Origin of the sequence: Pedobacter suwonensis (assembly GCF_900111825.1) — a bacterium.
Classification (GTDB): Bacteria; Bacteroidota; Bacteroidia; order Sphingobacteriales; family Sphingobacteriaceae; genus Pedobacter; species Pedobacter suwonensis.
On record NZ_FOJM01000008.1, the window covers coordinates 57,672 to 115,342 of the forward strand.

Consider the following 57,671-nt stretch of genomic DNA (forward strand, 5'->3'; position numbering starts at 1 on the left):
AAAGATATTTTTTTCCGTTGCATTATTTACTTTAAGTTTCTCATCCTTTGGCCAAAATGCCGATTCCATTACCGTTGTTAAAACCAAATGGCATAAAAGCAGAATCGCCCGGCAGGTGGTTTTATTCAGACATCATTTTGATCATAAAAATCTTTTTGCGGCAAACCAGAATATTTCATTTTTAGAAATTAAAAATACAGGTCGCAGGGCCGTTTTTGCTATCGGGGCAGAAGAAAGAGAGTTGCTTACCACCAGCAATTTTGGGTTAAGGGATAAGGCAATAGCAGCGATAAACGGCAATTTTTTCGATGTAAAAAACGGAGGTGCTGTAGATTTTGTCCGTGTTAACGGAAAAACCATCAACACAAACCACTTAGATAAGAATGGTAATAGGGCCAGGCATCAGGAAGCAGCAGTTGTAATTGAAAATGGAAAAATTTCGATTAAAAAGTGGGATAGGACAACAGACTGGGAAACAAAACTGACCGCCAATGATATGATGTTGAACGGACCTTTACTAACTTTAAACGATATTGATGAAACCTTGGATACGACCAGTTTCAGTCGTTTGCGTCATCCGCGTAGCTGCCTTGGGATAAAGCCAAACGGGCGGGTGATTTTGTTGACCGTTGATGGAAGAAATGATCATGCTGCGGGCATGAATTTGTTCGAACTAACCAAACTGATGCGTTGGCTAGGCTGTACAAGTGCCCTAAATTTTGATGGTGGTGGTTCAACTACCTTGTGGGTTAATGGAATGCCTGATCATGGAGTGATTAATTATCCAACCGATAATAAAAAATGGGATCATGAAGGGCAACGTAAGGTTGCCAATGTCATCCTGGTGAAAAAACAGGGCAATAGATAACGTTGCCCTTCTGATAATGCTGTTCGCCTCTGGTTAAAAAAACCTATTTTAGCTCAATATTTTCGTCGACATGTTTAAAAATACCATATACCCTATCTTTTTTGTACTGATGATTTCTGCCTGTAATTATGGCGCTAAAACCAGCAATCCAACCTTAAGGGATTTTACTTTCGAACCTGTAAAGGGCATTCGTTATGTTGAAGTAAAGCGGCGTTTTAAAGATGGATATTCTTTCAATCGGGAAGGTTTTATGCAAAAGCCATCATGGATTATTGAAGTGGTAAAAGAAGACACGATGGCTGCATGGAGCCCACAGAAAAAAAGGATGCAGAATTTTTACCTGCAGTACGACCACGCCAATGTATATAATTTCGCAGCAGAATTTTTTAAAGTGAAGCACATCAGTAAAGACAGTTTGGTTTTTCAAAGAATACAGGTAGACGGAAAGGTGATTGCCACGGATGTCCGTTCCGATGTAAACATGACTTTTTACGCTCGGGATTATATAAAAAATAAATTAAAAACGAAAGCCGAAGAACTGCAAAAACCGAGCAAAGCCGACACCGCTTTTATAGAGAAACGTTCGGCCGAAGTTAATGCCAGTAGTGACAGGGCTTTTGCCGCAACAAATCCGGTTCAGTTTATCCCTAAAAGCAAAATTGCAAGGGTTGAAAAAATCAGTACGGTAGACCGGACGAATAACAGAACCGAGGCTTACGATTACATGTTTCCACAATATATTATCAGGATAGATCGCGCTTATAAGGATTTTGCTTACCAGGTTTCGGCTATTGTTGATTTTCAGGGAGGAATACATGTAAAAACGGTTTATAACGTGCTTCCTGAAAATGCTGAAGCTAAAAAAAAGGTAGCGCAGGGAATAGCCGATATCTATGTCAGAAACCTTTTTAATGTTGCTCCGGGAACAACATTGGAGATTCCGCATAATAGCGAAATTACTTTGACCATGATTGGGAAAGCAAAATAAAAGGCCTTAGTAATCTGTTGTTTACAAAAAATTAATGTTAAAAAATGTTAAGATTTTATTTTGATTTTAAAAATTAAAACTTACCTTGCATACTTAATTTTTAATATTTAATACAATGCAAGAAGGCACAGTAAAATTCTTCAATGTAACTAAAGGTTTTGGCTTTATCATCCCTGCGAATGGCGATAGCGAAATTTTTGTTCATTCAACAGGTCTTATCGACGAAATCCGTGAAAACGACAAAGTACAATACGAAGTTGCCAACGGTAAAAAAGGCTTAAATGCCGTTAATGTGAAAGTAATTTAATTTATTTATCATATTTACACATGAGGCTGCTTTCTTGCGATGGCGGCCTTTTTTATTTCATTTTTACGCGGATTCATAGTGTACCCAATGAACCATTACTTTATTGTTCCTGGCCTGGGTAATTCAGGCCCCGATCATTGGCAGACGCATTTTGAAAAATCCGGAGATCATTTTATCCGTATTAATCAATTGGAATGGGATAAACCGGCCAGTAGAGAGTGGATTGAAACGATTGAACAGGCACTTGTTGGCTATGATTTGGACAATGTAATTTTAATTGGTCATAGTTTAGGTTGCACAGCAATTGCAAATTGGGCAAAGGAATACCAAAAGAAGATAAAAGGTGCCTTATTGGTTGCGCCCAGCGATTTGGAAGCGCCGCGTTATACTTTTGATACAGTCGGTTTTGATCATGTACCTTTAGCTAAAATCAATTTTAAAAGTATTGTTGTAGCCAGTTCAAATGATGAGTGGGTAACATTAGAAAGAGCTGGGTTTTTTGCCGAAAATTGGGGCAGTGAATTTATCAATATTGGTAATGCCGGACATATTAATGCTGCCTCTGGATTTGGAGAATGGCCAACGGGATTGGAGATTTTGAAAACTTTGGGTTAACATTTAACTTGATGAGTTCCCTCATATTCCGCGAAAGGTGCGATGGCCATAGGCCTGCGTAAATCATTCTGATCTGCGGGAACGCTGTAAAGCTATCTTACTTCTGAGCAACTTTTTTCCTTAAAAACTGATCAAGGAATACCAGTCCTACCACCAGATCAAAAAATAGAAAGCTATACAGTACAGTTGGCGTAATATATTGATCTACCCTAAAGTTTAAATTAGTATTAAATCCAAATTTGGGCATACTTAGCGTAGAGTTGTAAATTACATACCCCAATAGGGATAGCAATGATAGGACGAAAAAGCCGCCAATACAGTAAATTATCTTTTTATCCACCTTGGTTTTCATGGCTACGGGTGCCGGCGCCAGGGCAATACTTTCCATCACATTTCTGGTAAAAGACATGGAAGGCTCATCAAGATCGAGTGCATTAAAAGCCGAATTAAGTTCTCGCAGCTCCTCATACTGCGCCTTAATCCCGGCATTGGATTCAATTTTCTCTTCAATGGCTTTTTTTGAAGATTCGTTGAGCTTCCCATCAATATAATCCCAAAGCTGTTGTTCTATCGTATTCATAGTAACTCCTTTACTTCATCCTTTAACAAATATTGTAATTTTTCTTTAAGTCGCTGCCTGGCCCTATGCAATTTTACCTTTATGGTATTGGGTTCCATGTGTAACGTTTCGCCAATTTCTTCCAAACTCTGTTCGCCCTTATAAAATAGTGTAATAATGGCGGCATCATCCGGTAAGAGCTGTGTAATGGCCATATTTAAAAAAGCATGGCTGTCTTGCTTCTCGTACCCATTTGCACTAAAGGCAGAGGTCTGATTTTCGAGTTGCAAAACGGCGCTTTCATCATCTATTTTCAATACTTTTTGGATCAGCGCTAAATCTGTAGTGTTTTGCTCCATGTTTAGTAGTGAGACTACACAAAGGATGATCAGGTTACACGTGAAACATGATTAAAGAGATTTATATCTTTGGGTTGAGACAAATAATCAGAATAGTCTTTTTTTTATGGAAACGAAAGGGCAGTGTTTTATTGGGGATTGCAGCCCTGCTGTTCGCTGTAGCCCTCATTCTTCGGGGCTGCCGCTGCCATCAGGTTTAGGAACAGTGTTTCTGCACCTCGAAACCTCAAAAATGAAATCCTGTCTTTGCCAATTAGCCCTGGGTGCAGCGGTACCCTGCAGGCTGAGGTACGAAGCCGAAGCGTACAAGCGGAACACGGGAATTACGTTATTTATTGCACAATCATTGCGCTCCAAAAAGATAATCATACGGTGAAACTTGGGAAATTTGTTTTTGCGCTTGCCAGATAAACTCCGGAAGTTGAGCTGTCTGCTAATGCGAGGCGAAAAATTTTAACCCGGCAATGGATCCAATAAGGGTGCAGATAAAAAATATCCGCCAAAAGGTTGCGGGTTCATTGAAGTATAAAATCCCGATGATGACCGTTCCTACAGCACCAATACCGGTCCAAACGGCGTAGGCTGTTCCCATGGGTAAAGTTTGGCTTGCTTTATTGAGCAATAAAAAACTTAAGGTTATACATACAAAAAAAGCTGCGCTCCATTTTATACTCGAAAAATTGTTCGATAATTTAAGGCAGGTAGTAAAGCCAACCTCAAAAAGGCCGGCAATAATGAGAATTATCCAGTTCATGATAAATGTGTTTCTGCAAATTTAAGTCGCGTTGAGCAGGCAACATTTTACAAATGTTAAAAAATCATTGATGTGTCGCCCTTATTCGGCTCAATGTCACCTGTGTTACACCCAGATAGGAAGCAATATGTTTTAAGGCCACTCTTTTAATCAGTTCGGGAGATTGTGCTGCAAATTCATGGTAACGTAGTGCAGCACCTTTAAAAGCCCGGTCTATGAGTCTCCTTTCCGTTGCAATGAGTTCCTGTTCGGCAATTTTTCGGCCCCAATTGGCTATCTCGATGTTTTGCCTGTAGAGCATAAAGAGATCGGCAAGTTTAATCCTGATTAATGTGCTATTGGTTAAAAGTTCGATATTCTCATAACCGGGACTATTGTTAATATAACTGTTGAACGAAAAAAGAACCGAACCGCTTTCGCCAAACCAAAAGGTAATCTGTTGGTTTTCGCCATCACTATAGGCCCGGGCAATGCCACTTTGAAGTATATAAAAATATGGTTCTACTTTATCAGCATAAATGATTGTGGTACCTTTAGGATATTGTACACACGCCATGTGATGGCTGAGCTCGACCCAAGCATCATTACTTAAAGCGCTAAAAAGTGGTATATCTCTGAGCTGTTCAATCAAAATAAGAAGATTTATTACAAAAATAGAAATGTTTCTAAGTTTGCTGCCTTAGGTTTGGTAATAATAAAGATCTGCTGATTGACTATTTTTTAACCTATAGTGTAACCTGATTAAAAATCATGTAGTCATAATACACAGAACACGGTTCGGTTTAAATAATATCCTATTAACATATTAAAAATTATCATTATGAGCGGTATATTAGTTCCCATCTCACTTTTTTTAGGCGGATTTGCCATGGCATTTGGAATCCGTTATTTATCAAACAAGGAGAAAATGGCCATGATTGAGCGTGGAATCAATCCTGGGGTCGGTAAATCGGCACCTAAACCTTATTTGAGTTTAAAGTTCGGTTTGTTGCTTGTAGGCTTAGGTATTGGCCTGCTCGTGGCCCTTACACTAGTAAGAAATATGTTTAGCGGCGAGATGACAGATGCAGAAACCTCGCAGGCTGTAGCGGTTTATTTTGGCTGCCTGGGTGTTTTTGGCGGCTTAGGTTTGATTATTTCTTTTGTGGTGGAGAAGAAAGCGATTGAAAAAGATAAATTCTAGTCAATTTTAATCGTGAAAAGAAAAAATATCAGGGTACTGTGTGGCCTTTTATCCATACTAACCTCCTGCATGTTCTGGCCTGTAGCTACAAATGCCCAAAAGCTGAATGGTCAGATTGATAGTCTGATCAAGAGGGTAATAACCGATCAGCAGGGACCCGGAGGTGTATTTATGGTTGCTCAGAAAGGAAAAGTTCTTTATCAAAAAGCTTTTGGCAAAGCCAATATTGAACTTGGGGTAGACCTGGCTCCTGAAGATGTTTTCCAATTGGGCTCTATGACCAAACAGTTTACGGCAATATCGGTGCTGCTTTTGGAGCAACAGAGTAAATTAAAGGTAAGCGATTCCATTTCAAAATACATACCCGATTATCCAGCTGGAAATAAAATTACGATACACCATTTACTTACCCATACTTCGGGAATTAAAGATTTTACCAAAATGAAATCGCTTGCCGGTATTGCCCAAAGGGAAATGACACCTAAAATGATGGTCGATTTTTTTAAGGATGAGCCTGTTGACTTTGCTCCAGGAGAGCGTTTTGAATATAATAATTCGGGCTATGTATTGCTAGGCTACCTAATTGAACTCATTTCTGGTGAACAATATGCAGATTTTATTCAGCATCACATTTTTGATCAGCTCGGTATGAGCCATTCTTATTACGCCAGCGATAGGCAGATCATTAAAAACCGTGCTTATGGATACCAGAAGAAAGAAAATGCTTATGTAAACAAAACGGCGATTAATTTTAGCGTACCCTTCGCATCGGGGTCTTTAATGTCTACCCTGGCCGATCTGTTGAAATGGCAAAATGCACTGATCCAAAATAAACTGTTAAATACAGCAGAAACAAATAAGGCCTTTTCGCCCTATAAATTAAATAACGGTACATTATTTAATTATGGTTATGGCTGGCACCTAAAGGTGTTGGAAGGTTTGCCGGTAGCCGCACATGGCGGAAGTATATTTGGGTTCAAAAGCATGGGTGTTTATGTGCCTGGTAAAGATATTTATGTGGTTGGGCTTACCAACTGTGATTGTAATTCGCCAACCTTACTTACCGAAAATATAGCGCGCCTGGCGATCATGCATTTAATTAAAAAGTAACTAAGAACAACTGCCGGCAGTTTAGCTGCTTTCCTATTGCGGTTTATTAATAATCGCTACGGTTAGCCTGCTAATGCAGTTCATTTTACCACGCTCATCGTAAATTTTTATCTCCCAAACGTGGGTTTTGGCTCCTATATGCAGGGGTTTGCAAATGCCTTTAACCAAACCGTTTTTTACCGGCCGTAAATGGTTGGCATTTACTTCTAAGCCAACAGCAGCGTATTTATCAGGGTTAATGCACATATACGACGCAATACTGCCCAGCGTTTCTGCCAAAACCACCGAGGCACCACCATGTAAAATGCCGGCAGGCTGGTGTGTACGTTCATCAACGGGCATGGTTCCGGTAATAAAGTCTTCGCCGATTTCGGTAAAGCGGATATCGAGCAGTCCGCCTAAATGATTTTTAGGACGGCTGTTCAGCTCATCAACTGTAAAGTTTTTAAACCACATGGTAACGTTCTTTTAAAATAGAAATATGGTGGATAATGTGGCCACCGGCAATAAACAAAATCGATTTTACATTAATTTCCCTGCCTGAGGCAATACCTTTTCTGTTGAGTTCTTCTTCGTTCAAAGATTTAAAAAGATATAAGTTAGCGTTACGCAGCGTGATAAACTCTTCGATCAGGTCTTCCAGATCACGTTGGGCAAAGCGGGCATTCAGCACATAGTCATCTTCTTCGAAACCTGGTAAAGGCTGCTGTTCTTTCCGGGCAAAACAGGTAATGCGGTAAGCAAAAACGCGTTCAGTATCAATAATATGGCCTAACATTTCTTTGAGCGTCCACTTACCTTCGGCGTAAGCATAATCAGCTTTATCGGCGTTCGCCCTGAACAAAGCCGGAAGGCTTTTGGTCTGATCGCTTAAAATCTCGAAAATATCACCATTAACTTTACTGATGTAGGTTTCGCCCCAGGCGGGATATTCATTAGGCTGTGGTCGGTTCATATCTTAAGCTGCTTTTTAATATTATTCTAAAAGTGGTGCCTTTGCCCAGTTCAGATTCTTTTACAAAAATTTCGCCACTGTGGTAATTTTCCACAATCCGTTTGGTAAGCGATAAACCCAGGCCCCAGCCACGTTTTCGGGTGGTATAACCAGGTTGAAAAACCGCATCGAACTTAGACCTTGGTATACCTTTTCCGGTATCGCTTACATCTATAAAAACCTGTTCTTTGGCTAAATTTTCTACAATGTTGATGGAAATTGAACCTTCATTTTCAATGGCGTTCGCTGCATTTTTAAGCAGATTCTCAATTACCCAATCAAACAATGGAACGTTCAACATGGCCCGTACCTGTTCATCGCCGGTAATGCTAAATTTAACCTTATCTGATGTACGCACTTTGAAATAACGGATAAAATCACTTACTACGATGTAAACGGTATGGTCTTCAAGTATAGGTTTTGAGCCGATTTTGGAGAAACGATCGGTTATGATTTCCAATCGCTTAATGTCGTTTTCCATTTCAGCAATCAGCGGATCATCTTCTGCATCAAATTTAGATTTCATCAGTTCTGTCCAGGCCATAAGTGATGATATCGGTGTACCCAACTGGTGTGCCGTTTCCTTGGCCAAACCTACCCAAACATGATCCTGTTCGTCTTTCCGTGCAGAACTGAATGCAGCATAAGCAGTTAAAAGAAAAAGAAAGATAACACCCATCTGGATGTATGGAAAATACCTCAGCTGAGTTAGAATGAACGAGTCGCGGTAGTAAGCCTTGAATTTCCGGCCAAAAATATTCATTTCGTCAGGCGGATGCTGGGCTTTCATTTGCCTTAACTGGCGTACAAAATATAAACTATCGTAAGTAAGTTTGGTATCTGCAACAGGGTAATTGGTTTTAGTACTGTCTAAACCAAAAAAAGAAGTAATCATTCCGGCAGAATCAATCATGATTACAGGGGTTTTTGTGTTTTTTCTAACGGTTTCTACCACATCGCGGTAATCATCATTATCATAAAGAAACATGGCCCGTTCCTGGATCCTTACCCAAAGGTGAAACTGGTTTGCCTCTTCACGTTCCATTTTTTTTACAAAAGAATCAGTATAAAACACTGAAGCAATGCCAATTAAGATGGCAAAAATGAGAAGGAAAAACTTCCAGCGGCGTTTCTTTTGATAAGGATTCATGCTTTAGCTAGCCAAATTACAATAACAAAACGAAAAAAACAGAAAAAACATATCTTTGTACTGAGCATAGTGCGTTGCGCTTTGAGCATGGATTGCACCATGGCTCTAAGCTAATAACTCCCTGCTCTTTGCTTAATCATGGATAAGAAAGTTAGAGTAAGATTTGCCCCAAGCCCAACCGGAGGTTTGCATTTAGGCGGTGTGCGCACTGCCCTGTTTAATTATTTGTTTGCCAAAAAAAATAATGGAACTTTTGTACTGAGAGTAGAAGATACCGATCAAAACCGCTTTGTGGAAGGCGCAGAACAATATATTGTAAACTGTTTGAATTGGTGCGGCATTACACCAGACGAAAGCCCAGATCATCCAGGGGTTTATGGACCGTACCGCCAAAGCGAACGCAAAGCCAGCTACCGCAAATTTGCAGAACAGTTGATTAGTGATGGTTATGCCTACTACGCTTTTGATACCCCTGAAGATTTGGATGCCAAACGCAAAGAGATTCCAAATTTCCAGTATGGGCAGGCCACACGCATGCAGATGCGTAATTCTTTAACCCTTACCGTAAGTGAAGTTGAAGAGTTATTGGCTGCTAAAACACCGCATGTTATCCGCATTAAGGTGCCAGGTGATGAAATAGTACATTTTAATGATTTGATCCGTGGTGACGTAAGTTTCGAAACGGCTTTGGTTGATGATAAAGTTTTGTTAAAAGCTGATGGAATGCCAACCTATCACCTGGCCGTTGTGGTTGATGATAAGGCAATGGAAATCAGTCATGCTTTTAGGGGAGAAGAATGGTTACCTTCTGCACCGGTACATATCCTGCTTTGGAAATATTTAGGTTGGGAAACCGATATGCCGCAATGGGCACACTTGCCTTTGATCTTAAAGCCAGATGGACATGGAAAATTAAGCAAACGCGATGGGGACCGCTTGGGTTTCCCGGTTTATGCCATGAACTGGACCGATCCTAAAACCGGTGATGTAACCAGGGGATTTAAAGAAATGGGTTTTATGCCCGAAGCTTTCATTAATATGCTGGCCCTTTTAGGCTGGAATGACGGTACGGATCAGGAACTATTTTCGTTAAAAGAACTGGAAGAAAAATTCTCGATAGAAAGAATTAGTAAAGCAGGCGCTAAATTCGATTTTGAAAAAGCGAAATGGTATAACCATGAGTGGATTAAAGCGGAGAACGCTGAACGCTTAGCGCCAAGCGTAAAAACGGAGCTCAAAAATGCAGGTATTGAAATTAAAGATGATGCTTTTTTACATACTATTATCGACCTGATTAAAGATCGCTGTACTTTATTGCCTGATTTTTTAGCGCAGAGCGGTTACTTCTTTGTTTCACCTGCAGAATATGATGTGAATTCAGTTAAACCTAAATGGACAGCTGAAAAGGCTGAGTTCTTTAATAGTTTCGCTGCAGGTTTAACCTTAACAGATGCCGGCTCTGCAGAAGCAGCCTTTAAAGTTCTTGCTGAAGAAAAAGGCTTTAAACCCGGAGAATTGATGCTTCCATTCCGTATTATGCTGGTGGGTGGTAAATTTGGTCCGGGCGTTTTTGATATTGCAGTACTGTTGGGCGTGGCCGAAACTCAGGCAAGAATAGCTAAAGCGATAGCTGTTTTTAACGCATAACGCATAATATTGTTAGGTGTATCCAGAGAAGTCGAGTTTTTTGAAACTTGACTTCTTTTTTTATATTCTACAGCAACCTGGCGATGTCTATTAGATAAAACCAGTTACTTTGCCCCAATCCAGAAAGCGGACTTCTGTTATCGCCACAACCCCAAAGGATAATCAAAAAAATAATTTATACTTTAGCATAACAATTCGCCCACAATTAAGGTTTATTCAGAAAACTAAAAGATAGACTATGCAATGGTTTGGTAAAGGCAGTAATAATGTAGAAGACGGCAGGAGTGGCGGAGGAGGAAAAACCATCCTCGGCGGTGGTGTAGGTATCATAATTGTGGTGCTAGGCCTGATTTTTGGTAAAGATCTAACCGGCTTGGTGGGCCAGATTCCCGCTACCACAGGTACTGAAGAAGTTAAGCAGGGTGTGCCTGCAAACGATCCACAGGCACAGTTTGTAGCAGGTGTGTTAGAATCAACAGAGCAGGTGTGGGATAAAGAATTTCAGACAATGGGCAGGCAATATGAATATCCTAAGCTTAGGTTGTTTAGAGATGCAGTGCAAACAGCCTGCGGAAATGCCAGCGCTAATGTTGGACCATTTTATTGCCCGGGCGACCATAAAGTGTATATCGATTTATCATTTTACGATGATTTAAAGAACCGTTTCGGCGCTGCCGGAGATTTTGCACAAGCTTATGTAATTGCGCATGAGGTTGGCCATCATGTTCAGAATTTATTGGGAATTTCGGAGAAACTAGACCAGGCGCGTGGACAGGTTAGCGAAAAGGAGTATAACCGCTTATCAGTAAAATTAGAATTGCAGGCCGATTTCTTTGCCGGACTTTGGGCACATCATGCTCAAAACCTTAAAGATTTTAAATTGGAAGAGGGCGATATTGAAGAAGCATTAACAGCCGCCAACGCCATTGGCGATGATAAATTGCAAAAACAGGCTACCGGCGAAGTGAAGCCAGATTCTTTTACCCACGGTACCTCTGCCCAACGGATGTATTGGTTTAAAAAGGGTTTCGAAACAGGAGATATAAAACAGGGCGATACCTTTAATTCAAATAATTTGTAAAAAATTAAAACTTTTTTAAAACCCGGCTGTTTGTTTACAGTTATAGAGATTTTATCTTTAAACCAAACATAATTATCCCGGCTTCTTATTTTTTTTAATCAAGATGATCCTTATAGTTGATGACAGGCCAGAAAACCTGATCTCCTTACAGAAAGTACTCCAGGCACACAATTTTGAGGTTGATACCGCATCATCTGGTGAGGAAGCGCTTAAAAAAGTTTTAAAGAACAACTATGTCCTGATTATTTTAGATGTACAAATGCCAGATATGGACGGCTTCGAGGTAGCTGAAGCTATTTCGGGTTTTAGCAAGGCAAAAGATACGGCCATCATATTTCTCTCGGCCGTAAATACAGAGTTGAAATTCATTACAAAGGGATATCTTAGCGGTGGATTGGATTATATTACCAAGCCGGTTGATATTAATGTCCTGCTCCTGAAAATAAAAACGTTTTACCGTATTTACGAACAGAATAGAAAGCTTAATGAGGTGCAGGAAAAGCTGCTTGAAGAAATTGAATTCAGAAAGCAGGCAGAACATAAAAAGGACGAATTCATTAGTATTGCCAGCCACGAACTAAAAACACCTTTAACCAGTGTAAAGGGCTATATCCAGCTACTGCAAAGGAGCCTTAAGAGGGATGATAAAGCTGTTGCGCAAAACCATCTCGAAAAAGCCAGTATCCAGCTCGAAAAGTTGAACGAATTAATTGTCGATCTGCTCGATATCTCGAAAATCGAAAGCGGAAAGATGAAATTTAATATGAAACCTTTTTGTGCAGATAATATGGTAAATAATGCCATTGAGATGTTGCAGCAATCTAATCCCGACTTTAAAATCAGCAAACTGGGCCAAACTGATGAAATGATTTTTGGTGATGAAATGCGGCTGGAACAGGTGGTGATTAATTTTATTACCAATGCCATTAAATATGCTCCGGGAACCGACCAGGTTAATGTAACCGTGAATATTAAAGATGAGAAACTTTACGTGGCTGTAAAAGATTTTGGTATTGGTATTTCAAAAGAACAGCAACAAAAGATTTTTGATAAATTTTATCGGGTAGAAGAAAACAGCAACCGGTTTAACGGTCTGGGGATTGGCTTATACATCTGTTCAGAAATCATAAACCGCCATGGCGGCACTATAGGTGTAAACAGTGTGCCGGATGAAGGTTCTGAATTTTATTTCATCATTCCGACTACAGAAGAAGAAATCCTCAAAAATCAAATCTAATTATCCTTAATCCACATTAATGAAAACAACTCTTAAAAGTAATTTGCGTTTAGGTCTCGGCTTATCGCTCATTATTCTATTTATCAGTTCCCTGGCTTCTTACATAAGCATTGGCAACCTGATTAAAAGCACTGAACTGGTTAAACGCAGTGATGAGGTAATTTTGAATGCTGAAAGTATTATATCGTATTTAAAAGATGCCGAAACTGGCCAGCGAGGTTTTTTATTAACAGGAAATAAGGTTTTTTTAACGCCATATTATGGTGCAAGTGATTCGGCTGCATCACTATTAAAAAAAGTTGAATTTATCACCAGAGACAATCGAGTTCAACAAAAGAATATAGCCGCACTAAAAAATATCCTTTTCAAGCGAATGGGGATCATTAAATCCACTATAGAAATTAAAACTTTAGGTGGTGCTATTGATCCAACAGTTTTGTTTCAGGGCAAATTTTATATGGATGATGCCAGGGCCATTGTAAGCAAAATGGTTGCCGAAGAGAAAAGATTACTGGAAGAAAGAACCAACGAACTGAATAAACTTACCTCATATACGCCCATCCTGATTTTAATTGCGGCGCTTCTTGCCATTTTGATCACCTTGTTTTTCTACCGGAGGGTATCAATCGACTTTGATGAACGTGTTAAACTTCAGCAGGAAATTGAAGATAAAAAATACGAGATGGAGAAACGCATCGCCGCCATCAAGGAAATTGCGGTTCAGATTTCTAACGGTAATTATGGCGTAAAGCTCGATAATCAAAGCCAGGATGATATTGGCGAACTTTCCGAATCGTTGAATACCATGTCATTGTCGTTAAAAAAATCTTTTGATGCATTAGAAGAGAATGAGTGGTTGCAAACGGGGGTAGCCAACTTAAACGTGAAAATGGTTGGCGAAAAAGACGTTTTTCATCTGGCAGAAGACATTGTGGAGTTTCTGGCCAATTATACCAATAGCCAGATTGGCGCCATTTATTTATTTAAGGATGATGGATACCTGCATTTAAAAGGACAATATGCACTACAGGGGCAAAATTTAGCCCAAACCTTAGAGTTAGGCCAGGGTTTAATTGGCCAGGCGGTTAAATCTGGCAAGCCCATATTGCTGAATGATGTTCCTCAAAACGAACTAACCATTACGCATGCTACCGGAAAGATTAAACCTGCGCAGGTAATCGTATTGCCTATCATTAGAAATGAAATTTCGATAGGAGGGTTAGAACTAGGTACCATTGCTCAATACAGTGAGCTGCAATTGCATTTCCTGAATTTGATTTTATCTGATATAGGTACCGCTTTACTCGGTGCACAGAACAGGTTTAAGTTGCAGCAATTGTTAGAGGAAACGCAGGCGCAATCAGAAGAGTTGCAGGTGCAGCACAACGAGCTGGAAGGTTTAAATGCAGAACTCGAAGCGCAGGCACAGAAACTTCAGGCCAGCGAGGAAGAATTACGTGTACAGCAGGAAGAGCTGTTGCAGAGTAACCAGGAGCTTGAAGAGAGAAGTAGCTTACTAGAGGAAAAAAATGAACTGATTGAAGAAAGAAATATTGAGATCCAGCAAAAAGCAGAAGCTTTAGAGCTAAGTACAAGGTATAAATCAGAGTTTCTGGCCAACATGTCGCACGAGTTAAGAACACCGCTCAACTCCATATTGTTGTTATCAAGATTAATGGCCGAAAATGAGGCTATGGATCCTGAACATCAGGAATATGCATCGGTTATTCAAAGCTCCGGTCAAGGGCTGTTGAGTTTAATAGACGAAATTTTAGACCTTTCTAAAATTGAGGCAGGCAAAATGGAACTCGATCGTACCAATGTTAAGGTTGATGATATCGTTTCCGGTATGCGTTCATTGTTTAATCCCGTGGCCAGGGATAAAAACCTGAACTTCATTATTGAAAAATCGGCCGCGGTTCCTGAATTTTTCCATACTGATAGAATGCGCTTAGAGCAGATCATTAAAAACCTGCTTTCAAATGCCATCAAATTCACTACAGCAGGTTCGGTAACCTTAAATGTTAGTACAAATGAAAAATTAGGCGCACTGGTATTTAAAGTTACTGATACCGGTGTAGGCATTGCACCCGAAAAGCAGGGTATGATATTCGAAGCTTTTCAACAGGCCGATGGTTCCACGCGCCGTAAGTTTGGTGGTACAGGCCTTGGGCTTTCCATCAGCAGAGAGCTGGCTAAGCTGTTGGGCGGATACATCGATTTAAAGAGTGCAGAAGGCAAAGGAAGTGTTTTTACGCTTACGCTGCCAATTGATAAAAATAAAGGCTTTGAAGGAGTAGTACCCCAAACCGAGAAACCGGTAACGGCTTTCGAAACTCCGGTAAAAAAAGTAACCCATTTAACGGTTGGAAATATTCCGCAAGAGATTGAGGATGACCGTAATGATATAGGGCCGGATGATAAAGTGATTTTAATTGTGGAAGACGACACTCCTTTTGCCAAAACACTTTTAGATTTCACAAGGAAACGAAACTATAAGGGGCTGGTTGCCGTGCGTGGCGACCAGGGCATTGAAATGGCAAAAACATTTAAACCGCTGGCCATTTTGCTTGATATCCAACTGCCTGTTAAAGATGGCTGGCAGGTAATGGAGGAGCTTAAATCGGATCCTGATACACGCCCGATTCCGGTGCATATCATGTCTTCTTTGCAGGTAAAGAAAGAAAGTTTGTTAAAAGGTGCGGTTGATTTTATCAATAAACCTTTTGCGTTTGAACACATGCAAGAGATATTTTCAAAACTTGAGCACGCTTTAACCCGTTATCCTAAAAAAGTCCTTATTGTAGAAGAAAATGAACAGCATGCCAAGGCACTAAGTTATTTTCTAAGCAATTTCAATATCCAAACGGAGATAGTTAACCAGGTAAACGAAGGCGTTTCTGCTTTGCATAAGCCAGAGGTCAACTGTGTGATTCTGGATATGGGCATTCCAGATAAACATGCTTACGAAACACTTGAAGTGGTTAAGCAAACGCCTGGCCTGGAAAATTTGCCTATTATCATTTTTACCGGCAAAAACCTGTCAAAAGGTGAGGAAAACCGGATCAAACAATATGCTGATTCAATCGTGGTAAAAACGGCGCATTCCTATCAGCGTATTTTGGATGAGGCTGGCCTGTTTCTTCATTTGGTAGAAGAAAAAAGTAAAGATAAAAATAAAGCCCCTAAAAAGTTTTCTGAACTGCAGGATGTACTGGTTGGTAAAACCGTTCTGATCGCGGATGATGATGTGCGTAATATATTTTCCTTAACCAAAATGTTAGAGCAGCACCAGATGAAAGTGGTAGCGGCCATCGATGGAAAAGAAGCCCTTAAACTTTTAAATGAAAATCCTGAAATTGATGTAGTTCTAATGGATATGATGATGCCGGAAATGGATGGTTACGAAACCACGACAGCCATCAGGCAGAATATCAAATACCGCAACCTGCCAATTTTAGCCGTTACCGCAAAGGCGATGATGGGTGATCGTGAAAAATGCATTGCTGCCGGTGCATCCGATTACATCAGCAAACCGGTAGATATGGATCAGTTGATATCGTTATTAAGGGTTTGGCTATACGAAAATCATCATACATCATAAACCATTGTAAATATGCCTCAAAAATTAATTCTCATCATTGATGATGATAACCGAAACATTTTTGCTTTAAAAGCTGTTTTAAAGGCCAAAGGTTTTGAATGTTTATCTGCAATAAGTGCGCAGGATGGCTTTTCCGTTTTAGAGAAGCATGATCATGTGGACATTGTGTTAATGGATATGATGATGCCGGATATGGATGGTTATCAGGCAATTGCAGTCATGAAAAAATCAGCTAAAATGAAGGATATACCTGTATTGGCAGTAACTGCTCAGGCCATGGTTGGCGATAAAGAGCGCTGCCTGAGTGCGGGTGCATCAGGTTATGTTTCCAAACCGATAAACGTTGACGAATTATTAAAGCAAATAGAAAATTTTACGAAATAGCAGGTGATAAGTGATGTGATAGATAACGAACAGGTAGAAATCCTGTTGAATGATGTTTTGGAAAATCATGGTTACGATTTTCTGGAATACTCTCCTGCATCAATAAAAAGAAGGATTATACGCCTTTACGGTCTGGATAATTTTGTAAGTTTCGCCGAATTTCGTTATACAGTTAAAACGGATAAACAATACTTTAAGCGTTTTTTGGAAGAAATCACGGTTAATGTTACCGAAATGTTCCGCGATCCATCTTTTTACAAATCACTACGTAATGATGTATTGCCTGTGCTGGGCACCTATCCGTTTATCCGGATCTGGGTTGCCGGTTGTTCTACCGGTGAAGAAGCTTATTCGCTGGCTATTGTTCTAAAAGAACTTAATTTACTGCATAAATCGCTTATTTACGCTACAGATATCAATCCATCTGTTTTAGAAAAGGCAAAAAAAGGCATGTTTCCTTTAAGTTATCTGAAACAGTATTCTGAAAATTACCTGCAGTCAGGAGGCTTAAAAGATTTCTCGGCTTATTATACGGCTAACTACTCGTTGGCAAAATTTGATGAAAGTTTAAGTAGTAAGATGATCTTTTCTACACATAACCTGGTATCAGATCATTCTTTTAATGAGTTTCAACTCATTTTATGTAGAAATGTATTAATCTATTTTGATAAGGGGTTACAACATAAAGTTTTCAACCTATTCGACAGCAGTATCGAGAAATTGGGCTATCTTGCTCTTGGAAGTAAAGAAAGTTTGGAATTTTGGCCAAAGGCAAGAGAATATAAAAGGGTTAAAATGGAGAAAATATGGCGCAAACTATAGACTCTGCATCTTGTGAGGCATTGATTATTGGAGGCTCAGCCGGTAGTTTAGATGTTTTGCTCGAAATTTTTCCGGCATTACGGAAAGATATCCGTTTTCCTATTGTATTGGTGGTTCACCGTAAGCCAAGTAACGAATCTCTTTTAACCGATTTATTGAAATCGCGTACTACGTTGGCCGTTGGCGAAGCGGAAGAAAAGGAGTTTTTAGCACCTGGTAAGGTTTTTATCGCGCCGGCGGATTATCATATGCTGATAGAAGAGGATCGGAGTATATCTTTGGATTATTCTGAAAAGATTAATTATTCCAGGCCATCTATTGATGTCACCTTTCAGGCTGCAGCTGAGGTTTTTAAAGAAAAATTAGTCTGTATATTGCTTTCAGGATCTAATTCAGATGGGGTAGAAGGATTAAAATGCGTAAATAGTTTTGGCGGTAAAGTGGTTATACAGAATCCTGATACGGCCATCATGCCATATATGCCACAGCAGGCGGCGCTAAATGTGGTTCCAAATATAATATTAGATAGCCGCGATATGGCTGATTATATAAATAAATTAAATGATTAATAACTTTCGGAGGTTAAAATGATAGTTGCAAAAAAAGTATTTGTTTTTGATGATAATAGGGACATCCTTGATCTCTGTACATTTATTTTGGAAGATGCCGGGTATGAAATAAAAACATCCGAAAGCGCCAATAATATAGAAGAACAGGTAGCGGCCTATATGCCTGATTTAATTTTCATGGATAACTGGTTACCTGATCTGGGAGGAATACAGGCTACCAGGGCATTAAAAAGTCATCCTGATTTAAAACATATTCCGGTAATTTATTTTTCGGCCAATAATGATATATCTTCCTTAGCCGATGAAGCTGGTGCAGATAGTTACCTTTCAAAACCATTTGATATTGCTGCATTAGAAGAAATTGTGAAAAAACATTTGAGTTAAGCCTTGTTAACCACAAAGGCTGCAAAAGAAAGTTGCAAAGGTCGCTAAGTAATCTGTTTTTATAATGCTTAGCGTTCTCTGCGTAGAAACTACGCGTTCTTTGCGGTTAAAACATATTTAAGCCTTCCCCCAAATCCTGGTATTCAGATCCAGTTCCTTAACAATATCATACATAAATTTTATGGTGGTAATGTCATTGTTTAAGGCTTCGGCATTAATTAAAGATTTAAAAACCGGGGCTTCAAAATAATTACGGTTCAAAGGGAAAGCGATATACATCCTCGATTCGATGAATGATAAACTAATATCATATTTGGTTTGATGATTGAGGTTTAAGATACGTTCCATCAGTGCCGGTGTTAATATATAGCGCGCCTCTACCTGGTCAGAACCATAAGTGATGAAAGTTTTGTCAAAATCAGAATTTTCCAGCTTTACCACATCGTTTCCACCGAAAGAGAACACATTTTTTGAAAACCAGGCCCCTAGTGCATTGGCAAAGCCCTTGGGGCGTACTATGGTTATGCCGTTGAAGTTTTTGTTAAAATCAGCAGCAAATATAATTCCTCTAAAAATGTCGTGCCACTCCGTTCGCGTTCCGTTTTTGGTTTGGGTGACCGTTTTATATTCAGCATGTACCTCGGCAAAGTAAAACCGGGTTCTATCCGCACATCCGGTTACGAGATCCTCTGTTTTATAACGGTCAGGCTCTTGGGTAAATAATTGAGTGTACATAAACTCCGAAGCTGCTATTCCCTGGTAAGGACTAATTGACAAGCTTTCGTCTAAAAATTTAAGTGCAGCGCCAATTACATTGGTTTTATATTCATTTCGGTAAGCTGTTAAAGAATCGTTGATTTTAAACAACAGAACGCTGCCATATATTAAAGGGATTAAACCAATAATTACACCAGGAACAGGAAAGCCCAGCACAAAACCTAAAAAACAAATTAAAATACCTGCTGCAATAAAAATATAGCCTCTGGTTTGGGTAGCAGCAATTCTTTTGCGTGTTACCTCCATAGTAGCCAACACTTGTTGTAAAGCTACATTATTTGCTATATCGAACAACATTAATGATTAAAGAGTTCTTTTGCACTAATGTTTTTGCGCTCTTCAGCTGCGGTTTCCAAAACTGGAATCGGATGAAAGTTTAACATCCCGGCAAACAAATTGCCCGGAAACATCATAATCGAATTATTGTAATCGGTTACTGAAGCATTATAGGTTCTTCTGGCAGCGGCGATCTGTTCTTCGCTCTCGGTCCAGGTGGTTTGCAGGTTAATAAAATTGGTGTTGGCCTTTAAATCCGGGTAATTTTCAACGTTTACCATTAAGCCTCTTACATTGCTGCTTAATTGCGCATCTAAATCTGCTTTTTCGGCGTTGCTGATATTCGCAGCTCCTGCCTTCGCTCTCAGTTCGACTATTTTGGTTAAAGTTCCCTGCTCATAAGTTGTGTACTGTTTTACCACTTCAACAAGGTTTGGAATAAGGTCGAAACGTTTTTTTAGCATGACATCAATGGCCGAGAAAGCATTTGTTACCTGGTTTTTCTTCCCGATAAGTGAATTGTAAGAAAAAATTCCAGTAAGAAAGATAAATCCGATAATAACGAGGGCAATAATCATAATTTTAGTTTAAGGTTTAGAGCATAAATATAAAAAAAGGTTACAACATGTTATCGCTTTTCATTTTGCTCGCGTTCCCGTTTTATCCTTCGCTCTAACCGTTTTTGTTTCCTTTTTAAATGATTGGCTCGCATGGCCTTGAAATTTGCAATATGTTCACGTACTTCATTTTGCTTTTCTTCGGTAATTCCTATACTGTATTTTATACCAGTAAAAAGGCCCTTCCAGATCATGTGGAAGAAAGAAGCATTGGATGGCCGGCTGTAATTTACATTTACAGGTACCAGCTTGCCGTCTGCACCGGGATTTTCAGATTTGATAATTAAGGCATTGGCTAAAAAAGAAAGAAAACCGCGCGTTACCAGGTGATCCTTTTCGGGATCGTTTTTCATCAGGGCAACAGAAAGGTCGTAATAAGAGAATGCTACCGTTCCTTTTGTACCCGAATCGTTTGCTTTAAAATTGAATTTCAACTGATCTACACTGCCGCGGTTAATGCGAACCAGGCCGAGGGGTTTGGTAATCTGGTTTAAAATCCTTGCATTAAAATTGTGTAAAACCCCGCGGTAGGAAAATGCACCATCTTTGGCAGTAAGGTTGAACATAAAATTTACGTCAAGTTTTCCCTGGCCAAATAAATATGTATTTAAGTTAACTTCCATAATTGGGTTTATGGCCTTAATATTATCCAGGTTGGTGGCATTTTTAATAATTCCTGAGGTATTTTCAAAACTGATACGTCCTCTTTGGTTACTTTCACTGTTAAAAACTGAATAATTGATATTTACATCTTTCAACTGGATTTTCTGTACCAGTATAGGCGCCCTTAAAAGCTGCAAAAGCTGATGTGGAAATTTACCGATTTTATTTTCCTGCGGCTTAGATGGGAGTCCATTTTGGTTAAAAACAGATACAGAGCCATTAGCAATGGCCATTTCTTTTGCCCAAAGCTCCTGCTTACTAATGTACAGCGGCAGGTCTATGCCGTTGAGCATGATATCACGCATGGCAATGTCAAAACGTTCCCTTGCATAACCCGCAATTTTGCCGAATTTCATTTCATCATAAAGCGGAACCAATGCAAAGCTATTTATCCTTAATTTACCCGTTGTAGCCCTAAAATCAAGCTGATCAAGCTTAATGTCGTACATTTTATCAGGTGTATGATAAACATAGTTATTTAAGTTGATCACAATATCTTTCAACAGGTAAAATCGGCTGGGGTCGTCAGCAGAGGTAGAGTCAACCAGTAAATCCGTTAGCGTAATGTTAAGGTCGTCAATATTAAAAGGGACTGAATTTGGTATGTTTTTGTTTACATATTTAAAGCTTATGTCTTTAAAACGAATGGTTTTGATGCTAAATTCCTTCAGGTTTTTGGAAATGATATCATAAGGCGATTTAATGGGTCTTGGTGCCCGCCCCTCGTTAAAATCAAATTGCTGATTAACCATGACTACTTCAGGCTTATCAAATATAATTTCTTCCAGCTGCAGTTTTTTTTCGCGGTACAAGGTTAAGGGGTGGAAGCGTTTTACCACCAGCTTTTTTAAAGAAACCGTATATAAATTGTTTGGCGCTCTTTTTAAGGCGATAAGTTGCCTGAACCGATTGGTGTCAGGCGTTATTCTTACGTTTTGTAAAGTAGCATTCCCCGTAAAAACGTTTGTAGATACTTTGGTAAAGGTGATGGTATATAAACTATCAGTTGATTTATAAAGCAGTGTTTTTATCCTGTCTGTTAAAATGGGACGGGACTTTACATTTAGCAACCAGGCTATACCAGCAAGCACGATAAAAATACCGATTAGTGTACACGTAACCCATTTAAAAACTTTGTAACGGTATCTTTTGGTATCAGGCATTAAAAAAAGAGAGATAGTGTTTTATCAGCAATATACGGTATAAACATATATTTGAAAAACGTAAGATCAATTTTTTTCCCTGCGGGCTTTTCTTGCAGCTTTTCTGTCGGCCCTTTTTTGCTCCCTTATTTTTTTAGCTATTACTTTTTGCTGTTTTACAGGGTTCTTTTCAGGCACAATGCCGACACCTACAATATCCTTTATGCCTACAAACACGGTTTTCCACATCAGGTTAAAAAAGGAGGCAGAGTTGATCCTGGTATTCGTCATGCTGGCTGTTCTCGCTGCTTCGCCTTTTTGTGGATTTTCATCTTTAACCAAAATGGTATTGGCCAGGAAAGACAAAAAGCCTTTTTCCTTAGTTCCCTCACCATCAATATTGTCTGATAGTAGCTTTACTTTCAGATTGGTGTACAGCATGTTCATGGTACCTGTTGCCGATCTTAAATTTCCCTGGGCCTTAAAATCAACATGCTGTATGTTACCGCTTTCTATTTCTACCAAACCCAGTGCTTTGGATAATGGATTTAAATTTTTCATGTCAAATTTACCCAAGCTACCGCTATAGGTAAAAGCGCCATTGTTATCGGTTAAGTTGAAATCGATGTTTACGTCCAGCCTGCCTGTACTCATTAAAAGTGTATTCAAATCCGCCAGCGCATGGTTATTTTTGCTCAATTGCGAACTGTCATTGGTCACATTTAAAATATTTCCGTTTAGTGCTTTAAAGGTTACTGCTCCGGTTTTTTTACTCGCGGGATTAAACTCGGCGTATTTAACATCAATTTTTTTCAGCCTTACCGTATCGATCAGTACAGGCATGTTTAGTCTCTTCAGCGCCATGTGTGGATAGTTGCGGCCTTTATCAAAACCTGGTGGCGGCGGCGATTCGCGGCTCATAAACACTTCAACGTTGGCGGGTCCAATCCTTAACGATTTGGCATATAATTTTTGGTCGGTATTCAGGCCAATAAAGTCTACGCCATTAAATTCTACCTGATCAAAGCTTAAATTATATCGGTCTTTCTGGACCTTGTATTTTTTTGCAAAAGTTAGTTCATTATATAATGGTATAAGTTTAAATCCTTTAACCATTATCTTTTTCGATGAGGTAGAGCCTTTAACGGTATCTACTTTCATGGTGTACATTTTATCTTTCGTTACCGATTTATAACCTGCAATCTGGAATGATACATCTTTTGTATAGTAAAACCGTGTGGTATCATTTCCTGAGAGCGAATCCAGTAAAAAATCATTGATATTAATATCCAGGTGTTTGATCGAATTTTTGGTTTTTGTAGAAGCGGTTTTGTTGATGTAATCGAAATCTGCATCTACAATTTTGATGCTTTTTACGTGTACGGATCTAAAGTTTTGAGAAAGCTGTTCATAAAGTGATTTTTCGTCTTTTATACTGTCGGTTTTTTTGGTTACCTTATTAAAAGACATATTGATAGATGGTTTTTGTAAAAGGATTTCATTTACCTCGATGCGCTTTTTAAAGTAAGCGGTTAGTATGCCAACACGGCTAATCTGTAGTTTCTTTAACCTGAGTTCGAAAACATGCGCAGGGGCCAGTTGTTTTTTCTTCAGGCTGTCAAAAACCGATTCATCTGGTATTAGTGTAACATCGCGCAGGGCCATGCTGCCCGTAATCACGTTTAAGTTAATGCTTTTAAAATCTATCCGATATAGGTGATGGGAACCATTATAAACACCGGCTTTAATTTTTTCAGTCAATATCGGCTTCCATCGGGCGCTTAGGAACATGGCACCAAATGCAACTATCAAAATCAATATGCCGAATATGCTTCCTATCCAGGCCCAAATTTTACTTTTATGCTGCGCTGTCATTTATTGTGGCTTATCGATACGTAACAGCTGGGAGCGCGAAAGGTTTTTTCTTGTTAAGATCCAAAGGAAAAAGATAAAGTGGAATGTTCCTTATTAAATGGTTTTGAAGCGCAAGTATCGCGTAAGTAACATCGTTTGTTCCTTTGCTTCGCTTGTACGCTTTGGCCGTCGTACCTCCCGGCCTGCAGGGTACCGCTTCGCCAAGGGCTAAGATCGTTAGGGCAGTGGAAGGGAAACCCGTCATAGTAGCAGGGGCAGTTGTTAGCTAAACCCGACCGTAGCGGGATGCCACAATTTTTTCAATTGGGGCAGAAGCGGGGGCGGGGCTGCATTCTGCGATTGACACCGAAGCCTCCATTTCCAAAAATATTTTATTCGTTTCATTAGAGACTATTACTTTTTTTGAAGCGCAAGGATCGTAAGCAACATCGATTGTTCCTTTGCTACGCTTTTACGCTTTGGCCGTCGTACCTCCCGGCCTTCAGGATACCGCTTCGCCAAGGGCTAGGATCGCTGGGGGCAGTGGAGGGGAAACCCGTCATAGTAGCGAGGGCAGCTGTTAGCTAAACCCGACCGTAGCGGATGCCACAATTTTTTCAATTGGGGCAGAAGAGGGGGCGGGGCTGCAGTCTTCGATTGACACCGAAGCCTCCATTTCCAAAAATATTTTATTCGTTTCATTAGAGGCTATCAATTTTTTGAAGCGCAAGGACTATGTAAGCAACATCGTTTGTTCCTTTGCTTATACGCTTTGGCCGTCGTACCTCTCGGCCTTCAGGGTACCGCTTCGCCAAGGGCTAGGATCGTTTGGGCAGTGGTTTAAAATTTTTCATAGGAGCAGAAGCGGGGCTGCATCCTGCCATTGACCTCGAAGCCGCCATTTCCAAAAAACACACGCTAACGCGTTTTATCAGAAATTATCAATTTTTTTATGCTTGGTAGCGGATTATAATCCCGACCGGCCTGTTCTTCATAATCGTACTGTAAGAATTTAAACTAAATATGTCAAATTGTCACTTTTAATTTTATTTATGTATTTTTGCAATCCCCAAAATGTTTTTAAATAATGATTGATTTACAAGTACAGGATAAAACGCATGATGAAGCCAGACAAGGTGAAGCTTTAATTTTAGATACACCGGTTAAAGCTGATGCCCGTAAATTATATATCGAAAGTTACGGTTGTGCCATGAATTTTGCTGATAGCGAAATCGTGGCCTCTATTTTATCGGAAACTGGATTTGAAACCACAGGGGATTATCACCAGGCTGATGTAATTTTTATCAATACTTGCTCTATCCGTGAAAATGCAGAAACCAGGGTCAGAAACCGGCTATCTCAGTTTGGTGTTGAGAAGCGCCGTAACCCAAAATTAATTGTTGGGGTTTTGGGCTGCATGGCCGAGCGTTTGAAATCTAAATTTCTGGAAGAGGAACGTTTGGTTGATGTAGTGGTTGGGCCAGATGCTTACCGCGATCTGCCTAACTTAATTGAGCAGGTAGAAAGCGGGCACAAAGCTGTAAACGTTTTATTATCGCGTGAAGAAACTTATGCTGATATCAGTCCGGTTCGGTTAAACAGCAACGGAATAACCGCTTTTATTTCCATTACCCGTGGTTGTAATAATATGTGTTCTTTCTGCGTGGTGCCTTTTACCCGTGGCCGCGAACGTAGCCGTGATGCGCATTCTATTGTAGAAGAAGCAAAGGCCTTATTTGAGGCAGGTTACCGGGAGGTTACGCTTTTAGGCCAAAATGTAGATTCTTATACCTGGACCTCGGAAGATGGCACTGAAACGGTTAATTTTGCACAGCTTTTGGAGCAAACGGCATTGGTTAGTCCGGATTTAAGGGTGCGTTTCTCTACTTCACATCCAAAAGATATTACCGATGAGGTTTTATATACCATTGCCAAATACGATAATATCTGTAACTATATCCACTTGCCTGTTCAATCGGGAAATACCCGCATATTGGAACTCATGAACAGAACTTACACCCGCGAATGGTATATCAATCGTATTGATGCCATCCGCAACATTATTCCGGGTTGTGCAATTTCTACTGATATCATTGCCGGTTTTTGTACAGAGACGGAAGAAGAGCACCAGGAAACCCTTAGCATGATGGATTATGTGCAATATGATTTTGCTTATAATTTCACCTACTCTGAAAGACCGGGGACTTTAGCCGCCCGTAAACTGGAAGATGATATTCCGGAAGAAGTGAAAAAACGCCGTCTGGCCGAAATTTTAGCCAAACAACAGGCACATTCATTAATGCGTTTGCAAGAATGGGTAGGGAAAACCATTCGGGTTTTGATTGAAGGAACTTCAAAAAAATCTGATCTGGATTATTGCGGAAGGGGAGATAGCGGAGCAATGGCCATTTTTCCTGCCATTGAAGGCGTTAAACCAGGTGATTATGCAAATGTATATATCGAAAAATGTACATCTGCTACGTTAATCGGTAAAATAGTCTAAAAAAGGTGAAGGGTGGAAGGTTTAAGGGCGTAAGGTCTCATATCTTATATCTCAATACTCAAATCTAAAGAATGGATACACAAAATATTAAGCAGCGTTTCGGTATTATTGGTAACTCGCCATTATTAAACCGTGCCATAGATATAGCAAGCCAGGTAGCACCAACTGATATGTCGGTGTTAATCACCGGCGAAAGTGGTAGCGGTAAAGAGGTGTTCTCGCAGATTATCCATCAAATGAGTGCGCGTAAGCATGGTACTTTTATCGCGGTAAACTGCGGTGCCATCCCCGAGGGCACAATAGATTCTGAACTTTTTGGTCATGAAAAAGGATCGTTTACCGGTGCGCATGAAGCCCGTAAAGGATATTTTGAGGTGGCCAATGGCGGAACCATCTTTTTAGACGAGGTTGCGGAGCTGCCTTTAGGTACACAGGCCCGTTTATTGCGTATTTTAGAAAGCGGCGAATACTTACGGGTAGGTTCTTCTAAAGTGCAGAAAACAGATGTTCGCATCATCGCTGCCACTAATGTGGATGTATACAACCGCGTTAAAAATGGAAAGTTCCGTGAGGATTTATATTACAGGTTAAATACAGTTCCATTGCGCATACCGGCTTTGCAGGAACGTAAGGAAGATATTTACTTATTATTCAGAAAATTTGCAGCTGATTTTAGCGACAAATACCGTAGCCCGGCATTACACCTGGAGCCGGATGCCATTCAGGTCTTAACCAATTACAGCTGGCCGGGTAATGTCCGGCAGTTAAAGAACATTGCTGAGCAGATCTGTGTGTTAGAAAAAGATCGGAATGTAAGTGGCCAGGCCATTTTGAACTATATCCCGAACGAAGCCGGCAGTAATTTGCCAATGGCAATCAATTCGCAATCCAAAGAAGATTTTACAGAAAGAGATATTCTGTATAAGGTTCTTTTTGATATGAAAAAGGATATGGTTGAGCTTAAAAAATTGGTTGCCGAAATTATTCAGCATGGTGGAAACACTGCATCGGTTTTGGCAGATAACCCGCAGTATATCAATCAGCTGTACCGTGATGTAGAATTGCCTGTCGGACAAGAGCATGCCTTTACCATTCAGCATCCTGCACCAGGCAATAGCAACGTAAACAACAATAATAACGCTGATTATTTTGCACACGACGCCGAAGAGGTAGAAGAGTCTTTGTCGCTGGTGGATAAAGAATCAGACCTGATTAAAAAAGCGTTAAAAAAACATAAGGGTAAACGTAAGTTTGCTGCACAGGAATTGGGTATTTCAGAACGGACCTTGTATAGGAAGATCAAGGAATTAAACCTGTAATTAATCGCTTGTGTAAGTTTTCTCTAAAGCACGTTTCTCAAAAAACAGACAACTTTTTCGGTAATGATGAAAATTAAAATATTTGCTTTAATACTACTTACGTCGGTTTTTAGCGCGTGCTCTTATAAATTCAGTGGAGCATCTACAACAGGATTAAAAACGGTGGTTGTTCGGGTATTTGAAAATAACGCGCCTTTAGTGGTACCAACTTTAAGTAACCAGATTACGGAATCGTTAAAAAGCCGGATCCGTAACCAGACCAAACTGATTATTTCTCCGACAGGTGAGGGAGACGCATCCTTTGAAGGCAGGATAACAGGTTATGATATTAAACCGGTTGCACTTCAAAATAGTGCCACGCCTACTGCAGGTGCAAACAGATTAACCATTACCGTTTCTGTAAAATATAAGAATAATATAAAAGAGCACGAAAAAGAGAGTTTTGAAGAGAGCTTTACCAAATATTTTGATTTTCCGGTTAACGGGGCACCCATCCAAACCTTATTGCCAGGAGCTATCGAAAATATCAACAAACAATTATCAGAAGATATTTTTAACCGTGCATTTGCACAGTGGTAAATAAAGCAGCACTCGAAAAGACAAATTTTTCAAAACCCGTTTACATTTTTTTAACTTAGCGGCAAACCCCGATAATGGATAACAAAAGGCTACTGGCAGATTTAATTGCGCAACCTGGAAAGGTTAGGCCAGAGCATGCATCCATGTTACAGGAGATGGTTCGGCAATTTCCATATGCACAACCCATTCATTTACTTTTAGCCAAGGCCAATGCCTCATTTATTCCAAAGGCCGCATTATATGGTCAGGGACACGTATTGTTTCATGTACTTAATATGGTTCCGGTTGAAGAGGCAGGACTGGAAGAGAAAGCTGATATTGATGTTCCGGTTACCGAACCTAAGCAAGATGAGCAGGAAGTTTTAACGCAGGCAACTGAATTTACTGATAGCATATTAGTTGCAAATCAGGAGGTAAATATAGAAACACCGGACAACCTGCCAGGTACGCACAGGCATTTGATGGATTTGCCATCAGATAACGATTCTTTTATCGAAAGTGTGTCGGCTATTGATTTTTTTGCCTTTGAGCAGAAATTAAGTACCGATGTAGTCGGCGCTGCGCCGGAAATTGAAACGGTAGTACCAGATGAGCCGGAAAGGAATTTTGTTTCTCAGTATAATGATGATAAGCTTCCATATACTTTTTTATGGTGGTTGGCTAAAACCCGTAAAGAGCATGAGCAGATTTTTCAGCCTTATGCACACCCTAATGCTACTCATAATAATAACAAACCGCAGCCGCAAAATAAGCCAAATCAGGGAGGTGCTGAATTCCAGCAACAGTATGTAGAGCACATTTTTCATATTCAAACCCCATTTGAGGTAGCCGATCATTTGGCTGAATATCCTGCTGCTGAAGTTAAAGATGCAAAGGGCGCCAAAATTATTGAGAAATTCTTAAAAGAAGATCCAACCATCAAGCCGCCTAAGCCCGAACAGATTGATAATGAAAATAAGGCCAAGAAAAGTGCAGAGGACAATTATGACCTTGTTTCAGAGACTTTAGCTAAAATTTATATCGAGCAAATGCTTTATCACAAAGCCATAGATACTTATAAAAAATTAAGTTTGAAATATCCGGAAAAAAGCCGTTACTTTGCCGACCTTATCCAATCTATAGAAAAGAAATTTTAAAATATAATATTACCATGGTAACCTTTTTAATCATTTTATTAATTATTGCGTGTGTAGCCTTAGGCTTATTTGTTTTGGTACAAAATCCTAAAGGTGGCGGTTTAGCTACAGGCGGTGGGACCAGTAACATGTTTGGTGTACAACGTACTGGCGATGTTTTGGAAAAAGGATCGTGGGTACTGTTGACCCTGATTGTGGTGTTAACCCTGGCCGTTACTACAATTGCCAAAACCAGCGGTGGCAGTGCTGCCGTAGGAAACTCAGCTATTCAGGAGCGTTTAGATAAAACACCATCACCTTCTCCAATCGGTGGCAATTTAAACAGCACTCAACCGGCAACTTCAACTCCGGCTAAAACCGACTCGACTAAGAAATAGGTAATACTTATCCATATTTTACAAAGCTTTCCTCAAAAGGGAAAGCTTTTTGCATTTTAATGGTGCTGTTTCATAGATATAGATTGTCATCCAGAAGAATAAGTTATTGTATAAAAAATATAAATGACATTAGCATTAATGGGAATAAACCTCTCCGCAATGACGACTTTTTAGGGAGTCTGTCAATGATAGCCTGTCGAAGAAACTGTTAAATGTCATGCAAAAGCGTTTCGGCAAGCTCGAAGTAACAAGTTCGAATGGAATCACAACTTATGGTACAGCCTATTGTGTTTTTAGAATTCCGTAAAATGAATGAATAGCCTCTGCCTCTTAACACACATTTAACATAAAAAGCTTTAAATTGCCGCATGAAATTAAGTGTGCTGGTTTTATTTACTGCGCTTGCTGTAGGCCTTTCTATAGGAATGGTTAATTTTTACTTTCAGCATAGCCTGTATTATATGGCCATTTCTTTTGGCGTATCGTTTTTGTGTAGTTTTTTAGTTTTTTATTATCTGCTGGAGAAATACATTTACACTAAAATTAAACTCATCTACAAACTAATCCATAACCTTAAACTGGGCAAAGATTTAAAAGATGCGCTTGGTGAGTATGTGAGTTCCGATCCGATTAATGATGTAGAGCAGGAAGTAAAGGAATGGGCAGGCGCAAAGAAAAAAGAAATCGATTTATTAAAAAAACAAGAGCAGTTTAGAAGAGAGTTTCTTTCGAATGTTTCGCATGAGTTTAAAACCCCGCTTTTTGCCATTCAAGGTTATATCGAAACTTTACAGGATTGCCTTGTAGATGATCCCGATCAGGCCGTTTTATTTCTGAAGAAAGCAGAGAACAATGTAGAAAGATTGAGTTATCTGATTAATGATCTGGATGTTATTTCAAAGCTGGAAACGGGAGAGTCGCCAATTAACTTCCAAAAATTCGATTTTGTACAACTGGCGAAAGAGGTAATGGAAAACCTTGAAGACCGTGCCAAAGCAAAAAAAATTAAACTGTTTTTTAAAGAAAAGTATACTGCCATCACACCGGTTTCTGCTGACCGCGAGAAGATCAGGCAGGTGTTGATTAACTTAATGGTCAATAGCATTAAGTATGGTATTGATGGAGGTGAAACCGCCATTAAAATTTTCGAGCTGCATGACCAGGTTTTGATCGAAGTAACCGATAATGGTATTGGTATAGAAGAAAAACACCTATCGCGCCTGTTTGAACGTTTTTACCGCATTGATACCCACCGGGCGAGAGAAGTTGGCGGTACCGGTTTAGGTCTGGCTATTGTAAAACATATTTTGGAAGCTCACCAACAAACCATTTCGGTGAGAAGTACGCCAGGTATTGGAACCACCTTTGCCTTTACATTACAAAAGGGCGGGTAGATTTAGCATCCTTTTATTTCGATAACTGATGATAGAGGGGCAAAATGCGCATGTAATAGCTCGCTGATGGCTTAAATGTTGTTTAATTATTCATGATCAGCGAGTTAAAAGCTACACAAACAAGCTACCTCGGCAGAAACAATGTTGTAATTCGTTAATATAATTAATAAATTAACATTAACTTAACATTGGGCTTGTAGCTTTGCAACATATTAAAAATTAACATGAACAATATTTTTAAGTTCTTTACACCTCAGGACAAAAAGTTTCATCCGCTTTTCGAACAAGCTGGTAGCAATGCATTAAAAATTGCTGAAACCCTTTTAGAAATGGTTAGCACGGGTGATGCGGAAAGCAGAAAAACAATTTTTAAAGAAATTGAACGCTTAGAGCATGTAGGTGATGATATTACCCATTCCATTTTTCTTGAACTGAGCAGGAACTTTATTACACCATTTGATAGAGAAGATATTCATGCATTGGCTACTGCCGTAGATGATGTTGCCGACTATATTTATGGTACTGCAAACCGCATGCAGATGTATAACATGATTGCCATTAATGAGCCGATTGTTAAAATTGCAGAGCTTTTGGTAGAAATGTGTACCGATATTGACAAAGCCATTAAAGAGTTACGCAGTTTTAAAAACATTCGTGTTATTGCTGATGCCTGTATCCGTATTAACAGTGGCGAAAACCAGGCCGATTATGTATTTACATTAGCCGTGGCCCGTTTATTCGAATACGAAACCAATGCGATTGAATTAATTAAACAAAAAGAGGTTTTACAAACGATCGAAAAAGCGACAGATAAGTGTGAGGATGTAGCGAATGTGCTTGAAACGATCTTGGTTAAAAACGCTTAATAAAAAACAAACATGGTAACTACCTTATTGGTTGTTGTTGTAATTCTGGCTATTGCTTTCGATTATATTAACGGCTTTCACGATGCCGCCAACTCGATTGCAACCATTGTTTCTACAAAAGTACTTACGCCTTTCCAGGCTGTTTTATGGGCTGCGTTATTCAATTTCGCTGCTTATTTTTATTTTACCGACCACAAAGTGGCCAATACAGTTGCTAAAACGGTTATTGAAAACTACATTACACTACATGTAATCTTTGCAGGTTTACTGGCAGCTATTATGTGGAACCTGTTAACCTGGTGGTACGGTATCCCTTCCAGCTCATCGCATACCCTAATTGGTGGTTTTGCGGGCGCCGGAATGACACATGCTTTACTTACAGGTGCAAGCCCGCTTGATGCGGTAAATATGCAATATGTGATTAAAATTGTATCATTTATTGTTTTGGCACCAATCATCGGTATGATAATTTCGGTTATATTAACACTGATCATTATCAACATCTGTCGTTATGCAAAGCCGGCAACGGCCGAGAAATGGTTTAAACGCCTGCAATTGTTATCTTCTGCAGCATTAAGTTTTTTCCATGGCGGTAACGATGCGCAAAAAGTTATGGGTATCATTGCCACCGCTTTAATTGCTTCTAAAGTAATTCCTGATTTCGAAGCAATGCCCGCATGGGTGCCAATTGCCTGTTATTCGGCAATATCATTAGGTACCATGAGCGGTGGATGGAAAATCGTGAAGACGATGGGATCGAAAATTACCAAGGTAACAGCACTGGAAGGTGTCGCAGCCGAAGGTGCCGGTGCGGTAACTTTGGGTATCACCGAGCATTTCGGGATTCCGGTTTCCACTACACATACCATTACCGGGTCAATTGTAGGGGTAGGTGTGGTAAAAAGTGTTTCTGCAGTACGTTGGGGGGTAACCATCAACTTAATCTGGGCCTGGATTTTGACCATTCCGGTTTCGGCTACATTGGCAGCCATTATCTATGCAGTGATTTATTACTTAAAATAAAAAGAAAATTATCAATATCATAAGAGACCAGGGCATTAGCTTTGGTCTTTTTTTGTTTAACCGCAAAGTGCGCGAAGTTTTTCGCAAAGAGTTTAAGGCGTAAGGTAATAGGAGAATAAGAACAGCGTTTCTCCTTATTTAGCTGCGATAGAATTAATGAACAATTTCTAATGACACTGAGTGCAACAAAGGATCTTTTAACCATGCTTTTATCATTCATTAAAAGATTTGCTTCGCAGTGTCGACGGTTCTTCACTGCGTTCAGAATGACAGTTGGGTTTGCTATCCGGCGCTAAAAGGTAAAAAAATTACAAATTCCGCTTCATTTCCTTCGCTACTTCTTTCGCAATCAGATCTTCACTTTTTTCCAGGTTTGCTATGATACTTTCCTGATTTTTTGTTGAGTGGTTCTGGCTCATTTTAAAAACATGGTCGATCTGCTGTACTAAAACTTCAAATCCTGTAATTGCTTTTAAATGCTTCTGGATATATGCTTCATCCATTTTATTAAATGCAGCAGGACTTGTTTCAGGGTTTTCATACTGATCTGTTAATCCTTTGACCATCTGGTAAGTTTCTTCCGAATCCATGAGTCTGATCTTGCCTTTGGCCTGAACCGTTTTATAATTCCAGGTAGATACTGAAGCAGGTTTTTCGTAAACTGAAGCACTGATATAAGCATGCATACCGGTAAAAACAGCCATTACATTTGGATTTTGCTCAAAGGCCCTACAATGATCGGTTTTGGTCATGATGTGGCCGGTAAGTTTGATCGAATAACCATTACTTACGGTTTGAACCGGTACCTGCGTAACTACCGGATACTCGCCATCAAAACCAATTAATGTGATAAAGTTATTTTGTTGCATAAATTCAAGAATTTCGTCTTGATTCCCTGCTTTTGAATAGGATGTTTTGTACATAAGTTGTAATTTTTATCAAAGAGGCAATTGAGCTTAACGTCTGAAATCGAGGGGCTTTAATCGTAATTACTCCCATCTCCGTTACCTCTGTGTACCCGATGGTTGAAGGGACTTAGAACTTAACGCTGATCTCTACCGAATCCGTACCTTTTTTAGGCAATACCCAATCCGGACCTTCATGAATCAACCGTTTAGCTTCTGCATCAGCTTTTTTATTCAGCGATTTTATGACCGTGATGTTGGTTGGCCTTCCGTTGCTTTTAACTTTGAAACTCAAAATCACAAATTGCTCCGGTCCTTTAGGATTATAAAGTTTATTGTTGTGTACTAAGTACTGGTTATAGTTAACGGTAGAAACCGGAATGGGCTTCGTAATCTCATCGGCCGATTTTCCATCCAGGTTTTGTTCTGCACGCAACGTAATTTTTGGCGCGGCAATGTTTTCTTTTTTACGTCCGTTCGAACCTGTAATCAACGCAATCTCATTCAATGATTTATCGCCACTCAATGCATTTCGGATCGCATTAGGATCTTGCAGACCAGCTACAGGTAATTCCTTAAAGCCGATAGCATTAATCAGTAAGTCTTTATCTTTAGCATTGCTGTCAGCAGGTAAATAAAAATAGCCTTTGGCATCAGTAGCCGTTACATTTTTAGAACCGGCTAACTTTACCACTGCTCCCTGAACAGGCTGTCCGTCACTTTGGTTTACCACATTACCACTAAATGCAATTTTGTTCGAGCCTATTGCCGGTTCTGCTGCCAACGCAACCTCATTTAACATCACTCCGCCCGATTTGTAATCGTTAAGGCTTACACGGCTCATTGCTTTTGTGCGACTATTATCAGATGCGATTTTGGCCGCTTTTACTTCGGTAACCTGCTGTTCTGCAGGTGCTATCATAGTGTTTCTTTTAGTATTTTTTGCCAGATCTCCTGTTTTTGCCGCTGTTATCGCTGTATCAATCAAGGTTGATTTTTTCGCGTTTTGCATAACGATTTCTTCTTTAGCTTTTGTTTGGTTAGCAGCAATACTTGTCGCACTATCTAAGTGAACCATTACCCCTTCTTTTTTATGTGCAGCGAGTTCTGCATTCCTGCGATTGGTTTCGCGCATAAAGAATAAAATACTTACTGCAATAAAAGCTACAGTTGCGGTTGCTGCGATACTTAATCTTTGGGTGGTGATGCCCCAAAGCTTGCGCTTTACAGGTTTTTCTGATACACGATCATACAGTTGTTTTTGTAAAATAGAAAGCGTTTGCTTGCGTTTTGGCGATTGCTTTAGGCCTTCCAACGCCTCGGCAACAAAAGGATCGTCCAGTGCCTGTTTTTCTACAAAATGCATAGCCTTGGCATCAAGTTTACCATCCAGGTAATCTTCCAGTAAATCAATATCTAACCAATCGTTATTCACTACTGTTTTTCTCTATACAAATCTTTAAATTCCGCTTGCCATTTTGGATGTAACTCTTCACTTTAAGCATATCGTAACCCGTAATATCGGCTACTTCTTTATAGCATTTTTCTTGTAAATAAAATAAATCTACGCTTTTTCGCTGTTCTTCAGGCAAAGTTTCCATACACTTTTCCATAACGGTAAGCTGCGTTTCTTTTGTGTTGTCAATATCAAGATGCACAAAATCAGTATTTTCCACAAAAGTATCGTCTATGGAAACATTATTTTGCTTTGCCGATTTTCGTAAAGCCATTAAACAATGGTTGCGCGTTAACACATGAAGCCAGCTCTTAAAGTTCTGTACTTCATGTACTTTTAACTTTGTTACCAGTTCTTCAAAAATCTGCATCACCGCATCCTTGCTTTGCTCTTCATCTTTAAAGTAGTTTAGGCAAACCCCGAACACCAAATGCATATACTTATTGTAAAGCGTACCCAACGCGTCCAAATTGCCCGTATTTTTATAATCGGCAATTAATTTGGCATCGTCGTGCTGGGCATTTCCAGCTGTGTTTTTTATAAACCTCAAAAATGGTCGCTATTTCGAATTATCTTCCAAGTATAAAAAATATTTCTGAGTATCGATATGGAAAACCCTGAAGAACTACATCATCCTTAAAAAATTAAGACTATGAAAAAGCTTCTATTCTCTCTTATTGCAATTTTTTTGATGATGAGTTTCAAACAGTTTGATGGCCGAACGATTACCGGTGTAATTACTGATGCAACATCTGTTTTACCGGGGGCATCAATTACTACGAATTATAGTAAACGGGTGGTTACCGCCGATTTGAAAGGCAGATACAGCATCCAGGTAACCGAGAAAGATACGGAGCTCAAGATCTCATACATTGGTTATAAGCCCCAAACCATAAAAATTGGAAAACGCAAAACGATAAACATCATAATGGTTGCAGATACTACTACTTTAAATGAGGTAGCGGTTGTTGGTTATGGAATGCAACCAAAAAGTATGATGACATCATCTGTTGCTGTACTTTCCAATCAGTATTTAGCCGGAAGAGTTGCGGGAGTAATGGTTTCGAATGGGCAAAAAGGTATGGTGTACAGAAGCGAAGAAAGTTATAAAGGTATTGCTGAAAATACCTTCCATAAACCAAAAAACGACCCATTGTCTACCTTTTCAATTGATGTTGACGCGGCATCGTATAGCAATGTCAGGCGGTTCATCAACGGAGGTAGCCTGCCCGAAACGGATGCGGTTAGGATTGAGGAAATGATCAACTATTTTGATTACGACTATGAGCAACCAAAAGGCAAAGATCCTGTTCATATCATCACCGAAATGGCCCCTGCGCCCTGGAACAACACACATAAACTGGTGCAAATTGGTTTACAGGCTAAAACTGTTGCGACTGAAAAGTTACCGGCATCCAATTTAGTTTTTCTGATTGATGTTTCCGGTTCGATGAATGCGGCTAATAAACTGCCCTTATTGGTTTCCTCATTCAAATTACTAACAGATCAGCTTAGAGAAGAAGATAAAGTTGCAATTGTGGTTTATGCCGGAAATTCTGGCGTGGTTTTACCTGCAACACATGGAAATGAAAAAATCAGGATTAAAGATGCCCTTGATAAATTAAGCGCTGGCGGTTCTACTGCCGGTGGACAGGGCATTGAACTTGCCTATAAAATTGCTTCAGAAAACTTTATTAAAGGTGGAAACAACCGGGTAATTTTAGCTACCGATGGTGACTTTAATGTTGGGGCAAGCAGTGATTCGGACATGGAAAAACTGATTGAAAGCAAGAGAAAAAGCGGTGTGTTTTTAACCGTTTTGGGTTACGGTATGGGTAACTATAAGGATAGTAAATGGAAATACTTGCCGATAAAGGAAACGGTAATTACGCCTACATCGGTAATTTAACTGAAGCACGAAAAGTATTGGTAAATGAGTTTGGCGGAACCTTATTTACAGTAGCCAAAGATGTTAAATTGCAAATTGAATTTAATCCGACTGAGGTTCAGGCCTACCGTTTAATTGGATATGAAAACAGGATCCTTGCTAAAGAAGATTTTAATAACGATGAAAAGGACGCCGGCGAAATAGGCTCAGGCCATAGTGTTACTGCACTTTACGAAATTATTCCGACAGGAGTTAAAGACAGCTTTACAACAAGTGTAGACGATTTGAAATATCAAAAAATAACGCCGTCAAACACCCGCAACTCAAATGAACTGCTTACCATTAAACTTCGTTATAAAGAACCTTCCGGTGGTAGAAGTAAGTTATTGATGAAAGCAGTAACCACCAATACATCAGGTATTGATTCAACAAGCGATAATTTCAGGTTTGCTGCTGCAGTTGCCGAATTTGGTATGATTTTAAAAGGTTCAGCATTCAAACAAAAGGCTAGTTTTGAGCAGGTAATCGCTTTGGCAGAAACAGCAAAAGGTAAAGACAAAGAGGGCTATCGCTCAGAATTTTTAAGCATAGTAAAATCTGCGAAATTAATGGCCAAAGATTTGCTAAGCATAAAAGATAAACTCATCATGAATGAAAAAAATTAATGTCGTATCTGCAGCCCTGGTATTAATATTATTAACAAGCCTAAATGCTGGCGCACAGATTAAACTGAGCGATATATTTAAAAAGGTTACCGGGAAGCAAGGTACCACAACAGCCGCTACCGGAACACCATCCACTTTCGAAATCGGACAGGGAATTAAAGAAGCGTTACAGATCGGTGTTTCTGCCGGTGCAGACAGGCTTTCGGTTAAAGATGGCTTTTTGGGCAATCTGGCCGTTAAAATACTGATGCCTCCTGAAGCGCAAAAGATTGAAAGAACATTGCGTAGCATAGGTTTGAACAAACTGTGTGATAATGTGATTGTAAGTTTAAACCGTGCTGCTGAAGATGCCGCTACCGAAGCAAAACCTGTTTTTATATCGGCCATTAAACAGATGACCTTAACCGATGCAACCAATATTCTTTTGGGTAGCAAAGATGCAGCCACCGAATATTTTAAAAGGGTAACGACTACTCAATTAATGCAGAAGTTTAGCCCGATTGTCGCGACAAGCTTAAATAAAGTAAATGCCACTAAATATTATAGTGATTTAACAACGCAATACAATCGCTTACCCTTAGTAAAGCCGGTTAATACTAACTTAACCGAATATGTTACGCAAAAAGCGATTGATGGCTTGTTTGTAGAAATAGCGAAAGAAGAGTTGAAAATCAGAGGTAACCTTAGTTCAAGAAGTACCACACTGCTCCAAAAGGTATTTGGATACGCAGACAGGAAAAAGAATTAGTTTATTTATAGGCCTTAACCTAATGTGGAGACCAATCAAGGGGGACTGTGGTCCGTGGGGACACGGACCACGGCGAGAAATTAGTTTGGTTTTTCGTACGGATACGGACCACGGCAGGTGGTTTTTTGGATTTTAATAGTTCTAGCGCGTACCTACTTTGTGCCTAAACCCGATTGGCGGGGAAAGTTCCCGATTTTTCATCGGGACTTGTACCAAAAGCGGGGCTGCAGTCCGCCAAGAACATCATCCTTTCATTTCCAAAAAAACAATAAATCTAATCCTTGTGCGTATGTACATCTTAATCTTTTCAAGTATAAGCAGCTCCGATACCACGCTTGAAAAAATAAAGAAAATTTAAAGTAATATTGAGTTTCATCCGTTTACTGGATTATCAAGCGAAATTTAGTGCCAACAAACGAACCTCAAAATATCATTTCAACGGTTGCCAATTATGGTAAGCGCTTATTTAGTTTTATCCGCGGCCGGGTGAATACGGATGAGGATGCAGAAGATATTTTACAGGATGTTTGGTTTCAACTCAGCAATCAGCCAGAAGCTGGAGCCATTGAGCAGATTAGCGGTTGGCTGTATCGGGTAGCGAGAAATAAGATTACCGATAAATACCGCAAGCAAAAGGAAGAATCGTTAGAAGACTTTAGCTTTGAAGGTGAAGACGGCGAAATTAATTTTAAAGAAATTTTACTGGCGGAGGCTTACTCGCCGGAGGAAGAAAGTTTAAAGAAGCTGTTCTGGGACCAATTGTTTTTGGCTCTGCAAGAATTACCCGAAAATCAGCGCTATGTATTTGTTCAGAATGAATTGGAGGAACGTACTTTTCAGGAACTGGCCGATGAAAGCGGCGAAAACATCAAAACATTAATATCAAGAAAAGGTTATGCGGTAAAACACCTGCGTAACCGTTTACAAAATTTATATCAGGAGTTTATTAACTATTAAATTTACAGACATGATGAATAGAAATTTTAATCGTGGTAAGAAATTCATGTTCTTTTTCCCTGTAGCGGTGCTAATTGCAGCCATTCTGGGCTATGTAGTTATGTATTTGTGGAACTCGATTTTGCCGGAAGTTGCCCACACGGGGCGATTGAGTTATTGGCAGGCCCTCGGTTTGCTTGTGCTTTGCAGAATCCTGTTCGGAAATTTTAATAAAGGAGGACACCGGGGAGGCGGCTTCCGTGAGCGTGCGCAAAAGATGCGTGCTAAATGGGATTCGATGAACGAAGAGGAACGGGCAAAATTTAAAGATGAGTATAAGCGGAGATGTGGCGGATGGGGCCACCACCGCAATAAAGAATAGTTTGAAAGCCTCGAAATAAATTCGGGGCTTTTGTTTTATTATCGTTATGGAAGGTATTAACAGATCTCATAAGAATGGTCGTCATTGAGAGGAGGAACGACGAAGCAATCCTAAAACCATCGGTATTTGCCAGTGCATTAAGATTGCTTCGTACCTCGCAATGACGGCTTTTTTCTATTTGTTGGTGTCTTTCCGACCAACGAGTTAATCTGCTAAAAAGATCCTTCATCACATTCCGGATGACAAATAAAAAAATCAAAATAATTTAAAGTAAAAACAAAGCTGCTCCGTCTTCCTAAATAATTAACCAAAACAACAGTATTTGTATATCAAATTGCTTAACGTGAATTGGTTACAACGTTTGATAATTATAATAAAATGAAACCATCATGAATTTCAAAAGCCAGAATAACCAGAAAAATCATGATAGCTTGATCACAAATAAAAACATATACAGCAGATGAAAAAAATATTAAAAACGATAGGATTCGGGATATTACTTGGAGCAGTTGCTTTCTTCACCCCATTTGTGTTTAAATTTATATTGGCTATTATGCTGATCGGTCTAATGTTCAGGACATTTGCCAGTAGAAGACGCCATTATTTCCACAGCCGATATAACGGTTTCGAGAATCATTACAGTCCGATTGTGCCAATCGATAACCAGTGGTACAGGCCAAATGTACAAGGTAACGGAATAGTTAACCACATTAACATAAATGATTAACCGCCATGAGAACATTTAGAATATTACTGGCATTGGCTGTTGCCGCAGGAACTTTTTACAGCTTAAATGCACTGGCTGTTCAATATGGGTACCGAGATCGGTTAGATTTTAAAAACAGGCATTACCATGGGGATTGTAATCACGGGCAACACAGCAAGCGTAGCTTCAGCCATCATCGCATGCCAATGGCCGATACCATTGTCCCGACAGATAGTACAAACAATTTAGATAGATAAGCTGATGTCAAAAATACTTTTTTTAAGCGATCCATCTCAAGCCGATGTTAGTCCGATTTTGGGTATGGCAAATGAAATGGTTACTAAGGGAGAGCAAGTCACTTTCTTCAGTTCAGATGAATTTAAGGAACCTATAGAACAAATCGGCGCAGACTTTAAGGCATATAATCGGGAGTTGAATTTTTTTCGGGCAGGGCGGACTCTTAATGAAGAAAAACCCAAATCAGGATTGATCAGTGCATTGCTGGAACCGATGAAATTTATTGATGACATTTTGGTTCAGTTAAGGGGTTTGAAATTTGATTATGCCGTTTTCTCACCCTCTTATCCCTATGCAAATATCATTACACAGTTGTTGGATATCCCGAAAACAGAACAGATAGCCTACCATTAAGATTGGCTCAGGCCGACGAATTAACAGAATAATAAACAATTAAAATAAATAAAATGTACAACGAACATAGATGCCATTCAGGCAAGATGCATGGCCGTTTTGGCCGGGGAGCTGGCAGGTTTAGCGGACACTTTGGTGGTCCATTTAGTCATCACAAACATAGCATGTTTGATCAGGGCTTTAGAAAGGTGCCTGCCAATATAGAAGAAACCGAAAGTAGCTTTATTATTGAGCTTTTTGCGCCTGCTTTGGTAAAAGAAAACTTAAAGGTAGTAACCAAGGATGACATATTGACCATTTCTTACCAACCTAAAGAAGATGCTGATTCCAGTAAAAAGTATAGTCGTAGAGAATATAGCAACGGCACTTTCGAAAGGGCTTTCAGCTTAAACAGAAAAGTTTTGGTCGAAAATATCTCGGCCGGTTACACTGATGGAATTTTAAAGGTTACCCTACCTAAAAACCCCGAAACGAATACACCAGAGAAAGATATTCTGGTAGACTAAGTTTCGTCTATTATAATTTCAGGCCCCGATTGTTTAGCGCAGTTGGGGCTATTTTGTTTGCTGAAACAGAGATAAGAAATTACCAGATCATGCCTGGTTGTAATTAAGAAAGCAGAAATTAAATGTAGGTTTGTTATTGGCGGTATTTTAAGGTACTTTTGCTAAAAGACATAAACACAATAGATTGAATTTTAACGACTTTAATTTCAACCCCGATTTATACGAAGGCTTAATGGCCATGGGGTATAAAAGCGCTACTCCAATACAAGAACAGGCCATTCCGGTAATTTTAGATCATCATGATCTGATTGCCTGCGCGCAAACGGGTACAGGAAAAACGGCCAGCTACCTCTTGCCCGTAATGGATAAAATCAGTAAAGCTGCTGTTAGACACAACAATACCTTAATTTTGGCGCCAACCAGGGAACTTGCACAACAAATTGATTTACAGGTAGAAGCCTTGGCCTATTTTACCAATATCAGTTCATTGGCGGTTTATGGTGGAGGAGATGGTATTGCTTACGAACAGCAAAAACGCTCGATGCGCGAAGGTGTAGATATTATTATTGCCACTCCGGGTAGGTTAATGGCACATCTATCTTCAGGTGTATTAAAACTGGAACATTTACAGCATTTGATTTTGGATGAAGCAGATAGGATGTTGGATATGGGCTTTTACGATGATATTATCCGCATCATTAGCTATCTGCCCAAGAAAAGGCAAACGCTTTTGTTCTCCGCTACCATGGCACCGAAGATAAGGACCATGGCAGGCAAGATATTGCACGAACCGAAACAGATTACCATTTCAATTGCTAAACCTGCTGAAGGGATTGACCAACAAGCCTATAACATTCATGATCAGCAAAAACAGGCTTTATTAACGGAAATTTTCAAAAGCGACCAATACAAGAGCAGTATTATTTTCGCCTCCACAAAAGAAAAGGTAAAGGCCTTGTATAAGGCTTTTAAGGGTTTAGGCATTAAGGCTGAAGCTTTTCACTCCGATTTGGGGCAAAAAGAACGCGAAGATATTCTCCTGGCCTTTAAAAACCGTAGATTGCCTATTTTGATCGGAACGGATGTATTGTCGCGCGGAATTGATGTAGAGGGAATCGATCTGGTGATCAATTATGATGTTCCTGGAGATCCTGCAGATTACGTACACCGCATAGGCCGTACCGCAAGAGCGGCAACAAAAGGTACAGCCATTACGTTGGTTAACGGAAGGGACAAGCGCAAGTTTGATAATATCGAAAAGTTAATTGAGAAAGCGGTTCCGCGTATGCCACTGCCAGAAAGTATAGCTGCTATGGAAATTACACATGTAGAGGAAAAAAAAACGCCTCATAAAGGAAAGAAAAAGGTTTGGCACAAAAAGAAAAAGCCGAAACCCTCAGTTTAAAGTATCTAAAACGCCATAAGACTGTTCTTATTGGCGTTTTTCTTTTATAGATTATCTTTGCGCTATTAAATGGCAAATTTTATTCTTATCGGTTTATGCATTTTGGCGGGCATTCTTTTCAGAAAAAGTAAATCGTTGCCCAAAGATGCACACAAAGGCATCAATGCCTGGATTATTTACGTTGCGCTGCCAGCAGTTTCATTCAAATACCTGCCACACATTGCCTGGACTAAGGACCTGCTTTTTCCAGCTTTGGCTCCGGTTTGTATCTGGCTATTCGGATGGTTATTCATCACCGTTTACAGCCACATCCGGAACATCAGCAAAGCAAGCTCCGGAGGTTTAAAATTAACCAGTTCTTTAAGCAATACTTCATTTGTGGGTTTCCCTTTAATTGTAGCCTATTTTAGTGAAAAGGAATTGGGTATCGCCATTATCTGCGATCAGGTTACTTTTACGCTGCTATCTACCATCGGCATTATTGTAGCCATCCGGTCGTCACAAAATCAAGAATTAAGTGCAAAAATGGTATTGAAAAAGGTATTAACCTTTCCGCCGCTTATTGGCTGTGTGCTGGCGCTAACGCTGCCGGGTTTCATAGATATTACTTCATTAGATCCATTATTCGAAAAACTAGCGGCTACAGTTGGCCCACTGGCTTTATTTTCAATAGGTTTACAGTTAAAGTTTGGAGGTTGGTTTAGTGAATGGAAGCATATTGGTTTTGCTTTATTATATAAACTGATTTTAGCTCCTTTGGTGGTGATGCTGGTTGCGATAATTTTAGGAATGAGTGGCACCATTACCAGAATAACTATTTTCGAGATGGCCATGCCAACATTGTTAACCGCAGGGGTGGTAGCCGATCAGTATAACCTAAATCCAAAACTTTCCAATTTAGTAGTGGGGATCGGCATATTGCTTTCCTTTATTACCACGGGTTTATGGTGGATGGTACTCACTTATTCGGGGCTGGTATAAATTTATCTGGTTTTTAACCGCAAAGTTTGCAAAGAAATACGCTGAGAACGCGAAGTTAATTTGGTTTATCTGGTAAGTTGAAGATTTGCGACGGAAACACAGATTAACACCGAATATTGGAGGTGCCGATGCAACAGAAAAATCGTCTCGACAGAACCGCAGAGGAGTGGAGAGCCTACCCGGTGGTAGATTGCTTTGCTCCAAACGACCTTGCGGAAGACGCCAAGTGCCCAATGCTTAGTCCGTTGCGCCCTTTGCGAAAAACATCGCGCCCTTTGCGGTTTAACTAAATAAAAAAGCCGCAAGATTTCTCCAGCGGCTTCTCCAATAGTTTAAGTTTAACTACAAAGCTAATTTCTTGGCAATTGCAGATGGCATACCTGCTTTGTTTAATAAAATTGCTGTTGTTTTATATTTCACATAGTTTTTAGTTACGTATAAATATCCTTTGTAATCGTTGCTGGCACCCCAGGAGTTTTTAACGATATAATATTCTTTTCCGGTCTGATCTTTAGCTAAGCCAACAATGTGCATACCATGATCATCAGTTGTTTGATAGTTATCGAAAGCAAGCTGACGGTTTTCCTGCGTAATTTCCATCTCCGGTTGCGGACCATTAAACATTTCTGCTTTTTGTTTTGCAGTCATTTCAGCAAAAGGCGTTTGCGGTACAAAGGCTACACCATTTTTCCAGCTGAAGTTTTTTTCGCTAACATCTGTAGCCCAGGCTACTGTATAACCACCTTTCAAAGCGTTATCAATAATGTCTGTTAGCTCATTCACTTTTACATTATAAACCTGATCAAAAGACCAGTTATCAGGAACCAATAGGGTAAATTTGCTATAAAAAGGATGGTCATTGAATGATGAAAGTTCTACATAGTTATCTGGATTTAAGCCCACCACTTCCTGAGCGAAAGTTTTTGGGGTGTACTTTTTGCCATTATAAGTAAAGTTTTCTGGCACAGCGCCTAAATAAGCATCAATTACGCCTGTATAAGCTTTTAACCAGTTTGGTGTCAACTCGCCGTTTGCATTTTTTACAACAGCTTCTAAAACGCCTTTTTCAATATCGCCAAGTTCTGCAGTTTTATTGATTTTAGTACCATAGTTTAACCCGGTGTATACCTCTTGTGGAACTGCACCATATTTTCTGTACATGTTGATTACATCGTGCAAAGCACCGCCATCTCCTAATGAAACCGCACCATGCATGCGCACGTAATTTTTACCTTTTTCTACATAAGCATTACGTGCCGAAAAAAGCGGAGATAGGGTTACAGGCTGCTTGCCTGCTTTGATCATTTCTGATTCTAAAAAAGAGTTGGTAGAATAGCTCCAGCAAGTACCTGAAGATCCCTGATTTTGAACCGGGGTATTGGCCAGGTTAATTACTTCTGTAAATTTAAAAGAAGCTGCACTGTTTTCACTTTGGTTGTTTTTTAACGAATTAACGAGATTGTCTTGCGCATAAGTCGCCGATATAGATAACGACAAAGCCAAACCAATCACACTGATTTTGGTGTAGTTGATCATTTTTTATGAATAATTAATAATTGAGCGAATGTAAAAATACTTGTCGATTTAGTACCAAGAGTTTTTGTAATAAATCAATAACATCGGTCATTTTATTGCAACAATGTTGAATTAACATTCTGGTAAACTGATTGGGATGTTCGTTGCTAACCCGCCATCAGAGGTTTCTTTGTATTTCGCATTCATATCTAAGGCCGTTTCCCACATGGTGTTTACTACGGCATCTAAACTTACCTTTGCCTTGTCAGGATTACTTTGTAGTGCCAATTGGCTGGCGGTAATTGCTTTAATGGCTCCCATGGTATTTCTTTCGATGCAAGGAATCTGTACCAGACCTCCAATCGGATCGCAGGTTAAGCCCAGGTGGTGTTCCATAGCAATTTCTGCAGCCATTAAGACCTGACGTTGCGAACCGCCTAAACACTCAGTTAGGGCTGCCGCAGCCATGGCGGAAGAAACGCCGATTTCGGCCTGACATCCACCCATAGCGGCTGAAATTGTTGCCCCTTTTTTGAAAATACTACCAATTTCTGAAGCACAGGCAACAAACTGGATGATTTTTTCTTCGCTATAACCATCGCAAAAGGTGATGAAATATTGTAATACCGCAGGGATTACACCCGCGGCACCATTGGTAGGAGCGGTTACTACACGGCCAAACGAAGCATTTTCTTCATTAACGGCTAATGCAAAACAGCTTACCCAATCTAAAATATAATTAAAGCCGTTTCCACCTTTTCTGATGGCTGTTACCCAGCCTGTATAATCTGAATATTCATTTTTGCCAATTAATCGCTTATTTAGTGGAAATGCCCGTCTGGCTACGTTTAAGCCTCCCGGTAAAAATCCTGTGGTATGGCATCCACGATAAATACAGTCGCGCATTACGGTAAAGTGCTGTAAAATGCCTTTTTTTGTCTCCGCTTCGGTACGCCAGGCCAGTTCGTTTTCCATCACAATTTCGCTCACCTTTAAACCGGTAGATAAACACCAATGTAAAAGATCTTTTGCTTTATCTACAGGAAAGGGAAGGTCTACCTGGACTTTTTTGCTATTGTCTTCGCCTTCTTTTACCACAAAACCACCGCCAATGGAGTAATAGGTTTCTGAAAAAGCTTTTCCATCTGTTAAAAACGCCTGAAAAGTAACGGCATTGGGGTGAAATGGTAAACTTTCGGCAAAGAGAAAAAGCAGATCGTTATCGTAATCAAAATCAATAATTAATTGATCAGCAAGATTTAATTTTTTATCTCTTTGGATACTTTCGAAGGTAGGGCTAACCGCATCCACATCAAAAGTTACCGGATCTGCGCCTGTTAATCCCAATAAAATGGCAACATCGGTTCCATGACCTTTGCCTGTTTTGGCTAAAGAACCATACAGCAATATTTTGATGCCTTCAACATTGTTAATCAGGTTGTGCTGTGTAAGGGAAGCTGTAAATTGCTGGGCAGCCCGCCACGGGCCTAAAGTATGCGAACTGGATGGTCCGATACCAATTTTAAAAATATCGAAAACCGAGATTTGTTCCTTGATCATGATGAAAGTTAGTTATACAAAGCTATGATTGTTTATGATTTCGGCTAAATTTATTTTAGGCTGAAAAACGAAAATGTTATATTAGTGCAATCTAATCCCAACGCGCCAAAAATGGACTTCAACTATCATGCTCGGGAAATCTACCTAGGCTATTGTCGTGCCAGCTCAGGTAAAAGATTTGCTGATGATGTCATCGACCTGATTATTTCTACATTTTTCTTTTTGGTATTGACATCTGTATCGGAATTCTTTTGTCTGGAACTTTAGATGGAATCAATGATCTTGTAAACCGGTTGGTTGTGATGGTTTATTATGGCTTTGTAATGTGTTTAACAGAAGCTGTTTCACGTGGATCAATCCGAAAACTTAGTACAGGAGCCAAAGCCGTAAACTTAGATATTAGCTGTTTGACTCACTTAAAAATCAAACTCAATAATATCTTCATCTTTAAGCATTCGCTCTACAAATTTCTGGTGGTTTTGCGGTGTGCCGGTAGCCGTCCAGTTTCCGGTAATAATATTGTTTACCAGCTGATGCTTGCCACGTTGGGGTTTCAGTTTGCTTTCCCTAAAAACTTCTTCGTAACTTTCTAAATCGCCGTGTGTATGTTGTTTTTTAACAATACGGTAAATCCTTTTGGTAAAGCGCCGGTCGCCAATTTCTTCTAAAAAAGGGAAGATGATCAAAGCCAGCATCACCACGGCGGTAACACCAATGGCTTGTTCATAATAACCAGAACCTACTGCCATGCCAATGGCGGCCACGATCCAGATGATACAGGCTGTGGTAAGGCCTTTAACGCGGTTTTCTTCCTTAAAAATTACGCCAGCACCAAGAAAGCCAATGCCTGTAACAATATTCGAAGCAATCCTATCTTGGCTGGTAGGGCCTATTTTGATGGATAAAATAGTAAAAAGGGTTGCGCCTAAACCAATCATCATCATGGTTTTTAATCCGGCAGACTTACTTCTGTATTCGCGTTCTGCTCCAATTATACCGCAAAGTAGAGTTGCCAATAAAAATTTATTGATTTCACTTTGGGTAATGAAATGGTTTTGATCTATAATTTCATTCATCGCCTTTTGTTATCAACGGCAAATTAATAAAAATCAAAACATCTCAGTCCGTTTGCGCGGCCACCGTTTGAACTATTTGGAAAATATTTTTCGTAACCTACACCAATTTCGGATGTTCCCCCTGTATTGCTATAATTAATTTTTGAAGTTGTAGCATCGTGGCTGATGCCTAACCTGAATTTTTCACCATTGGTTCTGCGGTTAAAAATATCGAAGATTACCGAAAATACAATTGCATCATTTCCGTTCGAACTGCCATCATTGCGGTACCAGATGCCTGCATTTATACTTGCATACTTATATTGCATGCCCGCGCTAAACGATTTAATGTTACCTTGTTTATAAGCAATAATAGATGGGATAAGGTAATTTCCATCCCGGTCGTACTCATCCGGCACCAAGGTTAATTTGTAACTTAAATTACCCGATATGCGCATGGGTAACTTAGCCTGAAAACCAGATAAAGATTCATCCGGACGATTAAGGTGATGCATGGCTAATCCCATCATGAATTTTCCGACCACGAGATTGGCGCCCGCGTTTGAATCGAAATAATATCGGCTATCTACACTTGGCCTTTCTGCACCCGAAATACTGCCCGGAATATAGCCAATGACATCTATCTGATCGCCAAACACGAGTTTATCCCAATTTAGCTTTTGGTTGGTAATGCCTGCCTGTAGTCCAAATGATAGGGCAAAATCGTCTCCTCCGATGATATAGGAATAGCTTAAGGCAATGTTGTTCTTCACCAGGTAGGCGGTTCCTTCGCTGCTGCGGTTAAAAATAATTCCAACACCACTGTTTAGGCTACTCAGGTTAAGATCTCCGGAAGCAGACATGTATGAATAATCACTGGCCAAGCCTGTCCACTGGTTACGGTAAAGCGCATTAAACCTGATGTCGCCTTCAAACTGGCCTGTAAGTGCCGGATTTAAGTAAATTGGCGCATTGTAAAACTGTGAGTAAATATGGTCTTGTGCCCGCGAAACAATTGGCAGTAACCAAAATAAAATTATGATTATCCTTCTCCTCATTATCTATCTGATTAAATATATTACACCTGTTTTTTTCGGAGGAGATGAATCGTGGCTTATGCCTCTCCAATCGCTTCCATTAATAAATTTTACGTCAACTTTCCAATAATAAATACCCTGCGGCTGATCCTCGCCTTTATAAGTTCCATCCCAACCTTCTATAGGGGCGCCATCATCCAGTTTGCTTGTTTCCCAGATTAACTTGCCCCATTTATTGAAAATAGACATGTTCCATTCTTTAATGCCACGACCTTTGGCCATAAAGGTTTTAATTTCATTTTTAGCGCTCGCCGGCATAAAAGAGTTGGGAATACTTAAGTTGCCAGGTACACTAATAATCCTTACTGATTGAAATGTATTAGCTGAGCAGTTTTCCTTATTTAATACTTTTAAGGTTACGGTATAAGTACCTTCATTGGCATAAGTATGGTTAGGGTTTTGCAAGGTAGATGTAGTCCCATCGCCAAAAGACCATTCCCAGCTTACCGCTCCTGTACTGGTATCTTTAAAGCCAAAGCTATAGTTTGGAGCGGAAAGTTCATTGCCTGGAACCACTGCGAATGTAGCAACAGGAGGAGCTACAAGCTGAATATAATCAGCCAAGCTTAATGTGTTTTGGCATCGCTGGCTGTTTATTGCGGTAAGGGTAACTTTATAGTTTACGCCTGAGCCCGTGTAAGTGTGTTGAGGCTCAAAATCTGTTGAAGTTGGCGAACCATCACCAAAATCCCATACATAGGCAACTGCGCCAACGCTGGTATTTTTAAATTTAACGGTAAGATTAGAACAGCTAATTGTGTTATCGGCCATAAAACCAGCAGTTGGTTGTGGCAGGATTGTAACGGTTTCGCTTATTGAGCTTTTTGAGCAGTCGTTTTCTGCATCTAATCTAATGGTGTATTTCCCGGGCTTGTCGAAAGTTTTTGGAAAAACACCTGTAGTATTCGAATACGCTGTGCTGATTTCGCCCGTATCGTCATTCGTAAATGTGTAGGTAAAATTGCTAGCGCCGCGTGTATTATTGATGAAGTTAACGGTAAATGGTACGCAACCAACCTTCTCGTTACCGTTTACTACGAGTCCTGGAGTGATATCATTCGGTGAAACCCTGATGATTACTGGGATTGCGTTTGCCTCGCCGCAACTGCTTTTAGCGGTCATGGTTACCGTAAAATCTTTTACTACAAGCGTTTTGAAGGTATGACTTATTGTTCTTCTATCTGTTAGGGGGCCTGACGAAGTGCCATCACCGAAATCGTAGGTATATGTTGTGCCTGCACTTTCCGGGCTGTTATTTACAAAGGTAACAAGGAGATCAGCGCATCCTCTTGTTTTATCAGGCGAGAATATGGCAACAGGTTTAGCATGTACAATAACCGTTGCGGATGTAACCACAGCCGGACCGCATGGTAAGGTTGTGGTTAGCGTAATTTTATAGGTTTTATCTTTCCCGGTTGGGTCAGCCAGAAAAGTTATTGCTGCAGGTTGCGCGAGGTTAGAAGATTGTCCATTACCAAAATCCCAGGCATAGGTGGCACTATTAAGCGGACTGGTGGTATTGGTAAAAGTAACGCTAAGAGGTCCGCAACCTTCTGTTACGCTTTGTGTAAACGCTGGGGTAACAACAGGAAAAGTGCTGAATATCTCGCTTTTTTCATCTGAAGTACAACCCAGGCTACTGGTAACAACAAGTTTTATGGTCACACTTTCGTTGCCATTTGCAATGGTATAACCTGGAAATGTTGGCCCTACTCCGATTTGTACATTATTGGCAAACCAGGTATAAGTACTGTTTCTATCAGGATATAAGGTTGCAGCAATATTGTTAGCGTCGAGTTTAAAAGGAGCACAACCTGTTTTAGTATTGTAGGTTATTTCGGCTTTTGCATTTGGGTTTACCGTTATCTTAATTTGGTTGCTTAAAATGTTGCTACAAACCCCACTGGCTACCGATCGGCGATAATAAATGCTCACTGTTGGTGTTGGCGGGGTAAAGTTTATACTGTTAGCGCCCAGTACATCGCTCCAGGCAGTTCCATTTAGGCTTGATTGCCATTGATAGGTGTAAGTTCCGCTACCGCCGCTGGGTGTAGAGCCTGTTAAAGTTGCAGCAGCTGTGCCTACACAAATATTTTGATCGGCAGAAATGGTATTGTTGGTTAGCCCTGGCAAAACGGTAACCTGTACCGAATTGCTGATCGAAGTACAAATGGTGCTGTTAACCAATCTCCTGAAATAGGTAGAAACTGTGGCCGTTGTGGTTAAGTCCTTATTAACAGCCGATGGGATGTTGGTCCATGTATTGCCTTCGGCACTGCTTTGCCATTGGTAGGCAAATGTTCCTGTACCTCCGGTTGGTTTATCGCCAGTAATAGTGATGGTTTGTTCGGCACAAACCGGAGCTGCAGATGCGGAAATGTTATTGGTAACCGGCGAATAATAAGTGATGACTACATCATCGGTAGAAGGGGGGCAACCACCAAAACCAGTAATGGTCCATCTGAAAGTATAGGTCTGACCAGGTACAAGGCCAGTAACAGCGGTATTTCTAAGTGTAGGCTCAATGATGGTGACACCAGTTTGTGCTGACACCAGTGTCCACATTCCGCTGTTAGGTAAAGGATCGTTGCCGTTTAATGTGATGCCATTGCCGCTGCACAAGCTTTGGTCTGAGCCAGCGTTCGCTGCAACTGTGCCAGGATTAACCGTGATGGTAGTTACCGTTGATACGGCTTCTGCACAACTGCCACTTTGTACTACCGCGCGATACTGCGTAGTAGTGGAAAGGTTAGAAAATACATAGGGATTTGCATTTGAAGTAATGGTCGACCAGTTTGTCCCATTATCTATGGAGCTTTCCCAGCGGATAATGTTGCCAACCTGCCCGTTTAAATTGATATTTCCACCGTTTGCACCCGCACACACATTTACATCGCCTGTTGTTGTGCCACCAACACTGATTGGATTTACGGTAATCTGTACATCATCGCTTGATGTGGAGCAATTGGCATCGCTTATCGTCCATTTTAAAGTATAGCTGTTTCCAGCCTGTAATCCCGAGATTGTTGTATTATGCTGCGTGTCATCAGCGAATGTTACGGTTGTTGGCGCAGAAACCACGGTCCATTTACCTGTTCCCACTACCGGACTGTTTCCTTTTAAGGCGTAAGATGTCGCATTGCATACCGCTTCATCCGGGCCTGCATTGGCTAGTGTTGCATTGGGTAAAACAGTAATGGTAATGGTTGTGGGTGTGCCGGGACAGCCGTTTGTAGATATTGGGCTGATGGTATAAGTTACTGTACCTGATGTTGTACCCGAATTGGTTAAAATATCATTAATCCCGGTATCTGCAGATGCCGTGGCTCTGTCGCTATTACCCGTTATTGCACCTGTCACTGTACTGGTATAGGTATAATTAATGTCTGCTAGATTTGCTGATAAAGTGATGGCAGATGAAGTGCCATTACAGATTGTTGATTTTGCTGCTGTTGCGGTCGCAATAGGATTTGGTTTAATTACAACGAGCAGTGAAAAAGGTGTGCCATTGCATCCGTCCAAATGAGGTGTGATGGTATAGGTAACGTTGGCATCTGCATTGATATCGTTATTAGTCAATACATCATTAATATCACCTGTTCCGGTTGTAGTCGTGTAGCCTGTGGCAGATGCTGTTCCTGTGGCCGTCCAGGTATAGGTAACACCTGGAACTGCGGAGGTTGGGGTATAAGCCACGCTATTCCCTGTACAAATGGTTTTGCTTGCACTACTTGTTAAGCTGATATCTGGTTTGATTTTTAAGATGATCTCATCATCGATCTGGTTGCACGGAGCAGCCAATGCGGTGGTAACCCTTAATGTTAGGGTAACCATACCAGCTGCTTTTTCGGCAGCAGTAGGGGTGTAGGTTGCATTCAGGTCGTTTCTACCTGGATTAAATCTACCTTCACCCCCAATCCATGTTTGTGTGGTTGTAGTTCCGTTTATGGTGCCGCTTAAAGTAAAGCTTGGATCATTAAAGCAGATGTTTTGATCCGGTCCCGCTTTAACTTCAGGTGCCGTACTGAAAGTTAATACCTGGATATCTTCGGCTGTGCCACAGTTGTTTTTATGAACAACTTTTACCGTATAGGTATCATAGCTGTCAAATTTTATCGATGGGTACTTTGAATTGGCAGTTGTATTGTCAGTAAAGCTATAGGTTCCTGTTCCAGAAGGAACAACCGTCCAGGTATAAGTATCGGGTAGATCTTGTGTGGTACCTGTAAGTAACGTTTGGGTTGGTCCTGTTGTGGTATTGTTAAAATTGTAAGTGGCCAGGTTGCAGAGCGTAATATCGGGCGAAAGTGTAGCCTTTGGACTTTCGTTTACTACAACAGTTTGTGGCGGGCTGGTAATTAGTCCGCATGATGGAGTAGCGGTGCTTAAGGTGATGGAATATGTCCCTGCCGTAGGAAAGCTGAATACAGGTTCTTTGCTTGCAGCACTTGTGCCCCCTACAAAATCTACAGCTGGGCTGACAGACCAGGAATATGTGTTAGCGGCGTCGCAGATATTATCGAAAATTGAAAGATCAGTTGCTTTTAATGTTGTTCCGGCACAAATTGTATTTGATGGCAAACTGAAATCGGGCTTTGGCGGATCTTGGATGCAGATTTTCATTTCTGCAGGATCGGCGTCGCATTCACCGGTGATATTCTTTGACTCCAATCGGATAACATACTCGCCATGACTGGAGAAAACATATTGAAAGTTGAATGATTTTGGTCTGTCTGCCGCTTTAAGTACACCATCTACATACCAGTTGTAGGTAACATTATTCGGTGCGCAGGCTGCGGTATTGGTGTTTGGGTTTTCGCCCAAAACAGATGTATTGGTAAATACAATATTGGCATTGGTGCAACCCGGGCGAGTAAAGGTAAAGGAGTTTACTGGTTTTGTTACTACTTTGGCCGAAGAAGAAACTGGTGTGCCCATCGTTGGACAAAATGCGTTTGATACCTTAATGGATACATCAAAAGCATTATAAATTGTTCCCGAGCTGGAGCTGGAGACACTGCCGCATGAGGAGCGTTTGTAAAGGTGTTCAACTAAGCCGTTATTGTTAATGATTTCGCAGAGCGTATACGTTGTAGTGGTTTGATCTCCCCATGCAATTGTATAAATATCACCCGGGTAGTTGTTTTGTATACCCGAGGCAGAAGTTACATCAACGTTAAATTTAAAAGTAGCTGATGGAAGGCATAATACATTATTCCCTGAGTTGGCAAAAGCCGTAATCGCTTTGTTATTGATCAAAAGATAAGCCTTTGTAGCAACCGTTCCATCGGGCATTACCGCTTTTGTATAAATGGTATAATGTGATTGCTGAGCGGTAAAAGATTGTAAAGGTGTAGCAAAAGAAATAGTAGCTGATGTAGAGCCAGTCATTTCGTCGGTAACTGTTGCGGTTACCGAAGTGTTTGCAGTAGATTCATTGTTGAGGGAAAAAGTATTATTCGCTCTGCTGGTACAGTTTCCGAATGTCTCATTATTCACATTCTCATTTAATAGTGTAGAGGTTAATTTTGCTTCTACAGCTGCCCCCGCCTTCACTTCAAAAGGCGAAGATTGCACACTTACTGTAGCAGGGATGGTTGTTTTTACCCGAACCCGGTAACCTGTACCCGGTGTTAGGCTGTTAGGAAGCAATCCGTTTATGTAAGTGCTGTAAAAGCCCGCGTAATTGCCTATAAGGGTTTCTGTAGCGAAATTTCCATTCTGATCTGATAAGTAGAGCTGGAACTGATTGCCTTGTGATATGCAGCTTGTTGGTACTTTAAACGGAACAGCAATGGTGCTGCCTGGGGTATATGGTCCCGGATCTACCAGGCCAATGCTTACCTGAGCTAAAACGTTCGACGTGAGTAAAAATGTCCAAAAAAATAGGACAAAAGAAAACCACTTCCTTTTACAACGAATCTTCATAGACATTTAATAATAAGGATTGATTTTTATTGCGTTCCGGGGGGATTCATTAATTACCTGATTTAATCAATATCAGAAATGAGTACTAGGCCTAAGACACATCAATAAATATTCGCTTTAAAGTACGTAGTTTTTGGCTTACATCGCCAAAATTTTACACCAAAAATACTAAACTTGTAGATGAAGGAATGATAAAGCTTCTTTATGATATAATAAGGCATAAAAAAAACCCTCAGGTAATTATACCTTGAGGGTTTTTTTACACGAAATTATTTCGCTGCGATAGAATGGTATTACATCATACCACCCATGCCGCCGCCGCCCATTGGAGGCATTGGAGCACCACCTTCTTCAGGTTCATCTGCTAAAACAACTTCTGTAGTTAATAACATGGCTGCAATTGATGCTGCATTTTCTAAAGCTACACGGCTTACTTTGGTTGGGTCGATAACACCAGCGCCAATTAAGTTTTCGTAAGCACCGGTACGTGCATTATAACCAAAATCAGCAGTACCTTCCTTAACTTTTTGTACTACGATTGAACCTTCAATACCTGCGTTTTCGCAAATTTGACGTAATGGTTCTTCAATAGCACGGCGGATAATCTGAATACCTGTGTTTTCGTCTTCGTTAACACCTTTTAAATCAGCGATAGAAGCTACGGCGCGGATGAAAGCTACACCGCCACCTGCAACAATACCTTCTTCTACAGCCGCACGGGTTGCATGTAAAGCATCATCAACACGATCTTTTTTCTCTTTCATTTCAACCTCACTGGCTGCACCAACATAAAGAACTGCAACACCGCCAGCTAATTTAGCTAAACGCTCCTGTAATTTTTCTTTATCGTAGTCAGATGTAGTGGTTTCGATTTGCGCTTTAATCTGGTTAACACGTGCTTTAATATCGTCTGTGTTGCCTGAACCGTTAATTACAGTCGTATTGTCTTTATCAACAACAACTTTTTCTGCAGAACCTAAGTAAGTTAAATCAGCGTTTTCTAATTTGTAACCTCTTTCTTCAGAAATAACAGTACCTCCGGTTAAGATCGCGATGTCTTCTAACATTGCTTTTCTTCTGTCGCCAAATCCCGGAGCTTTAACAGCCACAACTTTTAATGACCCACGGATTTTGTTTACTACCAATGTAGCTAAAGCTTCTCCATCTAAATCTTCTGAAATGATTACTAATGGTTTACCTGTTTGAACAGTTTTTTCTAAAACCGGCAACAATTCTTTCATGTTGCTGATTTTTTTATCGTAGATTAAAATGTAAGGACTGTCTAATTCAGCTTCCATTTTATCTGCATTGGTAACAAAGTATGGAGATAAGTAACCTCTGTCAAACTGCATACCTTCTACCGTTTTAACCTCAGTTTCAGTACCTTTTGCTTCTTCAACGGTGATTACACCATCTTTACCAACTTTACCCATTGCTTCAGCAATTAAAGCACCGATTACTTCATCATTGTTAGCAGAAATAGACGCAACCTGTTTGATTTTGTTATTGTCTTCGCCAACTGTTTGTGATTGTGTTTTTAAGTTTTCTACAACAGCAGCAACGGCTTTATCGATCCCACGTTTTAAATCCATTGGGTTTGCACCGGCGGCTACGTTTTTAATACCAGTAGTAATAATTGCCTGAGCCAACACAGTTGCTGTAGTAGTACCATCACCCGCAATATCAGCTGTTTTAGATGCTACTTCTTTAACCATTTGAGCCCCCATGTTCTCAACCGCATCTTTCAATTCGATTTCTTTCGCCACCGTAACACCATCTTTGGTAATTGCTGGTGATCCGAATTTTTTATCGATAATTACGTTACGTCCTTTTGGACCTAAGGTTACTTTTACTGCATTTGCAAGAATATCAACACCTCTTTTCAGGGCGTCGCGTGCTTCTACGTTATATTTTACTTGTTTAGACATTTTAAATTTTGTTTTTAAAGTTTTAATGTTGGAAGGTTGAAATGTTTCAATCCATCCGATTTATACAACATTGTAACATTTAACGTTACAACATTTCAATTGATCTACCCAACAACAGCGTAAATATCAGTTTCGCGCATGATCAGGTAATCTTTACCTTCATAAGGGAACTCTGTACCACCATATTTACCATAAATTACAACATCGCCAACTTTTAC

At 40.1% G+C, this 57,671-nt stretch carries 55 protein-coding genes (2 of these 55 cut by a window edge); 33 read left to right on the forward strand and 22 right to left on the reverse strand.

Annotated features, from left to right (window positions below; all coding sequences use genetic code 11):
• The 4 genes from BM107_RS11605 to BM107_RS11620 all read left to right on the forward strand — a co-directional run.
• Positions 1-868: the 3' portion of a phosphodiester glycosidase family protein gene (locus BM107_RS11605; protein WP_090983459.1), read on the forward strand. Its footprint begins 8 nt before the window's first position; only the last 868 of its 876 coding nucleotides appear in the window; its start codon lies off the left edge, out of view; it ends in the stop codon at positions 866-868.
• Between the two features lie 70 nt (positions 869-938).
• A complete protein-coding gene (locus BM107_RS11610; protein WP_090983461.1) occupies positions 939-1,856 on the forward strand; it encodes a hypothetical protein in 918 nt (305 codons plus the stop codon).
• 115 nt (positions 1,857-1,971) lie between these two features.
• Complete coding sequence (locus BM107_RS11615) at positions 1,972-2,163, forward strand: cold-shock protein (RefSeq protein WP_010599196.1); 192 nt, start codon at positions 1,972-1,974, stop codon at positions 2,161-2,163.
• Between the two features lie 87 nt (positions 2,164-2,250).
• The gene (locus BM107_RS11620) at positions 2,251-2,778 is read left to right on the forward strand and encodes an RBBP9/YdeN family alpha/beta hydrolase (protein WP_090983794.1); all 528 of its coding nucleotides are present in this window, start codon (positions 2,251-2,253) and stop codon (positions 2,776-2,778) included.
• 97 nt (positions 2,779-2,875) lie between these two features.
• Here the strand turns inward: BM107_RS11620 and BM107_RS11625 are convergent, their stop codons facing one another.
• From BM107_RS11625 to BM107_RS11645, 5 genes are all read right to left on the reverse strand, one after another.
• Positions 2,876-3,358, reverse strand: coding sequence for an anti-sigma factor family protein (locus BM107_RS11625; protein ID WP_090983464.1), 483 nt, complete (start codon positions 3,356-3,358; stop codon positions 2,876-2,878).
• Entirely contained in the window at positions 3,355-3,696 is a 342-nt protein-coding gene (locus tag BM107_RS11630) for a sigma factor-like helix-turn-helix DNA-binding protein (protein ID WP_090983466.1), read from the reverse strand. Before BM107_RS11630 ends, BM107_RS11625 begins: the two co-directional genes overlap by 4 nt.
• A gap of 165 nt (positions 3,697-3,861) precedes the next feature.
• Positions 3,862-4,065, reverse strand: coding sequence for a hypothetical protein (locus tag BM107_RS11635; protein ID WP_090983468.1), 204 nt, complete (start codon positions 4,063-4,065; stop codon positions 3,862-3,864).
• A 64-nt stretch (positions 4,066-4,129) separates the two neighbouring features.
• Complete coding sequence (locus BM107_RS11640) at positions 4,130-4,450, reverse strand: DMT family transporter (RefSeq protein ID WP_090983470.1); 321 nt, start codon at positions 4,448-4,450, stop codon at positions 4,130-4,132.
• A gap of 64 nt (positions 4,451-4,514) precedes the next feature.
• Positions 4,515-5,081 (reverse strand): Crp/Fnr family transcriptional regulator, encoded by a 567-nt coding sequence (locus BM107_RS11645; protein WP_090983472.1) that lies wholly within the window; start codon positions 5,079-5,081, stop codon positions 4,515-4,517.
• A gap of 189 nt (positions 5,082-5,270) precedes the next feature.
• On the opposite strand from BM107_RS11645, the gene BM107_RS11650 reads away from it, so the two are divergent.
• Entirely contained in the window at positions 5,271-5,633 is a 363-nt protein-coding gene (locus BM107_RS11650) for a DUF6249 domain-containing protein (protein ID WP_090983474.1), read from the forward strand.
• Between the two features lie 12 nt (positions 5,634-5,645).
• Entirely contained in the window at positions 5,646-6,743 is a 1,098-nt protein-coding gene (locus tag BM107_RS11655) for a serine hydrolase domain-containing protein (protein WP_244278798.1), read from the forward strand.
• Positions 6,744-6,776: 33 nt separating this feature from the next.
• Here BM107_RS11655 and BM107_RS11660 read toward each other — a convergent pair whose 3' ends face one another.
• Genes BM107_RS11660 through BM107_RS11670 form a run of 3 tightly spaced genes read right to left on the reverse strand, consistent with a single transcriptional unit; the run spans position 6,777 to position 8,887 of the window.
• Positions 6,777-7,199 carry a hotdog fold thioesterase gene (locus tag BM107_RS11660; RefSeq protein ID WP_090983478.1) on the reverse strand — a complete coding sequence of 141 codons (423 nt, stop codon included), beginning with the start codon at positions 7,197-7,199 and terminating at the stop codon, positions 6,777-6,779.
• Positions 7,189-7,698: a DinB family protein gene (locus BM107_RS11665; protein ID WP_090983480.1), complete on the reverse strand. Its 510-nt coding sequence runs from the start codon at positions 7,696-7,698 to the stop codon at positions 7,189-7,191. Before BM107_RS11665 ends, BM107_RS11660 begins: the two co-directional genes overlap by 11 nt.
• Positions 7,679-8,887 (reverse strand): sensor histidine kinase, encoded by a 1,209-nt coding sequence (locus BM107_RS11670; protein ID WP_090983482.1) that lies wholly within the window; start codon positions 8,885-8,887, stop codon positions 7,679-7,681. The genes BM107_RS11665 and BM107_RS11670 overlap by 20 nt, the downstream gene beginning before the upstream one ends.
• A 138-nt stretch (positions 8,888-9,025) precedes the next feature.
• On the opposite strand from BM107_RS11670, the gene gltX reads away from it, so the two are divergent.
• The 8 genes from gltX (at position 9,026) to BM107_RS11710 (ending at position 18,615) form a co-directional block, all read left to right on the forward strand.
• Entirely contained in the window at positions 9,026-10,534 is a 1,509-nt protein-coding gene (gene gltX / locus BM107_RS11675; protein WP_090983484.1) for a glutamate--tRNA ligase, read from the forward strand.
• Between the two features lie 238 nt (positions 10,535-10,772).
• Positions 10,773-11,615 carry a KPN_02809 family neutral zinc metallopeptidase gene (gene ypfJ, locus BM107_RS11680; RefSeq protein ID WP_090983486.1) on the forward strand — a complete coding sequence of 281 codons (843 nt, stop codon included), beginning with the start codon at positions 10,773-10,775 and terminating at the stop codon, positions 11,613-11,615.
• 103 nt (positions 11,616-11,718) lie between these two features.
• A complete protein-coding gene (locus BM107_RS11685) occupies positions 11,719-12,852 on the forward strand; it encodes a sensor histidine kinase (protein WP_090983488.1) in 1,134 nt (377 codons plus the stop codon).
• 19 nt (positions 12,853-12,871) lie between these two features.
• Complete coding sequence (locus BM107_RS11690; RefSeq protein WP_090983490.1) at positions 12,872-16,456, forward strand: response regulator; 3,585 nt, start codon at positions 12,872-12,874, stop codon at positions 16,454-16,456.
• A 12-nt stretch (positions 16,457-16,468) separates the two neighbouring features.
• Entirely contained in the window at positions 16,469-16,840 is a 372-nt protein-coding gene (locus BM107_RS11695; RefSeq protein WP_090983492.1) for a response regulator, read from the forward strand.
• 6 nt (positions 16,841-16,846) lie between these two features.
• The gene (locus BM107_RS11700) at positions 16,847-17,662 is read left to right on the forward strand and encodes a CheR family methyltransferase (RefSeq protein ID WP_244278802.1); all 816 of its coding nucleotides are present in this window, start codon (positions 16,847-16,849) and stop codon (positions 17,660-17,662) included.
• A complete protein-coding gene (locus tag BM107_RS11705) occupies positions 17,647-18,231 on the forward strand; it encodes a chemotaxis protein CheB (RefSeq protein ID WP_090983496.1) in 585 nt (194 codons plus the stop codon). The genes BM107_RS11700 and BM107_RS11705 overlap by 16 nt, the downstream gene beginning before the upstream one ends.
• 18 nt (positions 18,232-18,249) lie before the next feature.
• Positions 18,250-18,615: a response regulator gene (locus tag BM107_RS11710; protein ID WP_186462305.1), complete on the forward strand. Its 366-nt coding sequence runs from the start codon at positions 18,250-18,252 to the stop codon at positions 18,613-18,615.
• A 117-nt stretch (positions 18,616-18,732) separates the two neighbouring features.
• Here the strand turns inward: BM107_RS11710 and BM107_RS11715 are convergent, their stop codons facing one another.
• The 4 genes from BM107_RS11715 to BM107_RS11730 form a co-directional block, all read right to left on the reverse strand.
• The gene (locus tag BM107_RS11715) at positions 18,733-19,689 is read right to left on the reverse strand and encodes a DUF3137 domain-containing protein (protein WP_090983498.1); all 957 of its coding nucleotides are present in this window, start codon (positions 19,687-19,689) and stop codon (positions 18,733-18,735) included.
• Entirely contained in the window at positions 19,689-20,246 is a 558-nt protein-coding gene (locus tag BM107_RS11720; protein ID WP_090983500.1) for a LemA family protein, read from the reverse strand. Before BM107_RS11720 ends, BM107_RS11715 begins: the two co-directional genes overlap by 1 nt.
• A 50-nt stretch (positions 20,247-20,296) precedes the next feature.
• Entirely contained in the window at positions 20,297-22,111 is a 1,815-nt protein-coding gene (locus BM107_RS11725) for a hypothetical protein (RefSeq protein WP_090983502.1), read from the reverse strand.
• A 66-nt stretch (positions 22,112-22,177) separates the two neighbouring features.
• Positions 22,178-23,965, reverse strand: a complete 1,788-nt coding sequence (locus tag BM107_RS11730; RefSeq protein WP_090983504.1) for an AsmA family protein — start codon at positions 23,963-23,965, stop codon at positions 22,178-22,180.
• A gap of 1,066 nt (positions 23,966-25,031) precedes the next feature.
• On the opposite strand from BM107_RS11730, the gene miaB reads away from it, so the two are divergent.
• From miaB to BM107_RS11775, 8 genes are all read left to right on the forward strand, one after another.
• Positions 25,032-26,447, forward strand: coding sequence for a tRNA (N6-isopentenyl adenosine(37)-C2)-methylthiotransferase MiaB (gene miaB / locus BM107_RS11740; protein ID WP_090983509.1), 1,416 nt, complete (start codon positions 25,032-25,034; stop codon positions 26,445-26,447).
• Positions 26,448-26,518: 71 nt separating this feature from the next.
• Positions 26,519-27,766: a sigma 54-interacting transcriptional regulator gene (locus BM107_RS11745; RefSeq protein WP_090983511.1), complete on the forward strand. Its 1,248-nt coding sequence runs from the start codon at positions 26,519-26,521 to the stop codon at positions 27,764-27,766.
• A gap of 63 nt (positions 27,767-27,829) precedes the next feature.
• A complete protein-coding gene (locus tag BM107_RS11750; protein ID WP_317614800.1) occupies positions 27,830-28,345 on the forward strand; it encodes an LptE family protein in 516 nt (171 codons plus the stop codon).
• A 74-nt stretch (positions 28,346-28,419) separates the two neighbouring features.
• Positions 28,420-29,481, forward strand: a complete 1,062-nt coding sequence (locus BM107_RS11755) for a hypothetical protein (protein ID WP_090983514.1) — start codon at positions 28,420-28,422, stop codon at positions 29,479-29,481.
• 14 nt (positions 29,482-29,495) lie between these two features.
• Complete coding sequence (gene secG / locus BM107_RS11760; protein WP_090983516.1) at positions 29,496-29,858, forward strand: preprotein translocase subunit SecG; 363 nt, start codon at positions 29,496-29,498, stop codon at positions 29,856-29,858.
• Between the two features lie 368 nt (positions 29,859-30,226).
• Positions 30,227-31,252 carry a sensor histidine kinase gene (locus BM107_RS11765; RefSeq protein WP_090983518.1) on the forward strand — a complete coding sequence of 342 codons (1,026 nt, stop codon included), beginning with the start codon at positions 30,227-30,229 and terminating at the stop codon, positions 31,250-31,252.
• Positions 31,253-31,476: 224 nt separating this feature from the next.
• Entirely contained in the window at positions 31,477-32,118 is a 642-nt protein-coding gene (locus BM107_RS11770) for a DUF47 domain-containing protein (protein WP_186462304.1), read from the forward strand.
• 12 nt (positions 32,119-32,130) lie between these two features.
• Positions 32,131-33,141 carry an inorganic phosphate transporter gene (locus BM107_RS11775; protein WP_090983523.1) on the forward strand — a complete coding sequence of 337 codons (1,011 nt, stop codon included), beginning with the start codon at positions 32,131-32,133 and terminating at the stop codon, positions 33,139-33,141.
• A 308-nt stretch (positions 33,142-33,449) separates the two neighbouring features.
• Here BM107_RS11775 and BM107_RS11785 read toward each other — a convergent pair whose 3' ends face one another.
• The 3 genes from BM107_RS11785 to BM107_RS11795 all read right to left on the reverse strand — a co-directional run bounded on the left by BM107_RS11785 (position 33,450) and on the right by BM107_RS11795 (position 36,052).
• Positions 33,450-34,064 carry an FMN-binding negative transcriptional regulator gene (locus BM107_RS11785; RefSeq protein ID WP_090983527.1) on the reverse strand — a complete coding sequence of 205 codons (615 nt, stop codon included), beginning with the start codon at positions 34,062-34,064 and terminating at the stop codon, positions 33,450-33,452.
• A 112-nt stretch (positions 34,065-34,176) separates the two neighbouring features.
• Positions 34,177-35,481 carry a carboxypeptidase-like regulatory domain-containing protein gene (locus tag BM107_RS11790; RefSeq protein WP_090983529.1) on the reverse strand — a complete coding sequence of 435 codons (1,305 nt, stop codon included), beginning with the start codon at positions 35,479-35,481 and terminating at the stop codon, positions 34,177-34,179.
• Positions 35,474-36,052: an RNA polymerase sigma factor gene (locus tag BM107_RS11795; RefSeq protein WP_090983531.1), complete on the reverse strand. Its 579-nt coding sequence runs from the start codon at positions 36,050-36,052 to the stop codon at positions 35,474-35,476. Before BM107_RS11795 ends, BM107_RS11790 begins: the two co-directional genes overlap by 8 nt.
• Positions 36,053-36,154: 102 nt before the next feature.
• Here BM107_RS11795 and BM107_RS11800 point away from each other — a divergent pair, with 102 nt between their 5' ends.
• The 11 genes from BM107_RS11800 to BM107_RS11840 all read left to right on the forward strand — a co-directional run bounded on the left by BM107_RS11800 (position 36,155) and on the right by BM107_RS11840 (position 44,370).
• Positions 36,155-37,411: a vWA domain-containing protein gene (locus BM107_RS11800; RefSeq protein ID WP_244278799.1), complete on the forward strand. Its 1,257-nt coding sequence runs from the start codon at positions 36,155-36,157 to the stop codon at positions 37,409-37,411.
• Positions 37,357-38,055, forward strand: coding sequence for a YfbK domain-containing protein (locus BM107_RS25090; RefSeq protein WP_244278800.1), 699 nt, complete (start codon positions 37,357-37,359; stop codon positions 38,053-38,055). Before BM107_RS11800 ends, BM107_RS25090 begins: the two co-directional genes overlap by 55 nt.
• Positions 38,042-38,803 (forward strand): DUF4197 domain-containing protein, encoded by a 762-nt coding sequence (locus BM107_RS11805; protein ID WP_090983533.1) that lies wholly within the window; start codon positions 38,042-38,044, stop codon positions 38,801-38,803. Before BM107_RS25090 ends, BM107_RS11805 begins: the two co-directional genes overlap by 14 nt.
• A gap of 405 nt (positions 38,804-39,208) precedes the next feature.
• Positions 39,209-39,760, forward strand: coding sequence for an RNA polymerase sigma factor (locus BM107_RS11810; RefSeq protein WP_090983535.1), 552 nt, complete (start codon positions 39,209-39,211; stop codon positions 39,758-39,760).
• A 10-nt stretch (positions 39,761-39,770) separates the two neighbouring features.
• Positions 39,771-40,121, forward strand: a complete 351-nt coding sequence (locus BM107_RS11815) for an HMG-box domain-containing protein (protein ID WP_208864378.1) — start codon at positions 39,771-39,773, stop codon at positions 40,119-40,121.
• Positions 40,122-40,581: 460 nt separating this feature from the next.
• On the forward strand, positions 40,582-40,848 hold the full coding sequence (locus BM107_RS11820) for a hypothetical protein (RefSeq protein ID WP_208864379.1): 267 nt from the start codon (positions 40,582-40,584) through the stop codon (positions 40,846-40,848).
• A gap of 5 nt (positions 40,849-40,853) precedes the next feature.
• Positions 40,854-41,084, forward strand: coding sequence for a hypothetical protein (locus BM107_RS24505; RefSeq protein WP_139222289.1), 231 nt, complete (start codon positions 40,854-40,856; stop codon positions 41,082-41,084).
• 4 nt (positions 41,085-41,088) lie between these two features.
• Positions 41,089-41,478 carry a glycosyltransferase gene (locus BM107_RS11825; RefSeq protein ID WP_090983537.1) on the forward strand — a complete coding sequence of 130 codons (390 nt, stop codon included), beginning with the start codon at positions 41,089-41,091 and terminating at the stop codon, positions 41,476-41,478.
• 53 nt (positions 41,479-41,531) lie between these two features.
• Complete coding sequence (locus BM107_RS11830; RefSeq protein WP_090983539.1) at positions 41,532-41,984, forward strand: Hsp20/alpha crystallin family protein; 453 nt, start codon at positions 41,532-41,534, stop codon at positions 41,982-41,984.
• Positions 41,985-42,168: 184 nt separating this feature from the next.
• The gene (locus BM107_RS11835; RefSeq protein ID WP_090983541.1) at positions 42,169-43,389 is read left to right on the forward strand and encodes a DEAD/DEAH box helicase; all 1,221 of its coding nucleotides are present in this window, start codon (positions 42,169-42,171) and stop codon (positions 43,387-43,389) included.
• 69 nt (positions 43,390-43,458) lie between these two features.
• On the forward strand, positions 43,459-44,370 hold the full coding sequence (locus BM107_RS11840) for an AEC family transporter (RefSeq protein WP_090983543.1): 912 nt from the start codon (positions 43,459-43,461) through the stop codon (positions 44,368-44,370).
• 342 nt (positions 44,371-44,712) lie between these two features.
• On the opposite strand, the gene BM107_RS11845 is transcribed toward BM107_RS11840, so the two are convergent.
• From BM107_RS11845 to BM107_RS11875, 7 genes are all read right to left on the reverse strand, one after another.
• Entirely contained in the window at positions 44,713-45,906 is a 1,194-nt protein-coding gene (locus BM107_RS11845; protein WP_090983545.1) for a C1 family peptidase, read from the reverse strand.
• 111 nt (positions 45,907-46,017) lie between these two features.
• Positions 46,018-47,445, reverse strand: a complete 1,428-nt coding sequence (locus BM107_RS11850) for an L-serine ammonia-lyase (protein ID WP_090983547.1) — start codon at positions 47,443-47,445, stop codon at positions 46,018-46,020.
• A gap of 416 nt (positions 47,446-47,861) precedes the next feature.
• Positions 47,862-48,521, reverse strand: coding sequence for an MgtC/SapB family protein (locus BM107_RS11855; protein ID WP_090983549.1), 660 nt, complete (start codon positions 48,519-48,521; stop codon positions 47,862-47,864).
• Positions 48,522-48,544: 23 nt separating this feature from the next.
• Positions 48,545-49,558 (reverse strand): PorP/SprF family type IX secretion system membrane protein, encoded by a 1,014-nt coding sequence (locus tag BM107_RS11860; protein WP_167543442.1) that lies wholly within the window; start codon positions 49,556-49,558, stop codon positions 48,545-48,547.
• A 3-nt stretch (positions 49,559-49,561) separates the two neighbouring features.
• Entirely contained in the window at positions 49,562-55,525 is a 5,964-nt protein-coding gene (locus BM107_RS11865; protein ID WP_159435232.1) for a PKD domain-containing protein, read from the reverse strand.
• A 293-nt stretch (positions 55,526-55,818) separates the two neighbouring features.
• Positions 55,819-57,453: a chaperonin GroEL gene (gene groL / locus BM107_RS11870; RefSeq protein WP_090983555.1), complete on the reverse strand. Its 1,635-nt coding sequence runs from the start codon at positions 57,451-57,453 to the stop codon at positions 55,819-55,821.
• A 104-nt stretch (positions 57,454-57,557) separates the two neighbouring features.
• A protein-coding gene (locus BM107_RS11875) for a co-chaperone GroES (protein ID WP_025141798.1) crosses the window boundary here: on the reverse strand, positions 57,558-57,671 show its 3' end. The gene runs 177 nt beyond the window's last position; 114 of the gene's 291 nt are visible here — the last part of the coding sequence; its start codon lies beyond the right edge, outside the window — the gene reads right to left on this strand; it ends in the stop codon at positions 57,558-57,560.

Bases quoted from the DNA above. Each gene is read 5' to 3' on its own strand.
- BM107_RS11610 (WP_090983461.1), top strand. From the start codon at position 939: ATGTTTAAAAATACCATATACCCTATCTTTTTTGTACTGATGATTTCT.
- BM107_RS11615 (WP_010599196.1), top strand. From the start codon at position 1,972: ATGCAAGAAGGCACAGTAAAATTCTTCAATGTAACTAAAGGTTTTGGC.
- BM107_RS11620 (WP_090983794.1), top strand. From the start codon at position 2,251: ATGAACCATTACTTTATTGTTCCTGGCCTGGGTAATTCAGGCCCCGAT.
- BM107_RS11625 (WP_090983464.1), bottom strand. From the start codon at position 3,358: ATGAATACGATAGAACAACAGCTTTGGGATTATATTGATGGGAAGCTC.
- BM107_RS11630 (WP_090983466.1), bottom strand. From the start codon at position 3,696: ATGGAGCAAAACACTACAGATTTAGCGCTGATCCAAAAAGTATTGAAA.
- BM107_RS11635 (WP_090983468.1), bottom strand. From the start codon at position 4,065: ATGATTATCTTTTTGGAGCGCAATGATTGTGCAATAAATAACGTAATT.
- BM107_RS11640 (WP_090983470.1), bottom strand. From the start codon at position 4,450: ATGAACTGGATAATTCTCATTATTGCCGGCCTTTTTGAGGTTGGCTTT.
- BM107_RS11650 (WP_090983474.1), top strand. From the start codon at position 5,271: ATGAGCGGTATATTAGTTCCCATCTCACTTTTTTTAGGCGGATTTGCC.
- BM107_RS11660 (WP_090983478.1), bottom strand. From the start codon at position 7,199: ATGTGGTTTAAAAACTTTACAGTTGATGAGCTGAACAGCCGTCCTAAA.
- BM107_RS11665 (WP_090983480.1), bottom strand. From the start codon at position 7,698: ATGAACCGACCACAGCCTAATGAATATCCCGCCTGGGGCGAAACCTAC.
- BM107_RS11670 (WP_090983482.1), bottom strand. From the start codon at position 8,887: ATGAATCCTTATCAAAAGAAACGCCGCTGGAAGTTTTTCCTTCTCATT.
- gltX (WP_090983484.1), top strand. From the start codon at position 9,026: ATGGATAAGAAAGTTAGAGTAAGATTTGCCCCAAGCCCAACCGGAGGT.
- ypfJ (WP_090983486.1), top strand. From the start codon at position 10,773: ATGCAATGGTTTGGTAAAGGCAGTAATAATGTAGAAGACGGCAGGAGT.
- BM107_RS11685 (WP_090983488.1), top strand. From the start codon at position 11,719: ATGATCCTTATAGTTGATGACAGGCCAGAAAACCTGATCTCCTTACAG.
- BM107_RS11690 (WP_090983490.1), top strand. From the start codon at position 12,872: ATGAAAACAACTCTTAAAAGTAATTTGCGTTTAGGTCTCGGCTTATCG.
- BM107_RS11695 (WP_090983492.1), top strand. From the start codon at position 16,469: ATGCCTCAAAAATTAATTCTCATCATTGATGATGATAACCGAAACATT.
- BM107_RS11705 (WP_090983496.1), top strand. From the start codon at position 17,647: ATGGCGCAAACTATAGACTCTGCATCTTGTGAGGCATTGATTATTGGA.
- BM107_RS11710 (WP_186462305.1), top strand. From the start codon at position 18,250: ATGATAGTTGCAAAAAAAGTATTTGTTTTTGATGATAATAGGGACATC.
- BM107_RS11715 (WP_090983498.1), bottom strand. From the start codon at position 19,689: ATGTTGTTCGATATAGCAAATAATGTAGCTTTACAACAAGTGTTGGCT.
- BM107_RS11720 (WP_090983500.1), bottom strand. From the start codon at position 20,246: ATGATTATTGCCCTCGTTATTATCGGATTTATCTTTCTTACTGGAATT.
- BM107_RS11725 (WP_090983502.1), bottom strand. From the start codon at position 22,111: ATGCCTGATACCAAAAGATACCGTTACAAAGTTTTTAAATGGGTTACG.
- BM107_RS11730 (WP_090983504.1), bottom strand. From the start codon at position 23,965: ATGACAGCGCAGCATAAAAGTAAAATTTGGGCCTGGATAGGAAGCATA.
- miaB (WP_090983509.1), top strand. From the start codon at position 25,032: ATGATTGATTTACAAGTACAGGATAAAACGCATGATGAAGCCAGACAA.
- BM107_RS11745 (WP_090983511.1), top strand. From the start codon at position 26,519: ATGGATACACAAAATATTAAGCAGCGTTTCGGTATTATTGGTAACTCG.
- BM107_RS11750 (WP_317614800.1), top strand. From the start codon at position 27,830: ATGATGAAAATTAAAATATTTGCTTTAATACTACTTACGTCGGTTTTT.
- BM107_RS11755 (WP_090983514.1), top strand. From the start codon at position 28,420: ATGGATAACAAAAGGCTACTGGCAGATTTAATTGCGCAACCTGGAAAG.
- secG (WP_090983516.1), top strand. From the start codon at position 29,496: ATGGTAACCTTTTTAATCATTTTATTAATTATTGCGTGTGTAGCCTTA.
- BM107_RS11765 (WP_090983518.1), top strand. From the start codon at position 30,227: ATGAAATTAAGTGTGCTGGTTTTATTTACTGCGCTTGCTGTAGGCCTT.
- BM107_RS11770 (WP_186462304.1), top strand. From the start codon at position 31,477: ATGAACAATATTTTTAAGTTCTTTACACCTCAGGACAAAAAGTTTCAT.
- BM107_RS11775 (WP_090983523.1), top strand. From the start codon at position 32,131: ATGGTAACTACCTTATTGGTTGTTGTTGTAATTCTGGCTATTGCTTTC.
- BM107_RS11785 (WP_090983527.1), bottom strand. From the start codon at position 34,064: ATGTACAAAACATCCTATTCAAAAGCAGGGAATCAAGACGAAATTCTT.
- BM107_RS11800 (WP_244278799.1), top strand. From the start codon at position 36,155: ATGAAAAAGCTTCTATTCTCTCTTATTGCAATTTTTTTGATGATGAGT.
- BM107_RS25090 (WP_244278800.1), top strand. From the start codon at position 37,357: ATGGAAATACTTGCCGATAAAGGAAACGGTAATTACGCCTACATCGGT.
- BM107_RS11805 (WP_090983533.1), top strand. From the start codon at position 38,042: ATGAAAAAAATTAATGTCGTATCTGCAGCCCTGGTATTAATATTATTA.
- BM107_RS11815 (WP_208864378.1), top strand. From the start codon at position 39,771: ATGATGAATAGAAATTTTAATCGTGGTAAGAAATTCATGTTCTTTTTC.
- BM107_RS11820 (WP_208864379.1), top strand. From the start codon at position 40,582: ATGAAAAAAATATTAAAAACGATAGGATTCGGGATATTACTTGGAGCA.
- BM107_RS24505 (WP_139222289.1), top strand. From the start codon at position 40,854: ATGAGAACATTTAGAATATTACTGGCATTGGCTGTTGCCGCAGGAACT.
- BM107_RS11825 (WP_090983537.1), top strand. From the start codon at position 41,089: ATGTCAAAAATACTTTTTTTAAGCGATCCATCTCAAGCCGATGTTAGT.
- BM107_RS11830 (WP_090983539.1), top strand. From the start codon at position 41,532: ATGTACAACGAACATAGATGCCATTCAGGCAAGATGCATGGCCGTTTT.
- BM107_RS11840 (WP_090983543.1), top strand. From the start codon at position 43,459: ATGGCAAATTTTATTCTTATCGGTTTATGCATTTTGGCGGGCATTCTT.
- BM107_RS11845 (WP_090983545.1), bottom strand. From the start codon at position 45,906: ATGATCAACTACACCAAAATCAGTGTGATTGGTTTGGCTTTGTCGTTA.
- BM107_RS11850 (WP_090983547.1), bottom strand. From the start codon at position 47,445: ATGATCAAGGAACAAATCTCGGTTTTCGATATTTTTAAAATTGGTATC.
- BM107_RS11855 (WP_090983549.1), bottom strand. From the start codon at position 48,521: ATGAATGAAATTATAGATCAAAACCATTTCATTACCCAAAGTGAAATC.
- BM107_RS11860 (WP_167543442.1), bottom strand. From the start codon at position 49,558: ATGAGGAGAAGGATAATCATAATTTTATTTTGGTTACTGCCAATTGTT.
- BM107_RS11865 (WP_159435232.1), bottom strand. From the start codon at position 55,525: ATGAAGATTCGTTGTAAAAGGAAGTGGTTTTCTTTTGTCCTATTTTTT.
- groL (WP_090983555.1), bottom strand. From the start codon at position 57,453: ATGTCTAAACAAGTAAAATATAACGTAGAAGCACGCGACGCCCTGAAA.